The sequence below is a fragment of the Ammoniphilus sp. YIM 78166 genome (assembly GCF_004522215.1).
In the GTDB taxonomy this organism is placed as follows: Bacteria; Bacillota; Bacilli; order Aneurinibacillales; family RAOX-1; genus YIM-78166.
This window is the reverse complement of sequence record NZ_SDLR01000002.1, coordinates 286,793-344,463: the sequence shown is the minus strand read 5'-3', so window position 1 is coordinate 344,463 and position 57,671 is coordinate 286,793. Positions and strand designations below refer to the sequence as shown.

Annotated in this window: 54 protein-coding genes, 1 riboswitch and 1 other annotated feature (2 of these 56 running past the window's edge); of the genes, 7 read left to right on the top strand and 47 right to left on the bottom strand. The window is 44.0% G+C overall.

The features are described from left to right. The 26 genes from mreC to EIZ58_RS07560 form a co-directional block, all read right to left on the bottom strand. Nucleotides 1-784 carry the 5' portion of a rod shape-determining protein MreC gene (gene mreC, locus EIZ58_RS07685; RefSeq protein ID WP_134700023.1) on the bottom strand. Its footprint begins 161 nt before the window's first position, so the window shows 784 of its 945 coding nt (coding positions 1-784); it begins with the start codon at nucleotides 782-784; the stop codon falls past the left edge of the window. 18 nt (nucleotides 785-802) lie between these two features. Further along, the gene (locus EIZ58_RS07680) at nucleotides 803-1,843 is read right to left on the bottom strand and encodes a rod shape-determining protein (protein WP_134700022.1); all 1,041 of its coding nucleotides are present in this window, start codon (nucleotides 1,841-1,843) and stop codon (nucleotides 803-805) included. Between the two features lie 120 nt (nucleotides 1,844-1,963). Then, nucleotides 1,964-2,647, bottom strand: coding sequence for a RadC family protein (gene radC / locus EIZ58_RS07675; protein ID WP_134700021.1), 684 nt, complete (start codon nucleotides 2,645-2,647; stop codon nucleotides 1,964-1,966). 55 nt (nucleotides 2,648-2,702) lie between these two features. Continuing rightward, complete coding sequence (locus EIZ58_RS07670; protein WP_134700020.1) at nucleotides 2,703-3,299, bottom strand: Maf family protein; 597 nt, start codon at nucleotides 3,297-3,299, stop codon at nucleotides 2,703-2,705. A 20-nt stretch (nucleotides 3,300-3,319) separates the two neighbouring features. Then, entirely contained in the window at nucleotides 3,320-3,556 is a 237-nt protein-coding gene (locus EIZ58_RS07665; RefSeq protein WP_134700019.1) for a DUF4321 domain-containing protein, read from the bottom strand. Nucleotides 3,557-3,722: 166 nt separating this feature from the next. Beyond that, a complete protein-coding gene (locus EIZ58_RS07660; protein ID WP_134700018.1) occupies nucleotides 3,723-4,943 on the bottom strand; it encodes a hypothetical protein in 1,221 nt (406 codons plus the stop codon). Between the two features lie 100 nt (nucleotides 4,944-5,043). Next, the gene (locus EIZ58_RS07655) at nucleotides 5,044-6,114 is read right to left on the bottom strand and encodes a hypothetical protein (protein ID WP_134700017.1); all 1,071 of its coding nucleotides are present in this window, start codon (nucleotides 6,112-6,114) and stop codon (nucleotides 5,044-5,046) included. Continuing rightward, on the bottom strand, nucleotides 6,101-6,703 hold the full coding sequence (locus tag EIZ58_RS07650) for a PilN domain-containing protein (RefSeq protein WP_134700016.1): 603 nt from the start codon (nucleotides 6,701-6,703) through the stop codon (nucleotides 6,101-6,103). Before EIZ58_RS07650 ends, EIZ58_RS07655 begins: the two co-directional genes overlap by 14 nt. Then, nucleotides 6,700-7,698, bottom strand: coding sequence for a type IV pilus biogenesis protein PilM (gene pilM, locus EIZ58_RS07645; RefSeq protein ID WP_134700015.1), 999 nt, complete (start codon nucleotides 7,696-7,698; stop codon nucleotides 6,700-6,702). The genes EIZ58_RS07650 and pilM overlap by 4 nt, the downstream gene beginning before the upstream one ends. 19 nt (nucleotides 7,699-7,717) lie before the next feature. Next, nucleotides 7,718-8,479: a prepilin peptidase gene (locus tag EIZ58_RS07640; RefSeq protein ID WP_134700014.1), complete on the bottom strand. Its 762-nt coding sequence runs from the start codon at nucleotides 8,477-8,479 to the stop codon at nucleotides 7,718-7,720. 66 nt (nucleotides 8,480-8,545) lie between these two features. Continuing rightward, a complete protein-coding gene (locus EIZ58_RS07635) occupies nucleotides 8,546-8,938 on the bottom strand; it encodes a type II secretion system protein (protein ID WP_167577556.1) in 393 nt (130 codons plus the stop codon). Nucleotides 8,939-9,002: 64 nt separating this feature from the next. After that, nucleotides 9,003-9,086: riboswitch (cyclic di-GMP riboswitch) on the bottom strand. A gap of 89 nt (nucleotides 9,087-9,175) precedes the next feature. Continuing rightward, nucleotides 9,176-10,387 carry a type II secretion system F family protein gene (locus EIZ58_RS07630; RefSeq protein ID WP_134700012.1) on the bottom strand — a complete coding sequence of 404 codons (1,212 nt, stop codon included), beginning with the start codon at nucleotides 10,385-10,387 and terminating at the stop codon, nucleotides 9,176-9,178. A 23-nt stretch (nucleotides 10,388-10,410) separates the two neighbouring features. Beyond that, nucleotides 10,411-11,457: a type IV pilus twitching motility protein PilT gene (locus EIZ58_RS07625; protein WP_134700011.1), complete on the bottom strand. Its 1,047-nt coding sequence runs from the start codon at nucleotides 11,455-11,457 to the stop codon at nucleotides 10,411-10,413. A 28-nt stretch (nucleotides 11,458-11,485) separates the two neighbouring features. Further along, nucleotides 11,486-13,138 carry a GspE/PulE family protein gene (locus EIZ58_RS07620; RefSeq protein ID WP_134700010.1) on the bottom strand — a complete coding sequence of 551 codons (1,653 nt, stop codon included), beginning with the start codon at nucleotides 13,136-13,138 and terminating at the stop codon, nucleotides 11,486-11,488. Between the two features lie 28 nt (nucleotides 13,139-13,166). After that, nucleotides 13,167-13,598, bottom strand: a complete 432-nt coding sequence (locus EIZ58_RS07615; RefSeq protein WP_134700009.1) for a PilW family protein — start codon at nucleotides 13,596-13,598, stop codon at nucleotides 13,167-13,169. A gap of 11 nt (nucleotides 13,599-13,609) precedes the next feature. Then, nucleotides 13,610-14,008 (bottom strand): type II secretion system protein, encoded by a 399-nt coding sequence (locus EIZ58_RS07610; RefSeq protein WP_134700008.1) that lies wholly within the window; start codon nucleotides 14,006-14,008, stop codon nucleotides 13,610-13,612. Nucleotides 14,009-14,016: 8 nt separating this feature from the next. Further along, nucleotides 14,017-15,024 carry a hypothetical protein gene (locus EIZ58_RS07605; RefSeq protein ID WP_134700007.1) on the bottom strand — a complete coding sequence of 336 codons (1,008 nt, stop codon included), beginning with the start codon at nucleotides 15,022-15,024 and terminating at the stop codon, nucleotides 14,017-14,019. A 146-nt stretch (nucleotides 15,025-15,170) separates the two neighbouring features. Further along, nucleotides 15,171-16,544 carry a UDP-N-acetylmuramate--L-alanine ligase gene (murC, locus tag EIZ58_RS07600; protein WP_134700941.1) on the bottom strand — a complete coding sequence of 458 codons (1,374 nt, stop codon included), beginning with the start codon at nucleotides 16,542-16,544 and terminating at the stop codon, nucleotides 15,171-15,173. A 1-nt stretch (nucleotide 16,545) separates the two neighbouring features. Next, nucleotides 16,546-17,901 (bottom strand): bifunctional folylpolyglutamate synthase/dihydrofolate synthase, encoded by a 1,356-nt coding sequence (locus EIZ58_RS07595; RefSeq protein WP_134700006.1) that lies wholly within the window; start codon nucleotides 17,899-17,901, stop codon nucleotides 16,546-16,548. Nucleotides 17,902-17,976: 75 nt separating this feature from the next. Continuing rightward, entirely contained in the window at nucleotides 17,977-20,637 is a 2,661-nt protein-coding gene (locus tag EIZ58_RS07590) for a valine--tRNA ligase (protein WP_134700005.1), read from the bottom strand. A 52-nt stretch (nucleotides 20,638-20,689) separates the two neighbouring features. Then, nucleotides 20,690-20,934 (bottom strand) — a binding site (T-box leader). A gap of 61 nt (nucleotides 20,935-20,995) precedes the next feature. Beyond that, nucleotides 20,996-21,658 (bottom strand): ABC transporter ATP-binding protein, encoded by a 663-nt coding sequence (locus EIZ58_RS07585; RefSeq protein ID WP_134700004.1) that lies wholly within the window; start codon nucleotides 21,656-21,658, stop codon nucleotides 20,996-20,998. Nucleotides 21,659-21,661: 3 nt separating this feature from the next. Beyond that, the gene (locus EIZ58_RS07580) at nucleotides 21,662-22,870 is read right to left on the bottom strand and encodes an ABC transporter permease (RefSeq protein WP_134700003.1); all 1,209 of its coding nucleotides are present in this window, start codon (nucleotides 22,868-22,870) and stop codon (nucleotides 21,662-21,664) included. Nucleotides 22,871-23,169: 299 nt separating this feature from the next. Beyond that, on the bottom strand, nucleotides 23,170-23,577 hold the full coding sequence (locus EIZ58_RS07575) for a c-type cytochrome (protein WP_134700002.1): 408 nt from the start codon (nucleotides 23,575-23,577) through the stop codon (nucleotides 23,170-23,172). Between the two features lie 14 nt (nucleotides 23,578-23,591). Further along, nucleotides 23,592-23,735, bottom strand: coding sequence for a cbb3-type cytochrome oxidase assembly protein (locus EIZ58_RS07570; RefSeq protein WP_134700001.1), 144 nt, complete (start codon nucleotides 23,733-23,735; stop codon nucleotides 23,592-23,594). 24 nt (nucleotides 23,736-23,759) lie between these two features. Further along, nucleotides 23,760-24,251 carry a cbb3-type cytochrome c oxidase subunit II gene (locus tag EIZ58_RS07565; protein ID WP_134700000.1) on the bottom strand — a complete coding sequence of 164 codons (492 nt, stop codon included), beginning with the start codon at nucleotides 24,249-24,251 and terminating at the stop codon, nucleotides 23,760-23,762. 23 nt (nucleotides 24,252-24,274) lie between these two features. Next, nucleotides 24,275-25,648 carry a cbb3-type cytochrome c oxidase subunit I gene (locus EIZ58_RS07560; protein ID WP_134699999.1) on the bottom strand — a complete coding sequence of 458 codons (1,374 nt, stop codon included), beginning with the start codon at nucleotides 25,646-25,648 and terminating at the stop codon, nucleotides 24,275-24,277. Between the two features lie 293 nt (nucleotides 25,649-25,941). Here EIZ58_RS07560 and EIZ58_RS07555 point away from each other — a divergent pair, with 293 nt between their 5' ends. Further along, complete coding sequence (locus EIZ58_RS07555) at nucleotides 25,942-26,121, top strand: hypothetical protein (RefSeq protein WP_134699998.1); 180 nt, start codon at nucleotides 25,942-25,944, stop codon at nucleotides 26,119-26,121. 72 nt (nucleotides 26,122-26,193) lie between these two features. On the opposite strand, the gene EIZ58_RS07550 is transcribed toward EIZ58_RS07555, so the two are convergent. The 8 genes from EIZ58_RS07550 to hemA all read right to left on the bottom strand — a co-directional run bounded on the left by EIZ58_RS07550 (nucleotide 26,194) and on the right by hemA (nucleotide 35,319). Then, nucleotides 26,194-27,183 carry an aminoglycoside phosphotransferase/kinase family protein gene (locus tag EIZ58_RS07550; RefSeq protein WP_134699997.1) on the bottom strand — a complete coding sequence of 330 codons (990 nt, stop codon included), beginning with the start codon at nucleotides 27,181-27,183 and terminating at the stop codon, nucleotides 26,194-26,196. A gap of 6 nt (nucleotides 27,184-27,189) precedes the next feature. Further along, a complete protein-coding gene (locus EIZ58_RS07545; RefSeq protein WP_134699996.1) occupies nucleotides 27,190-28,587 on the bottom strand; it encodes a LysM peptidoglycan-binding domain-containing protein in 1,398 nt (465 codons plus the stop codon). A 464-nt stretch (nucleotides 28,588-29,051) separates the two neighbouring features. Further along, on the bottom strand, nucleotides 29,052-30,344 hold the full coding sequence (gene hemL, locus EIZ58_RS07540; protein ID WP_134699995.1) for a glutamate-1-semialdehyde 2,1-aminomutase: 1,293 nt from the start codon (nucleotides 30,342-30,344) through the stop codon (nucleotides 29,052-29,054). Nucleotides 30,345-30,394: 50 nt separating this feature from the next. Beyond that, on the bottom strand, nucleotides 30,395-31,372 hold the full coding sequence (gene hemB, locus EIZ58_RS07535) for a porphobilinogen synthase (protein ID WP_134699994.1): 978 nt from the start codon (nucleotides 31,370-31,372) through the stop codon (nucleotides 30,395-30,397). Nucleotides 31,373-31,384: 12 nt separating this feature from the next. Further along, nucleotides 31,385-32,149: a uroporphyrinogen-III synthase gene (locus EIZ58_RS07530; protein WP_167577555.1), complete on the bottom strand. Its 765-nt coding sequence runs from the start codon at nucleotides 32,147-32,149 to the stop codon at nucleotides 31,385-31,387. An 8-nt stretch (nucleotides 32,150-32,157) separates the two neighbouring features. Next, nucleotides 32,158-33,087 carry a hydroxymethylbilane synthase gene (gene hemC / locus EIZ58_RS07525; protein ID WP_134699992.1) on the bottom strand — a complete coding sequence of 310 codons (930 nt, stop codon included), beginning with the start codon at nucleotides 33,085-33,087 and terminating at the stop codon, nucleotides 32,158-32,160. Nucleotides 33,088-33,110: 23 nt separating this feature from the next. Then, nucleotides 33,111-33,914: a cytochrome C assembly family protein gene (locus EIZ58_RS07520; protein ID WP_134700940.1), complete on the bottom strand. Its 804-nt coding sequence runs from the start codon at nucleotides 33,912-33,914 to the stop codon at nucleotides 33,111-33,113. A gap of 37 nt (nucleotides 33,915-33,951) precedes the next feature. Further along, complete coding sequence (gene hemA / locus EIZ58_RS07515) at nucleotides 33,952-35,319, bottom strand: glutamyl-tRNA reductase (protein WP_134699991.1); 1,368 nt, start codon at nucleotides 35,317-35,319, stop codon at nucleotides 33,952-33,954. A gap of 254 nt (nucleotides 35,320-35,573) precedes the next feature. On the opposite strand from hemA, the gene EIZ58_RS07510 reads away from it, so the two are divergent. From EIZ58_RS07510 to EIZ58_RS07495, 4 genes are all read left to right on the top strand, one after another. Beyond that, the gene (locus EIZ58_RS07510) at nucleotides 35,574-36,569 is read left to right on the top strand and encodes an ABC transporter substrate-binding protein (RefSeq protein ID WP_134699990.1); all 996 of its coding nucleotides are present in this window, start codon (nucleotides 35,574-35,576) and stop codon (nucleotides 36,567-36,569) included. Between the two features lie 111 nt (nucleotides 36,570-36,680). After that, nucleotides 36,681-37,946: an MFS transporter gene (locus EIZ58_RS07505; RefSeq protein ID WP_134699989.1), complete on the top strand. Its 1,266-nt coding sequence runs from the start codon at nucleotides 36,681-36,683 to the stop codon at nucleotides 37,944-37,946. Nucleotides 37,947-38,028: 82 nt separating this feature from the next. After that, a complete protein-coding gene (locus EIZ58_RS07500) occupies nucleotides 38,029-38,796 on the top strand; it encodes an ABC transporter ATP-binding protein (RefSeq protein WP_134699988.1) in 768 nt (255 codons plus the stop codon). Nucleotides 38,797-38,801: 5 nt separating this feature from the next. Beyond that, a complete protein-coding gene (locus EIZ58_RS07495) occupies nucleotides 38,802-39,629 on the top strand; it encodes an ABC transporter permease (protein ID WP_134700939.1) in 828 nt (275 codons plus the stop codon). 48 nt (nucleotides 39,630-39,677) lie between these two features. On the opposite strand, the gene EIZ58_RS07490 is transcribed toward EIZ58_RS07495, so the two are convergent. Next, the gene (locus EIZ58_RS07490) at nucleotides 39,678-41,297 is read right to left on the bottom strand and encodes a methyl-accepting chemotaxis protein (RefSeq protein ID WP_134699987.1); all 1,620 of its coding nucleotides are present in this window, start codon (nucleotides 41,295-41,297) and stop codon (nucleotides 39,678-39,680) included. A 148-nt stretch (nucleotides 41,298-41,445) separates the two neighbouring features. Here EIZ58_RS07490 and EIZ58_RS07485 point away from each other — a divergent pair, with 148 nt between their 5' ends. After that, nucleotides 41,446-42,363: a DMT family transporter gene (locus tag EIZ58_RS07485; RefSeq protein ID WP_134699986.1), complete on the top strand. Its 918-nt coding sequence runs from the start codon at nucleotides 41,446-41,448 to the stop codon at nucleotides 42,361-42,363. Continuing rightward, nucleotides 42,356-43,156: a Cof-type HAD-IIB family hydrolase gene (locus tag EIZ58_RS07480; protein ID WP_134699985.1), complete on the top strand. Its 801-nt coding sequence runs from the start codon at nucleotides 42,356-42,358 to the stop codon at nucleotides 43,154-43,156. Before EIZ58_RS07485 ends, EIZ58_RS07480 begins: the two co-directional genes overlap by 8 nt. A gap of 47 nt (nucleotides 43,157-43,203) precedes the next feature. Here the strand turns inward: EIZ58_RS07480 and yihA are convergent, their stop codons facing one another. The 12 genes from yihA to EIZ58_RS07420 all read right to left on the bottom strand — a co-directional run. After that, entirely contained in the window at nucleotides 43,204-43,806 is a 603-nt protein-coding gene (gene yihA / locus EIZ58_RS07475; protein ID WP_134699984.1) for a ribosome biogenesis GTP-binding protein YihA/YsxC, read from the bottom strand. Continuing rightward, on the bottom strand, nucleotides 43,803-46,136 hold the full coding sequence (gene lon, locus EIZ58_RS07470; RefSeq protein ID WP_134699983.1) for an endopeptidase La: 2,334 nt from the start codon (nucleotides 46,134-46,136) through the stop codon (nucleotides 43,803-43,805). The genes yihA and lon overlap by 4 nt, the downstream gene beginning before the upstream one ends. A gap of 102 nt (nucleotides 46,137-46,238) precedes the next feature. Next, nucleotides 46,239-47,927, bottom strand: coding sequence for an ATP-dependent protease LonB (gene lonB, locus EIZ58_RS07465; protein WP_134699982.1), 1,689 nt, complete (start codon nucleotides 47,925-47,927; stop codon nucleotides 46,239-46,241). A 137-nt stretch (nucleotides 47,928-48,064) separates the two neighbouring features. After that, on the bottom strand, nucleotides 48,065-49,330 hold the full coding sequence (gene clpX, locus EIZ58_RS07460) for an ATP-dependent protease ATP-binding subunit ClpX (protein WP_134699981.1): 1,266 nt from the start codon (nucleotides 49,328-49,330) through the stop codon (nucleotides 48,065-48,067). Nucleotides 49,331-49,341: 11 nt separating this feature from the next. Next, nucleotides 49,342-49,932, bottom strand: a complete 591-nt coding sequence (gene clpP, locus EIZ58_RS07455; protein ID WP_134699980.1) for an ATP-dependent Clp endopeptidase proteolytic subunit ClpP — start codon at nucleotides 49,930-49,932, stop codon at nucleotides 49,342-49,344. Nucleotides 49,933-50,021: 89 nt separating this feature from the next. Continuing rightward, complete coding sequence (gene tig / locus EIZ58_RS07450) at nucleotides 50,022-51,314, bottom strand: trigger factor (protein WP_134699979.1); 1,293 nt, start codon at nucleotides 51,312-51,314, stop codon at nucleotides 50,022-50,024. A gap of 201 nt (nucleotides 51,315-51,515) precedes the next feature. After that, the gene (locus EIZ58_RS07445; protein WP_134699978.1) at nucleotides 51,516-52,553 is read right to left on the bottom strand and encodes a tetratricopeptide repeat protein; all 1,038 of its coding nucleotides are present in this window, start codon (nucleotides 52,551-52,553) and stop codon (nucleotides 51,516-51,518) included. 76 nt (nucleotides 52,554-52,629) lie between these two features. Beyond that, nucleotides 52,630-53,229 (bottom strand): XTP/dITP diphosphatase, encoded by a 600-nt coding sequence (locus EIZ58_RS07440; RefSeq protein WP_134699977.1) that lies wholly within the window; start codon nucleotides 53,227-53,229, stop codon nucleotides 52,630-52,632. 3 nt (nucleotides 53,230-53,232) lie between these two features. Then, the gene (gene rph, locus EIZ58_RS07435) at nucleotides 53,233-53,976 is read right to left on the bottom strand and encodes a ribonuclease PH (RefSeq protein WP_134699976.1); all 744 of its coding nucleotides are present in this window, start codon (nucleotides 53,974-53,976) and stop codon (nucleotides 53,233-53,235) included. Nucleotides 53,977-54,093: 117 nt separating this feature from the next. Beyond that, the gene (locus EIZ58_RS07430; RefSeq protein WP_134699975.1) at nucleotides 54,094-55,155 is read right to left on the bottom strand and encodes a GerMN domain-containing protein; all 1,062 of its coding nucleotides are present in this window, start codon (nucleotides 55,153-55,155) and stop codon (nucleotides 54,094-54,096) included. Nucleotides 55,156-55,215: 60 nt separating this feature from the next. Further along, nucleotides 55,216-56,052, bottom strand: coding sequence for a glutamate racemase (racE, locus tag EIZ58_RS07425; RefSeq protein WP_134699974.1), 837 nt, complete (start codon nucleotides 56,050-56,052; stop codon nucleotides 55,216-55,218). Continuing rightward, nucleotides 56,045-57,671 carry the 3' portion of a putative polysaccharide biosynthesis protein gene (locus EIZ58_RS07420; RefSeq protein ID WP_167577554.1) on the bottom strand. The gene runs 5 nt beyond the window's last position, so 1,627 of the gene's 1,632 nt are visible here — the last part of the coding sequence; its start codon lies beyond the right edge, outside the window; it ends in the stop codon at nucleotides 56,045-56,047. The genes racE and EIZ58_RS07420 overlap by 8 nt, the downstream gene beginning before the upstream one ends.

The following is a 57,671-nucleotide window of genomic DNA, read 5'->3' as shown; positions in this document are numbered from 1 at the left end:
TTGGTCGAATGTAGGCATCCTTGGTTAAAAACTGATCATCGGTTCGTACCGAAACAATTTCTCCTAAGACTAAACCCTTGGGGATGGTTCCGCCTAAGCCTGATGTAATGACCAGCTGTTTGGGTTCAATTTCGGATTGCATCGGTATTTTCCTCATAACCAGAAGATTATTTTTCGGATCGTATCCCTCGACTACTCCGTAGATACGCTCATTTCCTTGAATAATCGCACCGATATGATTTCCCCTCTCGATGTCTGTCACCAGCTCCACTTGAGCAGAAAAGTGAGAAACACTTTGAATTCTGCCAATGTATCCTTCGGGGGTGATCACTGCCATATTGGGACTCATTCCATCTTTTGATCCTTTATCAATGATAAGAGTATGATTCCAACGATCCGGGCTTCGCGCCACCACTTCTGCCATACGAAGCTTATAATCCGAAAGCTTGGACTCCTTCGCTTCCAGCATAGCTCTGAGTTCCTGATTTTCAAGCTTTAATTCATTCAGGTCTGCCGTCACTTGGGCAAACTGCTGAAGGTTCTGCTTTAATGCCTTATTTTCTTCATAGACTTGATATATGTCTCCAATACTCTCAAAAAAGCCCGCTACAGCAAAAGCGGGCTTATAGATTATAGATTGAGCAAACGCCAAGGAATCACGGACGAACCTCTCGGGCCAAGTCGGCAGCGGCCTATCCTTTAATGTAATTCCCATCGTAGTCACAAGTAAAATTAAGCTAAGCAATAAGAGCAACAGTCGTCGCTTTACAAAGAAGTTAGACACCTTTTAACACCTGCTTTTCTATCTTCCCCTTTTTGATCGAGCGGTAATGCCGGACTTAGACTTGAAGAGATGAAGATTCTCAAGCGCTCTTCCCGTCCCAATCGCCACACAATCCAGCGCATTTTCCGCTACTAGTACGGGCATTCCCGTTTCATCACTCAGTAACTTGTCTAGATTTCGCAACAGGGCTCCTCCCCCTGTAAGCACAATTCCTCGATCCATAATATCTGCTGCCAATTCCGGAGGACTTTTCTCTAGGGTCACTTTGACCGCTTCAATAATACTAGTGACCGTTTCTTGTAGAGCATCCGTAATCTCATGAGAGGTCACATCAATGGTTTTTGGTAAACCAGAAATGAGGTCACGTCCTCTGATATCCATTTTCTCATTTGCTTCGGACGGCATCGCAGATCCTATTTCCATCTTTAGCGTTTCAGATGTCCGTTCCCCAATCATAAGGTTGTACTTTTTCTTGATATACTGGATGATCGCCTCATCCATTTCGTCGCCGGCTACTCGAATGGAGCGACTTGTCACAATGCCTCCAAGCGAAATGATCGCTACCTCGGTTGTTCCTCCTCCGATATCTACGACCATGCTTCCCGTCGGTTCCCATACCGGTAAATCTGCGCCAATGGCTGCAGCAAACGGTTCTTCAATCGTATAAGCCTCTCTAGCTCCGGCTTGTTTGGTTGCATCTTCAACCGCTCTTTTCTCAACGGCCGTAATTCCAGAAGGTACACAAACCATGACATTAGGTCGGCGAGAGAGAATGCCGCGATTTTTTTGTGCTTGTCGGATAAAGTAGCGAAGCATAGTTGCCGTGGTCTCAAAATCAGCAATCACCCCATCCTTCATAGGACGAACGGCAACGATATTGCCAGGGGTGCGACCAATCATGCTTTTTGCTGCATTTCCTACGGCTTCAATCGTTCCGGTATCCGTACGAATAGCTACCACTGAAGGCTCTCGAACAAGAATCCCCTTCCCTTTAACATACACGAGCGTATTGGCCGTACCTAGATCGATACCCATGTCCCGAGAAAAACCACCAAACATCTCATTATCTCCTTCCATTATCTCTACATCTACATCTATTTCATGAAGTTATCCTGCATTATTATGTAAATGGTGTTAAAAAACACTGACATTTAATTATAAAGCTTTTTCTCTTACTTTTCAAATCAATCCCTTTTCCTTTAAGCTAACATAACGCCCATCCCCGATGATTACATGATCTAAAACATCAATGCCAATAATTTGACCAGCTTGAATGAGACGTTTAGTTACTTCAATATCCTCTTTGCTAGGCGTGGGATCTCCGCTTGGGTGATTATGGAGACAAATGACGGAAGCACTGCTCTTGCGGATGGCTTCTTTGAATACTTCACGCGGATGTACAATCGATGAGTTCAAGCTTCCTATAAAGACGGTTGTCTGGGCAATGACTTGGTTTTTGGTATTAAGGAAAAGACAGACAAAATGTTCCTGCGTGAGATAACGTAAGTCCTCCATTAAAAGGTTGCTTACATCCTCCGGAGAGCGGATGACTCCTCGCTCTTCTGGTTTCGTCTTCGCTACTCTTCGGCCTAGTTCAATGCCTGCCAATAGCTGAATAGCCTTTGCTGTACCTATTCCTCTTACTTTAACCAATTCTTCCAATGAAGCATCTAAAAACTGTCTCAATCCCCCAACATGTCCTAATACACGGTGGGCAAGCTGGATAACAGGTTCTCCTGTAGAGCCTGTGCGCAACAAGATGGCTATAAGCTCAGCATTAGATAAAGCATCAATCCCTTTGTCGATCATTCTCTCTCTAGGTAGCTCGGCCAAAGGAAGATTGGAAGGCCATTTTTCCCCCATAATAAACGTCCCCTCACCTTCAATGTATTTCCGGTTCTTTATATTATGTCAAGTTTTATTTCGTCAGGATCGATACGCCAAATTCCCCTAGGTAATCCGCCATGAGTCGGATAGGCAAGCCTACGACAGAAAAATAATCTCCCACAATCCCTTCAATAAAAATGGACCCTAAACCTTGAATCGCATAGGCTCCAGCTTTATCCATAGGTTCTCCTGTGGCAATATACTGTCGTATCTCCGCCGAAGTAACCTCCCTCATTGTAACCTTAGTCTCTACATATCCCGTCTTCCGTTTTCCCGTTCCTGCATCAATGATGGCTAAGCCACTAAAAACGGAATGAGATTTCCCTTGCAAGGAGGATAACATGGAAAAAGCCTCCTGTTCATCTTTAGGTTTTCCCAATACTTTCCCCTCTAACACCACAATGGTGTCTGATCCGATGACAAGCCCTTCCTTATATTGCGAAGCAACATCTGCCGCTTTACGCTCCGATAATAATTCGACAATCGCTGCTGGTTTCAGTCCGTCGTCTACCGTTTCGTCAGCCCCACTGGGATGAATGGTAAAAATCAAGCCTAGGTTTCGCAGCATTTCCTGTCGCCTAGGCGAAGATGAGGCTAGGATAATGCCTTTCTTTGTTTTCTCTTCCATATATTCAAGCCTCCCATACACTATTTAATCTTTTTATAGAGCCAAAATGAGCCTACTAACCCCATAATTGCACTTAAATTAAGTTTCACCTGTACGAGTAAATCGTACTTTATGATGACAAAGTCCCCTTTGGGATTCCACGTGATTTGTTCTGATGTTTCCAAAAATGGAATATACTGTCCCAATATCTTGCCCAATATGCTGCCGAAAATAAGTCCCGCTAGTAGAACGATAATCAGTACGATGGTATCCTTCATCCGTTTCTCCCCTACAGGTAAATTTACCCTTTCAAAATATCACCATCAGTTTAGCAGAAGCCCCTTGGTTCAACAAGAAGTTCTTCAACTTGAAAACACCTAAGCTGCCATGCTATTAACTTAAAAACACTCCCGCCTAAAGGCAAGGAGTGTGAATAGAAGAGTACTATTTAAATGATGAAAACAATTGGCTCTTGCTTGTGTAAGCATCCATCAAAGCCTGCTGCGCCTGCCAGGCATATCCTTCCGTCGGTTGTTTTTGATAGCGCTCTAAGGCTGATACGCCTTTTGAAATATCATTTAACAGCCGATTTCCTAACGATTGTTGCTCCTGAGGCAGTTTACTGACAACTAAGCGGCCTTGTTGGAGCATATTTCGGTGAGCATCTGTCACCTTTTTCATCGTCTCACCAGATAATTTTCCAGTCGTAAGCCCTTCAGTAATAGCACTCCCCATGGCTTGGACCATCGTGGCCTCGAATTGAAACCATTGATCCCATTCTTCCTGATTCGTGCTGGCGCCTGGTTTCAAAGCCACAGTGACGGTACGGGATTCTTCGCCCCACTCCTTAATATATACATCCATCTCTTTATAAGGGGCCGCCATGGCTAGGGCATGATCTCTTACTGCCGCCATCCCTAAAAATAAATGGATTGGCTTGTCCCCTACAAGACTACTAGGCCAGCCCTTTGCCTTAATTCTATCGAGCATAGGTGAAGCACTTTTTTGATCTTGAAATACGCCACCTTGAACTACGAACATATTCTGTGACGGAAGAGTAATGGAGACCGTTGATCCCTCCGCTTGGCCTTCGGGTGGAGTCGTTGCCTCAGCAGGTGAAACAGCATCCGGACCGCCCTGTACCTGACTAGGCGCACTGGCCATATTCTGGGGATTAGCAATATTGGCTGCTGGTGTGGAGGATTTGTCTAGCAAGCCTGATTTAAAAAATCCGAGAACGACAAATCCAAAAATCAATCCTAGTGCAACGGCCCCAATGACAGAAGCCGCAACGCCAACCATTCGCTTGGCCTGATCCTCTCTTGAACTTCTGGTGCGGGACTTATAGCTTCGCCTGTTCGTTCTCGGGAACCTCCATTCTGGAGTCGATGGCTCGTCCCCTTCCGTTTCCTTCCCCACAGCTACTTCTTTGCGGGCGATAAATGGTTCTGGTTCTGGCTCTGGCTCTGGCTCCACCCGGGGTTTAATTTCCTCCACGGAAGGTTCAGTTAGCTTCTCGGCTTCCTCAGGAACTTTAATGTCAATTGGTGTTTCCTGAGAGGGTTCAACGGATACTACCTTCTCTTTTTCTTTTTCTTTAGGTGCTTGTCCCTCCTTAGCTGAGGGAGTAAGTTTAATCGTAATTCTCGCCCGGTTCTTGTCCATCCTTATCTCTCCTTTTGGATAGCTTTATAGTCTATGTATATGACGATGAGAGATTAATAGAACCGGGGGAAGAAAGAATTTAAAAAAAGACTAGAACTTTCTAGTCTTTGGAAGTAGAATCTTGAGGATAAGATTTTAATAGCTCGTTTACCTTATCTCTTGTCTGGGTTTCTATTGTTTCCTGATCACTCTCAATATCAATCTCTACAGGATTCTTGTCCGCAGTTTCTTCTAACCAGCTCTTGGGAAGAATAGTGATGGGGTCATATACGTCTTCTTTTATGTCGGTGGGGGCAAGTTCCTGAATTCCCTCAATTTTTTCTTTGTAATATAAAATTTTGAAGTCGATTTTTATTTTCCGATAAAATGGATTACTTGTTTCTTCTAATAAAAAATCCCACTTTTCAACATGTACGAGACGATCAGCCTTACGCAAATGCCCGAGAAAATCCGTTAATTGCCTGTATGTCCCCTCAAACTCGACATGAAAACGAATCATTCCAAAAGGAAGGTATTCTAGCAATTCCTGTGGAATATCGGTAACCCCTTTTACTGTTTGCTGATTGTTCTGCTCTTCTTGTGCTTGTTGAAAGTATCCGTCCAAAATCCTTTCAGGATCCGTAACGAACACTCTTTCCCTTTGTCTGGCAACAGAAAGGTCAAATGGAGAAGCAGGTGCCGTTTCTTGTTTTTTCACTTCACCATCGTTGGCCTGATCTTCTTCCTTTACCTCCTTAGCAAGCGTAGCCAACTCTCGTAAAAAGACAGTCACCATATCCTTTTGCTCAGGCTGAACTTCTTCCATTTCAAGTTTTGTAAACTCTACTTCGACCAATTTTGAAATATTGTCTAGTTCCGTCAAGAACTCTGGCACATGCCGATCAAAGGGAACCTTCTTGGCAAATCCAGTGGCTTCAATCGGATTAGGAGGCAAGGGCTTCTCCAACTTCTCTTCATGCACGGAATTCTCAGTCATGTAACTTTCAAGCTTCCCCAGTTGATTATCTAGACTAGCAAACTGATGTACTTTAGATTCATGCAGAAAGTAAAAACCGCCAAAAATAAGTATTATGCCAGTAATCAATATTCCAATTAAGCTTTGATAAGATTTCCATCCAAAGTGAAAGTGGTCGAGCTTTATGCTGGAAAGATACCTTTTAACCGTCTCCATCTGGCTCTTCCCTCATCTCATTTATATCTTTCTTATAGAACGTAAACTCTACAATTTTTGCTTTTGGGGGATCAATATGGTATTGCTCATATAAATCAGGATTATTAAGAACCTGCAAATAAGCGCTTCCTACTGATGAAGTTTTTTCAAGTTTGTCAAGTAACAGCGCTGCATCTGTTAAAGTATAGAGTGCCGCCTTTCCTGTCACCTTATTGCCTTCACCACTCAATTCAATAATCTCGCCATGGCTAGGCATCGAGTATTCAAGATCTATAAGCATATTCATCCAACTTGAACCGCGACTCGCCTCAACGCCTTCGATTAGAGCCTTATACTTCATGAAGCTCTTCAGTTCCTGTTCTCTCTCTAATACTCCCTGGTTCCACTTCTTGTTATGTTCAAGCTGTTCCTTTTTCTGTTCCAATCGCTCTAGTTTAGCTTGCATAACTTGTAAATTCGACTCCTGATGAATGACGAATTGAGCCAAAACAACGGTGATAAGGATTAAACCAAGAAACACGAGAGTCAGGAGTTTATAGAAGTTTTTTACAACAAACGATTCTTTAGGTAGCAAATTAATATTCATCATGCCATCTCTTCCTTCAAGGCCATACCTAGAGGAACTACAAGCGAGGCCTCTATCTCTCTTAGGCTCTTTTCATTTAGCTCCTGTGCAAATGGGATCCTGCCTATTCCAGCTACCCATGATCGAACACCTAATCGGCTGGATAGATACTCGGAGATTTCTCCCAAGTCCTTTGTATCTCCTACTAAAACCAATTCAGCAAGAATCTGTTCTCGGTTATTTAACGTATATAAGTAAAAATTCATTACGCGTTCCAATTCATTCCCCATATCTCTCGCAAAGGAATGAACAGCACTGTGGTTATCTGAAAAAACAGGAAGGTTATTTATATAGGAACCAAGATCAAGGTTAAAAGTTCTGACCAGTCGAGGAACCTTTTGATGAAAAATACTAACCTCCGTGCTTTTTTCGCCTATGTTAACGAGCATGTAGGTATCACCTAAGCTTTCTTCTCGTTGAATCACCCTATGTACGGCAAAAGAAGCTAGATCAACACTTTCTGGATAAAAGCCAGCTTTCTTGAAGGCATCCGCGTAAGGATAAATATAAGATTTTGGCGCAATGACCAACATTAAATCCAATTCCTTTGCCTCGCTTCGCTTATCCTGCTCCGTAATCACCCCAAAATCAAAAACATATTCCTCAAAAGGAAGTTGGATACTGTTTTCAATCTCCAGACTCACTGCTTTAGCAAGCTCTTTATTCGGTAAATTGGGTATTCTAATAGGACGGAGCAAAATATGATGGGAACTAATAGACAGTTGAATATTTTTCCCCTGGATCCCTGCTTTATTTTTTATTTCAAACAGGAAATCTGAAAAATCTTGCTGCCGTTGTATTTTACCAACTGAAATTAAACCTTCAGGTATATTTTCCATACAATATGAAGATAGGGTAATCTCTTTAGCTGATTTCGCCATTTCTACGAACTTAATAACGGAATCCTTCACTTCTACGCCAACCATATACTCTGTTCGCTTCCACAAATTCCATTTCATTTCCTACTTCTCCTCTTCTCTATAGTCGGAGAACATAAAGTATATATCCTTGTATTAATTCGTCCCCCCAAAAGTAAGAAAGAACGATCCCTAGAGCCAGAAACGGACCGAAAGGAATAGGTTCCTTGCGTTTCACTAGTTTCATCGCCAGTAAAATACCCCCAACAATTCCACCAATAAGCGATGCAACCAAAAAAGAGAGCAAGGTTAACTTCCAACCGATAGCCATTCCAACAACCGCCATTAATTTAATATCTCCGCCACCCATTCCCCCACGACTCAGAATGGAAATGAATAGAAGCAATCCTCCTCCAGCCAGCACTCCCAGTAGGTAATCGAAGAATGGAAGCGGACCGTAAAAGAGATGGAGAAGAAAAAAGTAAATGAAGAAGAACGCATTCACTTTGTCGGGGATGATCTTATATAACAAATCGCTGATTGTTATAGTTGCCAATAGCATCATCAATGGGATGCCAACCAGTAATTCTTGGCTTAATCCAATTTTATTATAAGTAAAGATGAGCAGGATAGTGGTGAACATTTCCCCCAATGGATAGATAGGGGAAATCTTGATTCCGCAGTACCTGCACTTTCCCTTTAAGAAAACATAGCTAAGGATCGGAATAAGATCCAGCGGACCTAGTTTATGATTGCACTTCACACAGTGGGACGGAGGAAAAATTATGGATTCCCCTATAGGAATCCTAATCGCTACTACATTAAGAAACGACGAGAGGAAAAGGAAGAATGTGATAAAAAATAGTGAAATGGATAGCTCCATATGGGCCTCCTTTATGATAAGTAAAAAAATCGACAACCACCGCGAGGGGTTGTCGATTGATAGTTCTTAGTAATTCGATGGCTTTCCTGAAACGGAATAACTAGTTACTTTTTTTGTAGTGGCATCTTGGGTTAGTACAACGTTAGCTACTGCATTATTATCTGACCATTTTGGTTCAGATGTTAGATATCCTTTTTCTTTTAAAACAGCAATTGTTATAGTTGCTGAATTATTGTTAAATGTTACATTTTTCGCATCATCCAACATATAACGCTGAGCTGCATCGATTACAATTTTCTCTGTCTGACTATCAGCATTTTTCTTCGCATCTGAAAAATTCGTAATCACACTCGGTGCCGCGATCGCAGCAATAATGCCCAAAATAACAACAACGGCTAACAACTCAATCAACGTTACCCCCCGCTGATTATTCCATAGTTTTTTCAAAGACGCTACCATGTTCATTACCTCCCTTATTTGCTCTCCATTTGCATATTATGGAACTAAAAAACCCGCCCCTAATGTAGGGCCGGGTCGGTTGCACTACTAGCTCCCTCCATCCCAAGTGCCCAAATAAAGAATGGAGTTCACAGCTACCCAAATCTAGCATTCCTAGTTCCTACTAACATTATATAAAAAAAATGTCAAAATGGGTAGAATCTTGTCGTGAACAAATTATTAATTTTTCTTAAAGTTTTATTGAAATCCCTTGTACATGGAAAGAGTAGGCAATAAGACGGCCAGAACGATTAATCCAACGATCCCGGACACAATAATGAGCATCATCGGTTCAATTAGGGCTCTGAGGTTATCAGCCATTCTCTCAACTTCGTCTTCATAAAAATCAGCTACTTTTTCCAGCATGGTATCAAGTCTGCCTGTTTTTTCGCCAACTGCGATCATTTGAACAACCATCGGAGGGAAAATCGGACTATTCCTAAAGGGATTAACGATAGGCTGTCCATTTTTAATGTTTTCTTTGGCTTGTTCCAAAGAACGGGAAACCACTTCATTTCCTACTACATGAGAAACAATGGACAGGATTTGAACAATAGGAACGGCTGCAGTAAATAAAGTTGAAAAAGTTCTACTAAATCGAGCTAGTGAGGCTTTGAGGAATAAGGTTCCGAAAACGGGAACTTTCAGCTTTAAGTAATCCATTTGATACCGACCTGGCTTTGAAGCGCTATATATTCGTATAAAAACAAAAAGCAGTATAGGAAACAGAAAAAAGAGATACCAAAACGAAGTGATTACTTCGCTCATTTTCATAACGATTCTTGTAATCAAAGGCAGTTCCAAACCCATATTCTGAAACATAGAAACATAGTTCGGAACAATCTTCCACATCATGAAAAACCCTACACCCAAAGAAAGAAAGGTTACCGTCACTGGATAAATTAAGGCAGATCTGATTTTCCCATAAATTATGCTTTCCTTCTCAAAAAAGCTCGCTAGTTTAGCTAATACATCATCCAGTGTTCCGCTTGCTTCCCCCGCGCGAACCATGCTAATAAACATGTCCGGAAATACTTTGGGATAGCTCTGGCATGCCTTCGATAGGGAATTTCCACTCCTTACATCCTCCAAGACTGCAACTAAGGCTTTTTTCATAGACTTATTCATGGTCTGTTGTGCAAGCACTTGAAGAGATTCGGATATGCCTACGCTAGCTTGGAGCAATGTAGAGAATTGCCTGCAAAATATAGCAAGATCCCGCTTCTTTATTTGTGGTTCAAGAAAGGCAATATCCTTCGTCAGAAAACTTTGTTTAAAAGGGTTAATATTAGTTACATACAAGCCTCTGTCTTTTAGAAGCTGATATGCTGCTTTCTTATCCCGCGCTTCTAGCTTTCCTTTTACTTTTTTTCTTTCTGTGTTATACCCAACGTATTCAAATTGAGGCATATCTCCACCTCCTATGCCTTTAGTTATACCTCAAAGTATCGGTCTAAATCAGGTATGATTTGTTTGACGGATTCTGGAGAAACGATTCCTTTGTTCATTAACATGCGTAAGGATTGCTCCATTGTAATCATTCCCTGTTGCATGCCTGTTTGCATCATACTTTTTATTTGGTGAACCTTTTCTTGACGGATCAGGTTAGCAATGGCCGTATTATTTATCATGACTTCAAAAGCCGCCATTCTCTGACTTCCATCCATAGCAGGAAGGAGACGCTGAGATATGACAGCAGCTAGATTTCCTGCAAGCTGGACCCGTATTTGCTGTTGTTGAGCCGGAGGAAACACATCTATAATCCGATCAATGGTTTGTGGAGCATCAGAGGTGTGAAGGGTGGCCAGGACTAGGTGGCCTGTTTCCGCTGCACTGATTGCAGTTGAAATAGTTTCCAGATCTCTCATTTCTCCAACTAGAATCACATCAGGGTCCTGTCGTAAGGCAGAACGGAGACCTGTTGAAAATGTAGAGGTGTCTGTTCCTATTTCTCTCTGATCGACGATGCTCTTTTTGTGTCCATGCAAATACTCAATCGGATCTTCAAGAGTGATAATATGCTTGGAAAAGCTTTGATTGATATAATCTACAACAGAAGCCAATGTCGTAGACTTTCCGCTCCCGGTCGGCCCGGTAACTAATAGTAAGCCTTGATGTCTTTCAGCCAATTGGCGTACAACCGGAGGAATTCCTAATCGATCAATTGGTGGAATATCCTGGGCTATCGTCCGAATTGCTAAACTAATAGAACCCCGTTGACGGTACGCATTAATCCGAAATCTTGAAATTCCAGCAACTCCAAAAGAAAAATCACATTCCCCCTTGATCAGGAGTTGCTCAAATTGTCCTTCATTCATTAGATCACGGGCAACAGACTCAGTCCAGTCGGGTGTACAGGAACACTCGCCAAGTGGAATAAGCATACCGTTGATTCTAAATACAGGGGCTTTTCCTATCGTGAGATGTAAATCCGATGCCCCTCTAGCTTGGGCCTCCTTTAACAATCCAATGATATCCATCGTTTCCCCCACTGCATGTTATTGTTTTTTATTCCATGCATACTCTTTGCAATTCACTTATGGTAGTAAGCCCAGTCGCTACCTTGTATAGCCCATCCAAAAATATCGGCCTAAATCCCTGTTTAAGAGCTAGTTCCTTATAATCTGTGTCGGGTTTTACCTGGACTATTAACTTTTTCATTTCGCCATCTGCGATAAGTACCTCGTGAATAGCCATTCTCCCGCGATAACCTGTCTGGTTACACCTATCGCAGCCCTTACCTATATAGTATTTTTCTAGCTTCATTTGATTTGCCTCAAAAATTTCCCTGTGAGGAGAAGGAATCTCCACTTCAACTTTACAAGATGTACATATGGTTCTTACTAATCGCTGAGCCACAATTCCTCGCAAAGAAGATGATACCAAAAAAGGCTCAATCCCCATATCCATTAGACGATTAAAAGTACTGACCGCATCATTTGTATGAAGAGTGCTCAGAACCAAGTGACCAGTCATCGAAGATCGGATTACCATCTCTGCCGTTTCATTGTCTCGAACCTCCCCAACCATCACAATATCCGGATCCTGTCGCAAAATGGAGCGTAAACCAGTAGAATAAGACAAACCTGCGGAGGGATTAACCTGTACCTGATTAACTCCGTTTAATTGATACTCAACCGGGTCCTCAACGGTAACAATATTCACATCATCTCTATTTAAATAACGCAGGGCAGAATAAAGAGTTGTCGTTTTTCCGCTACCGGTAGGTCCGGTTATCAATATCAATCCATAAGGAGCCGCTATCATCTTCTTAAATAAGCTAAGATTTTGTTCGGAAAATCCTATGTTGTCTATTTCCCTATTGGCATTAGCAGGATCTAACAACCTCAAAACTAATTTTTCCCCATGAATAGTCGGTAAACTAGAAATACGGATATCAATTCTCTTTAATCCCGTATCAAATTCGAAACGGCCATCTTGTGGAACTCTTTTTTCAGTAATATTTAAGCCCCCTAATATCTTTAGACGACCTGTTATTACACCAAGCATGTTAATCGGAAATTCATTCTCTGTTCTTAATACCCCATCAATACGAAAACGGACTTTTATTATCGCTTCCTGAGGCTCAAAATGCACATCACTTGCTCCCAAGGATACCGCTTGGGATATGGTTTGATTCAGTAGGTTTACGACCGGTGAAGACTCATCGGCTATCTCCTCATCTTCCGTATCTGTGTCCATGTCTTCCAGCATATCGTGTACAGACTGCTGAACCTGATACGATCTCGAAATGGCACGGTTCAACTCTTCCTTAGTTGCAATGACGACTTCAATGAGCATGTCCGTGCTCATTCTCAGATCGTCAATTGCATAATAATCGAGAGGATCTGACATGGCCACAATTAACTTCCCACTCTCAATTCGCAAAGGCAAAGCCTGATGTTTCTTGGCTAAGTTCATGGGAATAAGCCGAACAGCCTTATCATCAATTTTCTGCCTATGTAGCTGAACATGAGGGATGCCGAGTTGAAACTCAAGTAATTCTATCTTTTGCTGCTCAGTTATATATCCTCTAGCAATCAACAGATCTCCAAGCTTCAAACCGCTATCTTTCTGCTCTTCCAAGGCTTGCTGAAGCTGCTGAGGAGTAATTAAGCCAGATTCAACGAGCAAGTCTCCTAATCTTTTTCTTTGAATCATGGGCAATCTCCTATTCTACGAAAAAATTTCATTTCGTCTGGCGATAATAGATCGAGTTTGTAAGTGTATAAGTGGAGCCATTTAATTCAACTTTAAGATTTATCTTAAGTAAGTTCCCTTCATAATCAAAGTTTGTCCCTGCATAGCTTTCACCAAAAGAGCGGATACTTTGTCCTTCGATTTCGAGATCTTCTCCAATAACACGAACTAGCGTCCTCCCGTTTACCACTATTTGATCATTCCTTACAATGGTTAATACCGATTCTTGTTTCCTCAATTTTCCAACCAACTCATCCATTGCCAAATCAGCCACCTGCCGCACGTTTGTTTGGGATGTAATCTGACCAAAGTCACGTAATACGGAGATATTGATGTGCAGTATCCCCCATATAATAAAGGATGCAATGGATAAAGCCGCTAATAACTCAATGAGTGTCGCTCCTGCTTGGTTTCGGATCATGGTACCCTCCGCTATTGTGTTCGGCCTCTACCAATATAGCCAGTTAAGGTATACATCTGATTAAAAGGATCGGTAGTTTCAACCTTTATCTTTAGTACATCCTTCGTTCCAGATGGTACAAACGAGGTCTCTACGCGAACTTGATATCCATCAGGAAGGCTGATCTTTGGTATATTTTTTGAAGGTATCCTGCCCCACTCCTCTCCGTCCGGTTGACTTTGAGCAAACTGTTTTACCGATTGCATTTGGTGCTGGGCGAGATGAATAGAGGACATACTTTGGTCATCTTTTGCGGTACGCTCTATATTCTTTGTAAATACCGCAGATAAGATCATGGCAATAATGGATAAGAGAGCGGTAGCCGCAATAACTTCGATTAGGGTTAAACCCTTTTCACAGGAGAACTTCATATGACACCTCAGTATTTTGGAACTAGATTGGAGATTTTTCCTTCCAGATTATTTAACGTCTTGTTGTTCGAACTGACAAAAATATTTAATGGCGGAACAGCTCTTCCTTGATTTTGATGCAATCTTAATGGGAACGGGTTAGCGATAGAACCAAAGCTTTTAAACACCAGAAGTCCATTATTGATATTATTTACTTTTTCAAGGGGACTGTTATTGTTTTGTGAGAATTGAATGTGATCACAAATTAAAAACTGATTGACAACATACGTTGTACTTTGATGAACACGCATTTTTATTGTCTCTGCCCTAATCACCCGGTCGGTAATATAGGCTTTATTTGAACCTGTCGATTCGTCTACGATCCCGCCATTCTCTGTAATTTGAACAACCGTGCCTGGCAATGGCCGGAATAAAGAAAGCTCACTTCCAGATATAAGATTGGGCTCTTTTGGACTGATATGGGGTGCAAAGGTTAAGGAAAGAAGCTGCTGCTCATCTTTCATGCGAGAAAAAGTAGGCATCGCATCTTGGTGGATAATCAAAGGTGCGCCTCCCGAGAATGTCATAGGAGCCAATTCTACACGTGCAGTTACCTTCTTCTCCACATTACCCGAAATCCCTACTCCGATGAGTTCAATCCTCAACTCACCTGAACTCGCTAGTTGATTATCATAAGTATAGTCTAGTCTCATTCTCCCTTTACTTAATTGGGCGCTTTCTTCATTTACAGTATTGCTCGAAGCAGCAAGCAGTGATGTAAATTTTTTCTCATCATAGTCCTGGTAATTGTCAACTAGATATCTGCTTAGCAACACCCTATACCCAATCTCCAGAGCCCCTTCAGCTAAATTGATAGCTTGGGTATCATCTCCCGATCTTACTACATTTTTATAAGCCTGAAACGTAGTTTGCAATAAAACAGGAGTTAGCACCCCTGCCAAAGCAATAATAAATAGAACATAGAGAAGCAAGTAGCCCCCTTGGGACTTTATATATAATCCTATGAGTTTTTTCATTTTACCCACCATGTTCACTTAGCTAATTTTATATAGTCTATATTATACATGAACAGTGATTATCCACGAGTTATTTCTATCACACGAAGGATTGGAAAAAAGAGGGTCATCCAATAGACTCTGTCTACCGGATGACCCTCTGATCATTATTTATTCTCCAATGCCTCCGCCAATCGGTCGGCCACTTTCCATATGTCACCGGCGCCCATAGTAATAACTAGGTCTCCAGGCTTTACCACTTGCATGAGGTGTTCGAAGACATCCTCTTTGGTTGGCATATAGACGGTATTTTCGTTTGAGTTTTGCTTGATTAAATCCACTAAAGCTTGGGCCGTAACCTCCATTTTCGTATCATTCGCAGGGGAATAGATATCCGCGATGATCACCTGGTCCGCCTCGGAGAACGCTCGGCTAAACGCATCCAACAGGAAGAATGTTCGAGTGTAGCGCTGAGGCTGGAAGACAGCCAGTATTCGTCTGTTTGTAGATTTTGCTGCTTGGATGGTTGCTTCGATTTCCGTTGGGTGATGAGCATAGTCATCGACCACAAGCACATCCTGGGCTTCTCCGATCACTTGGAAACGGCGTTTAGCTCCACGGAAGGACTTAATGGCTTCAGCAATCGCTGGAAAGCCTATCCCCGCTTGCAAGCAAACAATAATCGTGGCCAATGCGTTCAAGACGTTGTGCCTTCCAGGTACGGTGAGCTTTACTTGCCCTAGAGGCTCCTCCCCTTTTTTGACTGAAAAGGAAACGGTTCGATCACCATATACCACATTTTCCGCTGTATAGTCAGCCGGTTTTTCCAGTCCATACGTAATATAATTGCACCTTACTCCTGGAAGCATATCCGCGATATATTCGTCATCTGCACATACAACGGCTGTCCCGTCTTCCTTCACATTGGAGAGGAACTCGCGATAAGCTTTTTTCAGATTTTCAAAGTCACCCTCATAGTTTTCAAGGTGATCAGGCTCAATATTGGTTACGACTGCAATTTCTGGATGATACTTCAAGAAAGAGCCATCGCTTTCATCTGCTTCCGCGACAACAAAAGGTCCTTTACCCGCTCTAGCGTTACTGCCTATATCCACAATTTCTCCGCCAATGATATAGGTAGGATCGGCGCCAGCCTTCTCCATGACTAAAGAAATCATGGATGACGTTGTCGTTTTCCCATGCGCTCCCGAGACCGCAATTCCTGAACGCTCATTAAGTATTCTTGCGAGCATTTCTGAACGATGAATGAGTGGAATGTTTTGATTTTTGGCTTCTACTAATTCCACATTGTCCCTCGGGATATCTGTTGAATAGACCACGACTTGAGCTCCTAATACATTCTTGGCCTCATGACCGATATAAACTTGCGCCCCTCTGGATACAAGCTTATCTGTCAGCTCCTTTCTAGCCATGTCAGAGCCGCTCACTTTGTAGCCCATATCCACCAATACTCTGGCAATCGCGCTCATTCCATAGCCGCCAATCCCAATAAAATGAACGTGTTCGGTTTGTGTTGCCAACTCATTCACCAGCCTTTTCCTTAAAGTCGGGGCAAATCTCTTGCGCTTTGCCCAATGCTTCCCGAATTGTAGAAATAAAATATAAAGATCCTGTAACTAGAAATACATCATCTGCCTGATTAGGTTGGTACCATTCTTCGAAAGCCCGTTGCCATGGCTGGGTCCCTTTTACTTTAAGGGAAGGACTCTCATTGTGAAATTGCATGAGGATATCGGATAAAGGCAATGCTCTTGGGTGATCCATCTCAGTGGCCACCACTTCTTCACATATAGGTACCAGTTCACGAATAATAGCTTGCGTATCTTTGTCTGCCAAGACAGAAAAAAGCACGTTAAACTTTCTCCCAGGAAATCGTTCCCTTGCGGTTTGGAGTAAAGTTCTCATCCCTTCTATATTATGTGCTCCATCCAAAATAAGGAATGGTTTTTTTTGTGCAATTTCAAATCTACCGGGCCATTGTGCTTTTTGCAGTCCCATTAGTAAATGCTCGGTTTCAAACCACACGGCAGAATATTGCCGCAACACTTCAAGCGCCATGATGGAAAGGGCCGCATTTTGCACTTGATGCTCCCCTAGCATGGAGAGGCGAAGTCCTGGATAATCTCGAAAGATCCCATGGAAATCAAAGTACTCTTGTTGATCAGCTAGCATCCCGGACTTGCGCGAATAGGAAAAATCTTTACCTAAGCTGTACAAAGCAGCTTTCTTTTGTTTAGCTGTTTTTTCAATGACCTCAAAGGAAATTGGATTCGTTTCCGCTGTAATAACCGGGAATCCATTTTTGATAATGCCGGCCTTTTCTGCTGCAATCTTCTCTAAGCTGTTTCCGAGGATATTCATATGGTCGTATCCGATATTCGTAATAACAGAAACTAAAGGGGTAACGACATTCGTAGAATCAAGACGCCCGCCTAACCCCGTTTCCCAGATAACAAAATCAGGATAGGCTACTTCCGCAAAGTATAAAATGGCGAGAAGGGTTAATACTTCAAATTCGGTTAATGAACCTGCTTTCGTTCGTTCGATTTCAGACGCAAGAGGTCGGATCCGCTGCTCGACAAGCGCTGCAAACGCATCCTCAGACATGGGCTGATGGTCACAGTTCACATGAGTGTTCAATCCCCCCATAGCGGGAGAGGTAAAAGTACCAACTGAATAGCCGGCTTCTTCTAAAACCCGAGAAATAAACTGGACCGTAGATCCTTTACCATTCGTTCCTGCGATATGTATGAACTTCAATCGACGCTCGGGGTAATCCAATCGCTCCAGCATCCACTGCATCCGTTCTAGGCCTGGTTTTATTCCAAACTTCTGCAAACCCTTGATCCAGGTCACTGCCTCCTCAAATGGTCTCATCGCACAACCTCATTTCACTATAAGCAAGGACAGAGAGACTTGTGAGGGGTCTCTCCGTCATCTTCTTTTTAATTTTTAGCTTTTCAATTCAACGATACGAGCTTTCACGGCATCTAACTTTTCCTGATAATCCCGGCCCTTGGCTCGCTCTTCTTCTACCACTTGCTCTGGAGCCTTAGCTAAGAAGCCTTGGTTGCTGAGCTTCTTTTCCACGCGCTCGACTTCTTTTTGAAGATTCTCCGCTTCCTTCTCGAGACGAGCAATCTCCTTATCTAAGTCAATCAGACCTGCTAAAGGCAGATAAATTTCTGCACCCGTTACTACGGCAGAAACCACTTTATCCGGCGTAGTCAATGCAAGAGAAATCTCCAGCTTTTCTGGGTTACAGAAACGGCGGATATATTCTTCTCCTTGCTGCAGAAGGTGCTGCGCTTCTTCACTCGTTGGTTTAATCATTAGCTCTATTTTTTTGCTTAATGGTACGTTCATCTCCGCCCGAATATTACGGACATTGCGAATAACGTCCATCAGCAAGCCCATCTGCTTAACAGAATCAGGGAAATGCAAGTGATCATTCACTTTTGGCCACTCCGCTACCGTAATGCTTGCTCCTTGATGAGGAAGATGCTGCCAGATCTCTTCCGTAATAAATGGCATAAACGGATGAAGAAGGCGCAAGGTCTGCTCAAGCACATGCGATAACACGGACTGCGTCGTCCTCTTAGCCGCTGCATCCTCCCCATACAAATGAGGCTTCGCCATTTCAATATACCAATCGCACAGATCATCCCAAATAAAGTTATAGAGGGTACGACCCGCTTCGCCAAATTCAAATTGCTCCAGCAGTCTAGTCACTTCCTGAATCGTTTCATTCAACCTCGTTAAAATCCACTTATCGGTTGTTCCTAAAGGACCCGAAAGATCGATATCTTCTATCGTAAAGCCTTCGAGGTTCATCAGAGCAAAACGAGAAGCATTCCAAATCTTATTGGCAAAGTTTCTTGCGGCCTCGACACGCTCCCAACGGAACCGCTGGTCATTCCCCGGTGTATTTCCGGTTGCCAACATAAAACGCATCGCATCAGCGCCATATTGATCAATCACTTCCATCGGATCAACCCCGTTACCAAGTGACTTCGACATCTTGCGTCCTTCAGCATCACGAACGAGTCCCGTGATCAATACGTTCTTGAACGGATTTTGATCTGTGAATTCATGGGCGGTGAAGATCATTCTAGCTACCCAGAAGAATATAATATCATACCCGGTTACCAACACATCGGTCGGATAGAAGTGCTTCATGTCTTCCGTTTGTTCTGGCCAGCCTAGTGTAGAGAATGGCCAAAGCGCTGAACTAAACCAAGTATCCAGAACATCCGTATCTTGCTCTAACTTCTCGCTTTCACATTTTGGACAGGAGTGAATATCCTCTCGAGAAACCGTCATTTCTCCGCAATCGGTGCAATACCAAGCTGGAATACGATGTCCCCACCACAACTGGCGAGAAATACACCAATCACGAATATTTTCAATCCAGTGCAGATAAATTTTTTCAAAACGATCTGGAACAAAGGCAACAGCTTGTTCCTCTTTTTGTCTACGTATCGCTTCTTCCGCTAGTGGTCCCATCTTCACAAACCATTGAGTCGATAGATACGGCTCCACTACCGCTCCGCTGCGTTCACTATGTCCTACTTGGTGGATATGCTCCTCAATCTTGAAGCACACGCCTTGCTCTTGTAGATCCTTCACGATCTTCTTGCGGCATTCGAAGCGATCCAGCCCTTGGTAAAGTCCCGCATTCTCATTCATCTTGCCAGTCTCATCCATGACTAGAATCTGCTCTAATTGATGGCGGTTCCCCAGTTCAAAGTCATTTGGATCATGGGCAGGCGTAATTTTCACGGCTCCGCTTCCAAATTCCTTATCTACATAGTCATCCGCAACAATCTTAATTTCTCTTCCGACGATAGGCAAAATGACGGTTTTTCCGATTAAGTCCTTATATCGTTCATCCTCTGGGTGGACAGCTACAGCCGTATCCCCAAGCATAGTTTCCGGACGGGTGGTCGCCACTTCGATATGGCCAGAGCCGTCTTTAAGCGGGTAGCGAAGATGATATAAAGCCCCTTTTACCTCTTTATACTCTACTTCAATATCGGAAAGGGCCGTACGAGTTTGCGGATCCCAGTTAATAATATAGGCGCCGCGATAGATTAAACCTTTTTCATAGAGTCGGACAAATACTTCGCGAACAGCGTTGGACAACCCTTCATCTAACGTAAACCGCTCGCGGGAGTAGTCAAGAGATAAGCCCATCTTGGACCATTGCTGACGAATGATATCCGCATATTTGTCTTTCCACTCCCACACCTTTTCCACGAACTTCTCGCGTCCTAGGTCATAGCGGGAAGTCCCTTCGTTCTTTAGCATTCCTTCCACGCGCGCCTGGGTTGCAATCCCGGCATGATCCATACCTGGGAGCCAAAGCGCATCAAAGCCCTGCATCCGCTTGGTACGGATTAATATATCTTGCAAAGTATTATTTAAGGCATGGCCGATATGGAGATTTCCCGTTACGTTAGGTGGCGGGATAACAATCGTATAAGGCGTTTTTCCTGCTGCCCGCTCCGCCTTAAAATACTCTCCTTCGAGCCAATATGCGTACCATTTCCCTTCGGTTTCTTTTGGATCATACTTCGTTGGCATTTCTTTTGTTGATTGAATTTCCGACATTGGCTAATCCCTCCTGGACGATTCCTTTAAAAAATAAAAAAACCTCCCCCATCCAAAGGACGAAAGAAGTTCGCGGTACCACCTTTGTTAGCGATGAATAGGCCTCACTTGGCCTCATTCACTGCTCCCTTATATCCCTTTCTAACGGTAGGGTTCCGTTTCTTCCTACTTTCTTCGGGTTTCAGAAGAAAAACTCACGGGCTACCTTCAGCAGCTTCAATCCAAAGGAATCTTCCAGCCAAGGATTCCTCTCTCTTGATGGCTCCACTGCTTAATCCTCCCAGTCAACGTCATCGTCATTATAAAGCTAGAAATCATTTTACCAAATTACTATTAGCTTAGACAAGTGGGGGATAAATTAAACTAGCCTTCCTTTTTCCAAGCACACCATTCTTTTTGCCTCCATGGCCAGCTCCCGGTCATGAGTCACCATCAAAATGGTTTTGCCTTCTTCATGTAGTTGTTTAAACACCCTCATAATCATCATGGCGTTTTCATAGTCCAACGCACCTGTAGGTTCATCCGCTAGCAAGACTTCTGGTTCGTTCATCAAGGCTCTAGCCATCGCTACCCGTCGCTGTTCTCCTCCGCTCATCTGATACGGGAGATGTCCTGCTTTATCTTTAAGCCCCACTTTTTCAAGTAAGGAAAGAGCGTAACCTTCATCCTTGGGTTCATAGGAACCTGCAATTGTCTTGGGCATCATGACATTCTCGAGAGAGGTTAAGGTCGGAATAAGACTCGGAAACTGAAAGACAAATCCGCACTTCTGCGACCGAATCGCCGCTCGCTGTTTATCAGACAATGTGGTTACATCCTTATCCCCAAACCATACCTTTCCTTCTGAAGGTCGGTCGATTAAACCAGCTAAAGCTAAGAAAGTCGACTTGCCGCTTCCCGACGGCCCCATGATCGAAACATACTCTCCCTTTTCAATCGATAGGTTTATATTTTGCAATGCATCGCTCCAGCTGTCGCGAGCTAGCTGATAGCTTTTCTTTACTTCTTCTAATCGAATCATCCCTTACTCCCCCTCCCTTATCGCTTCATAGGGCTCCATTCGGACTGTACTTCGGATCGGAAAAAAAGCGGCTAGAACGGAAATCAGGACCGTTACGAATGTCGTCACTAAACCTATCGCTAGTCCAGACACCCAATCTGGAAACAGCAGGGGAAGCTGGAACACTTGCATAATTAGGATCCGATTATCATATAAGGCAGCTGCAGACATTAAAGCCCCTAGGCTAGCACCAAGTAAGGAAGCCATGCCTGCTTCGAGCAAAAGCAGCAAGTAGGTTGCTCCCCGCGTAGCCCCCATCGCTCGAATCATTCCAATTTCTTTTCTTCTTTCGCTAATTAATGCCGTAAACATGGTCGCAACTTGCAAGGAACTCATGATCAATACAAGAACGATCATCATATAACTCAGAATTTTCACCGGGAAAATCTGCGTATTCACCATTTCTTGAAGTCCCTTTCCTTGGACTACATCTACCCCGATGTCCATTTTCTCAATTTCACGTTTGACAAAGCTCTCCATGCCCGGCTCCGTTTTAACTAAGACAATCGAAATATGCTGATCGGGAAACTCTAATCCAGAACCTTTTTTTCCATTCAGCTCATTGGCTGCATCCCTATGCATAAAGATCGTATGGTCGGTTCCCATCCCCGTCGGGAACATCACGCCTTTAACGGAAAAGTCTTTTCCAAACAGCGTTACCCATTCCTCCACATATTGGTTATCATAATGAAAAAGGAAGTTATCTCCGCCTGCAGAAGATCCGATTAATATATCATAAGTGCCCAGTTCTTTATTATCGGCCGTCCAGTGCCGGAGGGTGAAATCTTCCCTTGGATCAAAGGCAATGATGGGAAAGTCCCCTTCCGTTCGGCAGCAAACGGTCGAAACCGTCTCTAAGTAGATTTGAGCCGCGGCTCTTTCTACTTCAGGTATCGATCGAATTCGGTCCAATACGGATTCTGGCATATAAAAGGGAGTGGCTGTGCCAGATATGATTAGATCCCCTGCCTGGTTTCCATAGCCTTTTGGGACGACTAACAAATCGGCCCCTAACCGGCTGGAGCTAGCTTCCATGCTTCGTTCCATGGAATGTACGAAAAAGTAACTGGCAAATAAGATAAACGCGGTTAATCCTGCACTTCCCGCTAAAAGCATCGTTCGAGATATTTTTCTCTTTAGGTTCCTCCACGCAATCACCGTCAATCGATTCACTTCAACTCACCTCAATCTCCTATAAAAATCATTAAAAAGCTCGATATAGAGAAAACTTGGTAAAGGTTTGCCCCTTTACAAATCTTTTCGATTAATGGTGTGTATTGTAATCGTAATAATCCAAATCACGACGATGGTCCATACAATATGATAGATAATCTGAACATTGCTCAACATGTGCTCGCCACCATTCTAGGGGTTTAGTACTTCAAACAGACGCCTAATCTTCTATCAGATTGGGCACCTGTGTAAATACTAAAAGAAAAGAGTAAGAGGGGACGCTACTGTCCCCCTTGACTCTATTTAACGGTTTTCAAATATTCGATCATAGAACCCATCTGATCGTCTGACCATCCTGCCCCAAGTGCAGGCATGGATCCTCTTCCCGCCTTCATGACGTGAATGAATTCTTCTTCGCCAAGTTTATCAATTACACCGACCAGCGCAGGACCAATCCCCCCGGAAAGGTCTGCTCCATGGCAAGCTAAACATTGCCCAGCCAAAGCTTTCCCCGCTTCAGCACTCACCCCGGCAGGTGCAGCCATCGTATCCCGCTCATCTAGTGGACCTGCTAGCAGGGCGTAGGTTACCGCCCATACTCCTAGTGCTGCATATACGAAAATCAAAAACTTAGGGATCTTTCCATGTCCCGTCTTCATCCCATTAACGACATCTACATGCTCACCTTTATGATCTTTCTTAGCCATGCCAGTGCCTCCCCTTACGATTCATCTTCCAGCATTCTATATTTGATTCCTTCAACATCTTCAAACTGGCCGGTCTTCTTTGCAGCGAAATACAAGAGAATTGCCGATAGAGAGAAGGTCGCCATGATGGTAAGTAACAAGATCGTACTAATAGTCATTTCATTCCCTCCGTTGTTCTGGTTTTATTGAGCGGGCTTTAAGCTCATAAGGTATGCAACTAAATTATCTAGATCCTCATCGCTTAAGTAATCGTACTTTGGCATGGTTGATCCAGGTACAATTTCCTGTGGATTCTTTAAGTGTGCTAGATTCCATTCTGCACTAGTCCGAGCTCCCACCCACATTAAATCAGGACCTGTTCGATTTGAACCAAACAAATGCGGCTTATCATTTTGATAGTCTCCTGGGATGGAAACAGGTCCGATATTCATGGCCAAATCCGCTTTAACCGGACGAACGACCTGCGTGTGGCACGTATTGCAACCCTCACGAATGTAGATTTCTCGACCCATCGCTTCAGCAGACCCTGCCGCATAGGCACGGGCTTCCGCGCTCTTAGAAGTCGCCATCATTTGATCATCATAAAACGGTAATATAACTGTCGCGAACGCCCCCATCATAAAAAGCACAAAGGCGGCTATAAATATTCCAACTGCACTTTTTTCCATATCCATAGTAACTTTATCCTCCTTTTGCTTTAAGCTGTTGCGGAAACATCCTCAGATCTGTCAACCTTAAATGCCTTACCTGCCTTCATTGTCATGTAGATATTCCAAGCAAAGAAAAACTGAGCCACGATCATCAGGGTACCGCCAATCGCACGGACCGCTACAAATGGGGCAACCATTCTTACGGTTTCAATAAATGGTGTAGCTTCCATCCAAGCAAAGCCTTGCATTACGCCGGCGATCCACATGCTGAAAGCGAAGATCAAGAAACCCGCTACGGATAAATAATAGTGCCAGCTCATCAGAGCTTTACTGTAAATTTCCTTCCCGCTAATGCGAGGAACGGCATAATAGATCGCGATAAAGCCGATAAACGAGAAGGCTCCAAATGGCGCCATATGGGCATGACCAGGTACCCAGTGAGTATATTTAATTACTGCACTAACGGACATAAGAGATTGGAAAGGTCCTTGCAAGCATGCCATTAAGTAGAAAATCATCGCTGTAATTAAAAACTTTAAATTCACATTGTCTTGTACTTGATGCCATTGTCCCTTCATCGTACCTAGTACATTAGCAAGTACGGTCCATACAGGAATGATCAAAAGAATGGAAGGGATAATACCAGCTTTCATTAACCATAATGGAATCGGGCTGTTCACCAAGTGATGCGGTCCGTTCCACACGTAGAATGTACCAATCGTCCAAAAGCCAATGAGAGATAGCTTGTGGCTATAAATGGGCTTTCCAGTAAGCTTCGGCAAGAGGTAATACATGGTGCCAATCCCTACCGTCGTAAACCATAAACCGATAACATTGTGACCATAGAACCAGTTCATATTCGCTTGCATAGCACCGCCTACAAGCTCGGATGGAATATTTCCAACAATGTATACCGCTGGCAACCAAACTAACGAACCGACATAATACCAAATACTTACGTATAATTGCTTTTCTTTTCGATTCTTAATAGTCATTAACACATTGACAGCTACAAGAATAGCAAGCAAGGCTACTGCCAGGTCCAACCAAAGGGGTAATTCCGCATACTCAACCCCTGTGGAATATCCTGCTGCAAGTGTAATAACCGCTGCTGTGATTCCTACATTCCATAAAACACATGTAAAATTCCCTAGGCGTTCACTCCACAACTTTGTACGAAGCAATTTCGGAACGATATAAAACATACAGCCTACATTTACCATCGATAACCAAGCAAGAAGAACCCCATTTGTGTGTATAGGTCGAACACGGCCATACGTTAGCCAGCTCGTTCCTCCAAGGAAATCAGGTGACATTTGTTTAATCGCCACTACGAGTCCCGCCAACATTGAAATAAGCAGCCAGAAAATAGCCGTAAACCAAAAATTTTTAGCTGCACTATGTTCTGCATTACTAAACATCCTATTACCTCCCCTAATTTCAGTAAAAACTCTCCCACATGTACTCACCACGATTTAAAACAACTTACCTGATATCCATCCCTCCAAGCATAAACACTATAGATAATGTGTTAATGTTAGAATGTGCATTTTTTCACAAACTTTATCTACTCTTATCTTATTACAAAAAGAGGCACAGTCAATCAAGCAATTGTGAAGATAATGTGATGAGATTAAAACCAATTTGTGAAGAAGAACCCCTAGACCAATGCCCACATAAATTAGTAACAGCAGATCAGAAAGGATGAATTTGAATGAACCGATTACGATATCACCCTACGTATCTGAAGGTAAGGGCAGGTATTCAGCAACTAACCTTACCGCTTGGCATCTTCCAGTTAATCCGTACCCTGCTCTTACCTACAAGCTTTGACGTCATTCTTCTTATCCTTATAGCCCTTCTATATGCAGGCATCGAATTTGATTGGTTTTAAAAGAAAAAAAAATAGCCGGACACAGTTGATTCATCAGAATCAAACAGTGCCGGCTAATTATCTTGTTATGGTTTACGCTGATAATGGACTGCGCTGGTCGATATAACGGCCGATTTGTGTGACCAATTCATCCCAGTGTCTTTGGGCATGAATCGCCTCAGCCAGCCGATTAATGTCTGCTTCGCTCCATTCATTTTGAGTCAAGTAATTACTAAAGTATTTCCAAACTTCCCTGGGCACAGCTAGCTGCACAAGAATATAAACGAGTTCATTATCCGCTAGCCTCCGCTTATCCTCGTACCCTTTTAAAAAAGACAGGACGGAGGACAATCTCCAACCGCTTTTCTCATAGATCTCTCGTATGAGTTGAGTGGTATCCTGGTGCAGCGGAACCAAACCTTTATTGTACCCCCCTCGTATCTTCCACCCTTTCTCTGCTTTCACCATTTGTACGAGATGAAAGCTCTCGGTAGACAGTGGGAAGTAGGGGATTGCTTCTTTAATCCCTTCGCATAGCTGGTAGGCTCTTCTAAATCGCTTATAGAGCAAAGGAAGATTCGCATAAATCACTTCATCCACTAAGGTCGGTTCCTTCTTGGACTCGATCGCCTTCATGATTTGCTTAATCAGAGTACTCCCCTCAATAAAAATATTATCATTGAAGGGTTCCGCGCCAACGTTCACCGCTGTATTGATACGTCCAACCGCACAATGATAATCGGCATAAGTCCTGCCCAGTTCCCTGCATTCACCTTCATCCTTAATATCAGGCAAAGCGGCTTCTGCATAGTCAGTTAAAACAAAATACTTGTTTTGAAAACGAATATACTTCTTATTATTCGAATTGACTTGAAATCTCTCAACAGCCTCATATCCCTCGGTGAATAACTGCTCTCGCCACGTATTCGACCACTTTAACAGCTCAGGACTCTGCCAAATAGAAACCATTTTTTTCCCTCTAGTTGTCTCTACTAAGTAACCATCTTCTATCGGTTGCACACGAAGGGCTTTTAATTTGTACGTGGAGAGCATTTTCTTCAATTGCTCCAAGGTGACTTTCAAGGAGGATCACCCCTTTACGGGAATGTATAGCAATTGTCCTGAAGCGACTTGATTCCGGGCTGCTGCGCCGTTAGCCCGAAGGATCGCATCCACCGTCATGGCATATCGTTCGGCAATCTCTTCTATGGTTTCATTTTTTTGGATGATGCAAATCCTCACCTTAGTGAATTGCTCAGCTTGATTGTCCATGAAATTGGTTAAGTATAACGCATCATTATCTTCCCGTCCTGCTTCTGAGGCTTGACTCCCTGTCTCTGATCGCTGTGTCTGCTCTTCCTCTTTCTTAGCTTCCTTCTTAGGAATCCGTGAGAAAATGCTAGCAAGCGAAGAGATAGGCTCTTGGTCTTGTTTCGTCCCTTTATTAGAAATAGCTACCCGTACATCTTTTTCATCTTCTTGTTCTTGTTCTTGTTGTTCTTCTTGAACTTCCTGTTCTTCTATTTCTTCTTGACCCTCTACTGCATCCTCCCTCGGGCTTTCCGGCAGCGTTGGCAGAGGAACAACATTACTCCATTCCGTTTCGGCTTTCGCCTCCGGCTCCTCTTCACTTGGTCGTAGTTTTTCAAAAGGCTCCGTTTGCTTTGGAACTTTTTGCGGCACCTCTTGAACTGCTGGTGACTCAGGGGTTTCAGGAGATTCAGGAGATTCAGGGGACTCTAAAGCCTCTTGTGCCTCCTGTACCGACTCTTCCGGTTCGTGCTCTTCCTGCATAGGGGGCAGAGTGGTTGGCTCGGACTCTGCCCGATGGGAAACCGCAACGGGTTCTTGCTGCTCTTGTGCTGGAGTTTGCTCCTGAACGATCGGTTCAAATTCCTGCTGAAGAGCTTGTAATTGCTCATTATAGTAGGCCTGGAAATCTTCATTCCACTGATCCCCTGCAGTATGAACAAATTCAAGAGGAGCCGCGTTCCATGACTCTTCTTCAGGCTGTTCTGCTTTTTCCTCGGTAAATCCGCTAATCATTAAGCTGGCAACCACTTCAACCTGGTAAGGCGTCTTTAATTCATAATCGAAAGAATTAATATAGGCATAAACATCATCAACCTCTGCCACTTTATTTCGCGGCATCGTAATCTTCACAGGGATCCGGTACTCAAACCTGTCCTGTTTTGCCAATGGCGAGTAGGGACCTCGGTCAGCCGATAACGGCTCAAATTGCACCGACTCCTCATAAGTTTCGGGGAGTTCATCCGTTGGATCCAACTTCCCTGCCTCTTGATTTCCTTTGTAATCTCCATAAAGGAATAAGGAGCCTATGATCTCAATTTCTGCACCATTTTCCTCTATGACAATTTGAGGGATGATTTCCATCTCTTCAATTTCTTCAATCGGCAATTGTGAATGTGAAAGCTGTACAATTTCCCTAATATCAATTTGATATGAACCCAGTCCATGTTTTTCCATGTTCCGCGTTTCCTCCTTCCCGGTATCACCTTCTCCTAAAATATATTGTCCTTATCCACAGGATAGAACTGATTAGATGAAACCCATGAAGCTAGATTGAGAGGATGGGCTGGGTTTTTAGGGGAATTATCAAATATAGGATGGATTTTTTAATAAAAAGGGGAATGATCAGGGGGCTCGGACGGGGAACAGCCTATTTTTTAACGTTTTATGAGAAAATTTTCGGATTCCACCACCAATGGTTCTCAATTTCAGACCTTTTGTCGAGTTGCTCACGACCTTCTCCGGTTTGGTCACGGAGAGGTGGCGAATGCTCACAAAAAAACATGCGATGCTTACATACCAGTAAGGATTACAACTAATTTCTCCGGTTTGGTCACAAACTCAGGAGGTTTGATCACAAACGGGTAATTGTTTCAAGTTGCCATCCATAAAAAAAGCAGCCATGCGGCTGCTTTCTCACTCTAACCTAATTTACTTAAAGCCCTACGGCTCGCTTCAATCGTCTTTTCAATATCTTCATCCGTATGGGCAGTGGAGACAAACATCCCTTCAAATTGGGACGGAGGAAGAGAGATTCCTTCCTCGACCATCAAGCGGAAATAGGCGGCGAATCTTTCGAGATCGCTGGTCTTAGCTGCCTCGTAATTCATAACAGGTTGATCTGTAAAGAACAAGCACACCATCGAACCAACTCGGCTGATATAGTGTGGGATGTTTAACTCTTCACAGTTAGCCCGAATTCCCTGCTCTAATCTAGCCGATTTTCGCTCTAGTTCTTCATACACACCCGGCTTCCCTAGCTCTTTGAGTGTCGTGTAACCCGCTGCCATCGCAAGGGGGTTTCCGGAGAGCGTCCCTGCTTGATAAATCGGTCCAGCCGGTGCAATCTGCTCCATGATCTCTCTTCGTCCACCATATGCACCAACAGGAAGCCCTCCACCAATCACTTTCCCAAGGGTAGTTAAGTCTGGAGTAATATTAAATCTTCCTTGCGCACAATGGTAATCGACGCGGAAGCCCGTCATCACTTCATCAAAGATAAGTAAGGTTCCATATTGTTGGGTGATTTCACGCAACCCTTCTAAGAAACCTGGCACAGGGGGTACAACTCCCATATTCCCTGCAACTGGCTCCACGATCACCGCTGCTAAATCTTGACCATAACGCTCAAAGGCAAGCTGAACACTTTCCATGTCGTTATAAGGAACCGTGATAGTATGACCGGCAACATCACTTGGAACACCTGGGCTATCGGGAAGAGCTAAAGTAGCCACGCCCGAACCTGCTTTGATCAACAAACTATCCGCGTGCCCATGATAACAGCCTTCGAATTTCAAGATCTTATTTCGCTTGGTATAGCCTCTCGCTAAGCGCAATGCACTCATTGTTGCTTCCGTACCAGAATTAACCATGCGAACGACTTCAACGGATGGAACAATGTCAATGACCAGCTTGGCCATCTCCGTTTCCAATTGGGTAGGCGCTCCAAAGCTTGTCCCTTTTTCCGTCACAGACTTGATTGCTTCCGTTACAGCAGGATGAGCGTGCCCAAGCAATAGAGGTCCCCAAGAACCAACATAATCTATGTACTCATTTCCATCTACATCATAAACCTTAGATCCTTTTCCAGATTCCATAAACAGTGGCGACATTCCTACGGAACGAAACGCACGAACCGGACTGTTCACTCCCCCTGGAATATACTTCTTCGCTTCATCAAAAAGTTTTTCGGACTCCACATGACTCTTCGTCATGATAACACCTCCTACATGATGAAGTGGGAGAGCTCCCTCTCCCACAGATCTTACTTTTCATTCAACCATCTTACAGCGTCTTTTGCAAAATAAGTTAAGATCAAATCCGCACCAGCGCGCTTAAAGCCTACCAGCAGCTCTAGTGCGACTGATTTTTCATCCAACCACCCATTCGCCGCTGCAGCCTTGATCATGGAGTATTCTCCACTTACATTATAAGCCACTACGGGAAGGTCAAACTGATCGCGTACTAGACGGATAATATCCATGTAAGCCATCGCGGGCTTAACCATGAGGAAATCGGCTCCTTCGTTTACATCCGAAGCGGCTTCACGCAGGGCTTCCCGCATATTGGCCGGGTCCATTTGATACGTCTTTCTGTCGCCAAACTGCGGGGTAGAATGCGCTGCATCCCGGAATGGCCCATAAAAGGAGGAGGCATATTTTACGGCATATGACATAATCGGAATATGGGCGAAGCCAGACTCATCAAGACCTGCTCGAATAGCGGCTACAAAACCATCCATCATATTAGATGGTGCGATAATATCCGCCCCGGCTTGCGCCTGGGAGATCGCTGTTTTAACTAGCAGTTCTAAGCTTGGGTCATTATCTACTACCCCATCCTTAATGACCCCACAATGGCCATGGTCTGTATATTGGCAAAGACAGGTGTCAGCAATGACGACGAGACCAGGAGCCCATTCCTTAATTTTGCGGATCCCTTGTTGCACGATCCCACACTCATGATAGGCCTGTGTTCCAATTTCATCCTTATGATCCGGTACCCCAAACACGATAACGGATTGAATTCCTAAAGAGACAACCTCCTCAATTTCTTCCTGAAGTTGATCTAAGGAGTAATGATACACCCCTGGCATAGAAGGAATCTCTTGCTTCTTCCCTTCTCCTTCTACTATAAATAACGGGTATATAAAATCACTCGCCTGCAACTGTGTTTCACGAACCAAATTTCTCATTCCTGCCGAGTTTCGTAAACGGCGATGACGATCAAAGCTCATAGACATACTCCTCCATCCCTATAACTTGGTTAATACTTGGACTAATCCATCAATCGTATAGTCGGTAGCTACACGATCCACTTTTAGACCTAACTTCTCAGCTGTTTCCGCAGTAATGGGTCCAATACAAGCAATTTTAGCTTTAGCCAATAGCTTATCACGATTCTGCCCACGCAGTAGCTCACAGAAATTCCGAACTGTAGATGAACTAGTAAAAGTAATAATATCAATCTGGCCTGACTGTAACATCTCAATCATTTGATCAGCACCGTCCGAGCTAATCACGGTTTCGTAGACCACAATTTCGGTTACGTTCATCCCACGCGCTCTAAGTTCCCGAGGAAGAATGTCGCGAGCTATGTTGGCACGGGGAAGCAGCACCCGATCCCCAGGTTGAAGGACTCCTTGCAATGATTCAAGAAGTCCTTCTGCTTTAAATTCAGCTGCCACAAGATCCGAAACCTTCCCCATTCGTTTCAGAATCTCGGCTGTTTTCGGTCCCACTACCCCAACTCTAGCTGTAATGTGAGAAAACTCAAGCTGAGCTTTTTGCACTTGCTCCACAAAAAACTCTACTCCGTTTGTGCTTGTAAACAGAATCCAATCAAACTGGTGAATCTCCTTCAGTGCCTGTTGCACGGGTAAAAGATCACGAGGTGGCTCCAATTGTATCAGTGGAAACTCCATCGGTCTTCCGCCTAACGCTTCAATCTGCCGGGAGAGATCACTTGCTTGTGCTCTCGAACGGGTAACTAAGACGGTTTTCCCTTGCAGTGGTTTCACTTCTGGTATCATATATGGTTTTCCTGGCGGACCTTATCCAATATTTCAGAGGCACCCTTCTCAATCAGAAGCTGACCAAGCCTACGACCGATCTCTTCGGGCTTGTCTCCTTGAATGGCGTCTTTCAGGACAAGTGTGCCATTAGGTGACGCGACTAACCCCGTTAAGGCACAGAGTCCTTCCTCTGTTATTTGGGCGTAAGCTCCTATTGGAACCTGGCACCCTCCTTCAAGCGTATTGAGGAAAGCTCGTTCTGCACGAACAGCTTTCTCCGTGACCGGATCGTTAAACTTAGCAAGCAGCTCCATGACTTCTTTATCCGCTTCCCGGCATTCAATGCTAAGCGCGCCTTGTCCTACGGCTGGAAGGCTAATTTCTACAGGCAGGAATTGCGTGATTTGCCCTTTCCATTCCATTCTTTCCAATCCGGCAGCCGCTAGAACGATTGCATCATAATCCTCTTCATGAAGCTTCCGAATGCGAGTATCAATATTTCCTCGTATCCACTTAATGTTGAGATCTCCACGATGAGCAAGCAATTGAGCACTTCTTCTAAGGCTGCTTGTCCCAATGGTGGCGCCATGCGGCAGCTCATCTAAACTTTTTCCATCCTTGCTGATTAAAACATCGCGTACATCCACTCGAGGAGGAACAGCACCAATGGTTAACCCTTCAGGAAGTAGGGCCGGCATATCCTTCATGCTATGTACTGCCATATCAATATCCCCATCTAATAGCGCTTGCTCAATTTCTTTTACGAATAATCCTTTTCCACCCACTTTAGAGAGGGTCACATCTACAATTTGATCTCCTTTTGTAACAATCTTTTTGATCTCAAACTCAAAAGGAAGACCGAGTGCTTCAAGCTGACGAATCACCCATTTCGTTTGAGTTAGAGCTAGGGCACTTTGTCTTGAACCAACGATAACTTTTCTCATTTATAGACCTCCATCTTCTAGCACTATCTCAACCATTGGTGAAAGGAAGAGAGGGAGCCAGAGATTAAATAATTTAATAGCGTTAAAGCAAAGGCAGCGACATTGAGCTGGGCAAGCTTCTTCCCTTGCCAATCAAACGTAATTCTACGGTATAGGTATAGGCTGTAGATCCCTACCACCAACAACGACATCATGACCTTAGGGTCGAACCAAACCGACTGACCTACAACGTGGGCCCAGATTACCCCAAGAATGACAGCAAGGAGTAGAGCTGGTACACCGACCATGGTCAATCGATACGCGTATAAATCCAGTTGACCTAAGCTGGGAAGTCGACGGAACAGAGGAGTCCATTTTTTTTGCTTCAGCATCTTGTTTTGGACGAGGTACATCACTGAGAGTATAAACGAGATAGAAAAAGCCGCATAGCTGAAAAACGCTAAACTAATATGAATAAATAGTAGCTCGGATATGAGCTGCTCGGAAAGCGCAGGTGTCGCTGCCGGGTTAGCAAAAAGAGTTACTGCCATTACAACAAAACCGATAATATTTGTAAAGAAAACTAAAAAATCCATTTTAAAAAAATAATTGATGGTTAAGGAAAGGCTTACCATGATCCACGAGTAAAAAAAGAGAGTTTCAAACAAGGTAAGAATAGGAAAATATTCCTTGGTGAATATTTGCGAAACAAAGAAAATGGACTGTAGAACCCAAACAATAGCAAGCAACCAGAAGGCCGTTTGATTGACTTTCCGGTTGCTTTGTATAAAATCTGAAAAATACATAAGAACACTCAAGGCATAGATATAAATGGTTAGATCATACATCCAGCTCTGTATTGTCAAAGTATCATGACTCCCTTCTTTAGGAGCGGACTACGGCCTCACTGACATTGAGAGTCGGTATGCGCACATCTGCTACTTCCGTTTCTGCTCTTTGTTGTTTCAGTTTATTTTGTTTTTCTAATTCCGCCTCTAGAGCAAAAATCTTCACAAAAAGATCGAGTGCTTCGTCTCCTCTGGACTGAGCGGCCATTTCTTTCATACGAACTAACGGATCGTGAAGCATCTGATTCACAATCGTCTTGGAATATTTACGGATAATCCGCAACTCCTTCTCCGTTAGATCAGGCAGCTTATTCTCGATGTGCTTCATCGCTTCTTCTTGGATTTGAAGAGACTTTTCCCGAAGAGCGGTGATAACGGGCACCATACCTAGCGTATTTAACCAGGATTTAAAAGAAGCAATTTCTTCTCCAATCATATATCCAATTTTTTCGGCTTCACGAACCCTTTCTTGGCGATTCGCTTCAACGATACCTTCTAAGTCATCAATATCATAGAGAAATACGTTATCGAGTTCATTAATAGCAGGATCCAAGTCTCTCGGTACAGCAATGTCAATCATAAACAACGGTCTATGATTACGCTTCTTAGAGATCGCTTGAATGTCTCGCTTCGTCACGACATAGCCATCTGCACCTGTTGAACTAATAAGGATATCTGCTTGAGCAAGTGCGTAAGGAAGCTCGTTAAACGTACAGGCCTCCCCATGAAACTTATCTGCTAGACTGCGTGCACGCTCGTAGGTCCGGTTCACAACGATAACCTTATTCACGCCATTGGAATGAAGATGCTTACCTGTTAACTCACCCATCTTACCGGCACCCAAAATCACAACGGTCTTCTTCTCAAAGAAACCAAAGATTTTTTTCCCTAACTCGACAGCCGCATAGCTTACAGAGACGGCATTCTTCCCGATGTCGGTCTCGGAATGAGCACGCTTAGCTAAGGTAATTGCTTGCTTAAACAAGGTGTTAAATACAGTTCCTGTTGCCTTAAGTTCTTGGCTAAGCAAAAATCCCGCACGCACTTGTCCTAGTATTTGGGTCTCTCCAAGAACCATGGAGTCCAGACCGCAAACTACACGAAAAAGGTGACGTAAGGCATCATCATTTTCTTTAATATATAAATAATCTACAAACTCTTCTTTATCAATACCAAACCATTGAGAAAGGAACGCCTTCATATAATGACGCCCGGTATGCAGTTGGTCAACAACGGCATAAATCTCTGTTCGATTACAGGTTCCTACAATGACGCATTCCTGAATATCTTTCGTTCCTCTTAAGGTCTTGACCGCTTGATCCTTCTCTTCTTCCTTGAAGGCAAATCGTTCGCGAATCTCAACAGGAGCTGTCTTATAGTTAAGTCCGATTACTAGGATGTGCATTTGGAACCACCCCACTCTCATTTATATTGTTATGTTTTATTTTAACCTATATTGAAAGAAGTAGACGTGAAAAAGATCACAACGAAACAAGCACGATAGACTTTATAAAAGTCCCCATAAATACTACGTCAACCATTATATCATGAATTAAATCTACATGCTTTGACAATTTGTGATATCTTTGTGTCCTTCACACATTGCACTTAGCTACATAAGATAGACTGAAGCCCACTAACACAAGGAGGTCGAAAGACATGAAAGCTTGGCTTCGCTATCTAGCGATCTTTACCCTCATTCTTTCTTTTGCTGTTCTTGCAGCCTGTGGCGGCACCTCTCAGCCTCACAAAATCCGTTTATTTGAAGTGACCCACTCCATCTTCTACGCCCCTCAATATGTAGCCCTTACACAAGGCTTCTTTGCCGAAGAAGGCTTAGAAGTCGAATTAACCAATGCCAATGGCGGTGATAAAGCCATGACCGCTCTCTTAAGCGGGAATGCGGAAATCATTTTGATGGGAACAGAAGCTACTATTTACGTTCATAATCAAGGAGCGACAGATCCCGCCATTAACTTTGCTCAACTCACCCAGACCGACGGTTCCTTCCTCGTTTCCCGCGAGCCGATTGACAACTTCACGTGGGATATGCTGAAGGGAAAAACGCTGATTGGTCAGCGTAAAGGCGGAATGCCGCAGATGGTTAGCGAATATGTTCAAGTCAACAATGGTGTCGTGCCATTTAAAGATGTAGAGATCATTCAAAATATTTCCTTTGCGAACCTTGGAAGTGCTTTTGCTTCTGGGACTGGTGACTATGTACAGCTCTTTGAACCCGTTGCTTCGGCCCTCGAGCTAGAAGGCAAAGGCCACGTGGTGGCTTCCTTTGGAGTAGACAGCGGAAAACTGCCGTATACTGTTTATATCACCAGACAAAGCTTTATTCAAGAAAATCCCGAGATTGTACAAAAATTTACGAACGCAGTTTATAAAGCGCAGCAATGGGTCGCTACCCACAGTATCGAAGAAATCGCCGATGCCATTTCTCCTCATTTTAGTGAGTTGAATCGAGAAACCTTGCTCAAGGTTCTGGAGCGATACAAATCCCAAGGCTCTTGGGCTACCGATCCCATCATTGATGAAGAAGAATACCAAAATTTAGAAGCGGTAATGGAAAACGCCGGTGAACTCTCTAAAAAAGTTAAGTATGAAGAGATTATTAATACAGAATTCGCGAAAAAAGCAATGGAATAACATTAGCGTGCAGGGCGATCTTTACCATGGAGGTCGTCCTTTTTCCATCATATTTTTTGTGTTCCTGGACAACCTAAAAATCACAGACAATGGTGGACAGGGGAGAACACAATGACAATCAAATCCAAGCATGGTCTGTTTTATCAATGGGGAGTAGATCTTAAAGATGCCACAAAAGGAAAACGATCCATTATCAAAACTGAGATCGGCTCTCAAGGTAGGCTTTTACTTCTTGTTAATACATTATTTTTATTAGCTGAAGCTTTATCCGGGACCTTCGTTAACGTGTATCTATGGAAAAAAGCCAACGATTACAGCTTGATTGGCTGGTATAATATTAGCTTTTTTATAGGAATGCAGTTAACCTTTATGCTATCAGGCAAATGGGTTAAAGTGTATAACAAAATGTCCTGTTTACGAATGGGGATCATTGTAGCCGCACTGTTCTACCTTGGGGTACTACTCTTAGGTGAAAGAGCCGTTTCCTTAATCTTGCCGTTAGGATTCGTTCAAGGTATCGGCCATGGATTTTTTTGGTTTGCCCTTAACATCGTTGTTTTTGAGATTACCAATCGGGAAAACCGCGATAAATTTAATGGATTGGCTGGCGTTTTCGGTTCGTTTGTCGGCATGGTTGCCCCCCTTGCCTCAGGGTACTTGATTTCCCAAAGGACCGGTATGCAAGGATACTATATGATCTTTGGCATTTCCTTAGGAATTTACATAGGGGGCGTCGTCCTGAGTTTTTTCTTCAAAAGGCGAAAATCCGGTGGCGAATTTTCACTTGCCCAAACGTACCACGTTTATAAGAAAAGCAAGACTTGGCAACGAATACTCAAAGCTATGATTGGACAAGGCATAAACGATTCTATCTTTAATTTTCTCGTGGGCATATTCGTCTACGTTGCAACCAGCAGAGAGTGGAAAGTCGGCGTATATACCTTTATTACTTCAGGCGTCGCTTTTTTCTCCTTCTATTTTGTCGGCAAATTCATTAAACCCGCTTGGAGAAGCAAGTCCTTATTCTGGGGAACCGTTATGATGTCCGCTTCTGTTCTGCCCTTATTTTATGAGGTAAACTACACTACACTCATCATTATGGGTATTGGCATCAGTTTATTCAGCCCACTCTATTTTATTCCGGCAGTCTCTATCGTGTATGATGCCATAGGACAAAGTAAAGAAACCGCTCAGTGGAAAGTCGAAAACATGATCATCCGTGAGACGGGGCTGAATATTGGACGACTGATTTCCCTTGGGGTGTTTATTGCCTTAGTAAGCTGGCGAGAGGATCCGTTGGTCTTAAGTTTCTTACTGTTGGGGGTTAGTTTGGCGCAGTTGATTACGTGGGGGTATATTCGGAGGATTAAATTGTAGCCGGGCACAATAGCGTGCCCGGTATTTTATATTCACCCCTCCCCCCACCTCCTGCATACCCTACAACAAGGAGGTGGGCGACATGTGGTCCAGCCCTGTGATCAGCTTTAATCACGTGACGAAAACTTTTATTACACGTGAGGGTGAAACTAAAGCTGTTGAGGATATTCATTTTATCGTGGGAGAGGGCGAATTTGTCAGTATTTTAGGGCCCAGCGGTTGCGGAAAAAGTACGCTTCTTTCGATGCTTTCTGGTCTATTTCCTCCTACCAAAGGAGATATCTGGATAAAGAATGAACAAGTAAAGGGACCTACTAAGGAAATCGGCTATATGCTGCAGCAGGATTACTTGCTCAGCTGGAGGACTATTAAGCAAAACATTATGCTTGGTTTAGAAATCCAAGGAGCCTTAAACGAGGAAAACGAAAAACGAGCCCTGAGGCTTCTGTCGGAGATGGGGCTACTCTCGTTTAAAGAGCATTTTCCCCATCAGCTATCGGGCGGGATGAGACAGCGTGTGGCTCTTGTTCGGACCCTGGCTACAAACCCCGATATTCTGCTGCTTGATGAGCCTTTTTCCGCACTCGATTTCCAAACTAAACTCAAGCTCGAGGATTTAGTTGTGGATACCTTGCGCAGAAAGAAAAAGACAGCCATTCTTGTCACGCACGATATCTCAGAAGCCATCGCCATGTCGGATCGGATCGTCCTATTGACCTCGAGTCCAGGACGAATCAAGTCCGTGATTGAAATACCGGATTCGATCCGGATTCCCCTTCCTTTCGATAGCAGAGAGAAGCCTGAATTTCAATCCTACTTCCAAATGGTATGGAAGGAGCTGAACAGCTAATGAAAATGCAGGGATTGAACGCATGGTTGAGACGCGGGGAACAATCACCGGAGCATGGAGACTTTCTCAGGAAGGAACGACTGTATAGCTTAACGGTGGGTGTGACACAGTTCGCTCTCCTAGTTCTATTTTTGGCTCTATGGGAAGTTTCTTCTCGTTTGGGTTGGATTGATCCCTTATTATTCAGCAGCCCTTCTCGGATATGGGCAACGTTTTGGGATATGCTTTGGCAAGGAAATCTGCACCATCATATCGGCGTCACCGTGCTCGAAACCGTTGTGGGCTTTATTGGCGGGACCGCCCTCGGTACCCTGATAGCCATCATGATTTGGTGGTCCAAATTTTTATCCCGTGTGTTAGATCCCTATCTCGTCGTCTTAAACGGGATGCCTAAAGTGGCTCTTGGTCCTTTATTTATTGTCGCTTTTGGTGGTGGATTTGCCGCTATCGTGGCTATGGCCGTTGCGATTTCAGTCGTTATTACTACGATCGTGGTTTATGGCAGCTTTCGTGAGGTAGACAGAAACTATATTAAGCTCGTGCAAACCTTTGGAGCGAATAAAGCTCAGACCTTCTCCAAGATTGTACTGCCCGCATCGTTTCCTACCATTATCGCCACGCTCAAAGTGAATGTCGGCTTGGCTTGGGTGGGGGTCATCGTAGGGGAATTTCTTGTTTCCAAGCTGGGACTCGGATACCTTATTATTTATGGCTTTCAAGTATTCAACCTAACGCTCGTTTTTGTAAGCTTGTTTATCATAGCCATTTGTGCCATGATCATGTACCATCTAGTTCAGTACTCAGAAAAACTATTGCTTCGGAACCGGGAATAAATGCCAAGAAGCCGATCTCCTTCTCAATAGGGAGGGATCGGCTTTACTCTATACCCTAAATCTTCGAACCACCCGCGACAGCTTTTCCGATTGTTCAGACAAGCTGTTCGCTTCTTTTGCCAGCTGTTGAACGCCGCCTGCTTGTTGATCCATGGACGCCGCGGCAGAAATCATCGATCCAGTAAACTCTTCAGCGATGTTCGTTACGCCATCCATAATGTTTCTTACTTCTTGGCTGTCTCGCAAAAGCATGCGGGAGTGTTCCTCGTTCGTCATGAGGTGTGCCCTCATTTTAGTGATCGTTTCATTTAATTGGTTGATGGAAACCCCTGCTTGCTGAACAATTTCTACTCCTTTGGAAATCGAGGTCACCCCTTCGGTAACGTTTTTAACGGCTTCCAGGGCATCCTTACGATTCTTAGCCAGATCTGAGAGGATATCCTCGGCAAACTTGGATGTTTCTTCGGCTAGCTTTCGAACCTCGCTTGCTACGACCGCGAAGCCTCGTCCGCTTTCTCCCGCTCGGGCTGCCTCTATGGACGCATTCAGTGCGAGCATATTCGTCTGACTGGCAATATGAGTGATCGCTGAAATTTTATGGCCGATCTGATCGGATTCATCAGCCACCTGCTGGATCATCACAGCTGACTTTTCTACAATTTTCTCAATCGCCTTCATTTGATCATCGGAGCGGGTCACCGCCTGGATTCCACTCTCGGCAATATCTGTAGCGCTATCGCTCCACTTGACCGTTTCTTCAATTCCTCTTAACATCTCGGTGGAAGCAGACACCATTTCTTGAATCATCGCATGAGAGTTCTGCAGGCTAGAGAGCTGCTGTTCGGTGCCGCTTCGAAAAGACTGCATCACACCAGTTAACTCGCTAAACGTATGGGCAAGATAGGTAGCTTCTTGTGCTTGTGACTTGCTGATCGACTCCGTCGTCTGGGCCGCGGCCGCCAACTCCTCCACGATACTCTTCATCCCCAACACCACCTTATTGAGCTCAAAGCCCATTTGACCTAGCTCATTGCGCCCATCATGAGCAGCAAGAGAGGTTAAATTACCTGCGGAGATGTTGCGAGTCAAGCGGTACCATTGAAACAGGCTCCCTCTGATTCGGCGATTCAAATACCAAGCCCCGCCTCCTCCTATCAGCAAGCTCGTCCCCGCTATTAATCCTATTCCGTTAAGAGATAAGCCAGAAAACCAAGCTGTCATTACGGCAAAGAGGCTTGGAACTACCCCTAAAGAGTAGATGGCTGGGGATAAAAAAGAATGTAACACAATACGACCCATACGAAGATTATAGCTTTTTCCTCCTACGCGAATAATCGGGGCTGAAGCATCAATCAACACTTCACCGGTATCGCGATGATAGACTTGCAGCAGTGGTATAGCTGTAGTGGCAGACTTGATCCCAACAGGATCATTAAATAACGCACCTTCCCGCATACGGTTGGTATGAATCCACGATTTCCCATCTTGGTCAACGATTACAAAGTATTCATCTTCTTGAAGCTGCTCATCGAGTACCTTACGTATCTGGGGAGTGGCCTCTTCTATGGCTGTCATTCCTTTTAATAGCGGCTCAATCCTCGCTGCGGTAAGCACCACTTTTTCCAAGGCTTTTTTCGCTTGACGGGACTTCATCATTTTTTCGCTCATGCCTATGACCTCACTTCAAAGAGTGTAAACGCTTAATTATATAGGTACTATAAGTATTCAACATGTTTTTCCAATTTTCCTGCTACTTCGACATCCTATTTTATTGTATAATAGATTCAATTTTGTATTTTTCGGAGGCATTTCTAATATGAAAAGAACGATACTAGCGGACCTTAGTCTCCTTTTGGTTGCCTTTGTATGGGGAACCACTTTTGTCATTGTGCAAAATGCTATTTCCACCCTGCCGCCTCATACGTTCAACGCGATTCGGTTTCTTTTGGCATCGGTACTCTTGTTTTGCTTTATTCGCTTGTTTTATCGTACACAATTCCATTCCCTTTCGAAAAGGATGGTCTTAAGCGGTATTCTTTTGGGCTTCTGGCTCTTTGGAGGCTATGCTTTTCAAACGGTAGGCTTGCTTTATACGACCTCTTCTAAAGCTGGTTTTATTACAGGTCTTTCCATCGTCCTCGTCCCGTTATTTTCATTACTTTTACTGAAGCAACGCCCCAAGTGGCCAGCTGTGCTAGGGGTCTTAGTTGCTACACTAGGGCTTTATCTGTTAACCTTAAGTGATTCCTTACTATTAAATTTGGGGGATGTTCTCGTCTTTCTCTGCGCCGTTTGCTTTGCCATGCAAATCATTCTCACGGGAAAGTATGCACCATCTTACCAGGCTATGGCCTTAGCCCTCGTGCAAATCTTTACGGTATCGATCCTAAGTGCCCTAGCTTCGCTATTTTGGGAAGATGGAGTACAATATATTAATCGAGATATCCTCTTACAGTCTCATGTGATAGGGGCTCTCCTGGTAACAGCAGGCCCTGCTACAGCGATGGCCTTCTTGGCTCAGACGATTTGCCAGAAATTCACTACACCTACGCGCGTAGCTCTCATCTATGCGACAGAGCCCGTTTTTGCCGCACTTGCTGGTTTTCTTTGGGCGAGTGAGATACTAGGAGTAAAGGCCCTCATTGGCTGTTTATTGATTCTTATGGGTATGATTCTTTCTGAACTTGATCCCCAACGACTCTTGAAAAAAGGAGAACTGAGAAACCATGTATAAGCTGATTACGATCGATGTCGATGATACGCTATTGAATGATGAACTGAGGGTGACGGACGCAACGCGGAACTCTCTGCGGGAAGCTATGGAGCATGGCGTAATGGTTACTTTAGCTACGGGACGCATGTTTGCTTCAGCCAAGCAGATTGCGGAACAGATTCACTTTAATGTCCCTTTAATTACTTACCAGGGATCCCTCGTAAAAAACCTATTGGATGGACAAGTTCTCTATGAACGTTTCGTTCCCGCCCCTATTACGAAGCTTCTCTATGAATATGCAAACAAGCACCAGCTGCACCTACAAGGCTATTACAATGATCAGCTCATAGCCGTGGAAGACAATGAAAGAATTAAAGAGTATTCGCGGATGGCAAAAGTCCCTTATCTCATCCAACCCGTCTCAGAGCTTGTATCCAAGCCGATGACCAAACTCTTATTTTTCGATGAACCCGAGATCCTTGATCACCATCAAAAAGAGCTTAAGGGTCTGATCGGGGATGAAGTTCATATTACGAAGTCTAAGCCTTTCTTTTTAGAGATTTTGCATAAGGAAGGAACGAAGGGAGATGCGGTTCGATTCCTGGCCCATCATTTTGACTGTGATCTCTCTCAGGTTATTGCCATTGGAGACAGCTGGAATGATCATGAAATGCTGGAAGTCGCTGGACTTGGGGTGGCCATGGAAAACGCGGTAGACTCCTTAAAGCAGATTGCGGATTATGTGACGAAGAGTAATAATGAAGATGGAATTAAGCACGTCATTGATAAGTTTGTATTTGGACGAAGCAAATAAAAAAAAGACAGTGCCAAAGAGAATTCATGCTTTGGCTCTGTCTTTTTTCATTCTACAGCCACTGGGGCATTAATTTTGTTCCAGATCTCTTTCCAGGCTTCGTCTTTTCCAAGGCCAGTTTCAGAGGAGAACAAGACCATCGTATCGCCTTTTTCAAGGTTTAAGGTTTCTTTTACAATCTTTAGATGCTTTTGCCATTGTCCTTTTGAGATCTTATCCGCTTTAGTTGCAACAATAATGACTGGAATCTCATAATGCTTCAAAAAATGGTACATATCCTGGTCATCACGGGTAGGCGGATGTCGCAAGTCTACAATTTGAACAACGGCTTTTAGTGGGCTTCGATCAATGAAGTACTCCTCGATCATCTTCCCCCACTTTTCCTTCTCCGACTTCGACACCTTGGCAAAGCCATAGCCCGGGACATCCACGAAATAAAATTCGCCGTTAATCTTATAAAAATTTAGCGTTTGCGTTTTCCCAGGTTTAGAAGAAATTCGCGCTAAATTTTTACGGTTCAGCATCTTATTGATAAAAGAAGACTTGCCCACATTAGAACGCCCAGCCAGAGCAATCTCTGGCAGGGCATCTTGCGGGTACTGCTTAGGTCCAACCGCACTGATAATAAATTCTGAGCTAGTTACTTTCATACGGGAACCCTCTTCTTGACTAACGCTTGCTCTAGTACTTGATCTAGATGCTCAACAGGAATAAAGGTAAGATCCTGGCGAACCGTCTCAGGGATATCATCAATATCCTTTTCATTATCCTTTGGCATGATGATGGTTTTCAGCCCTGCACGATGAGCTGCAAGCGACTTTTCCTTCAGACCGCCAATCGGCAGCACTCTTCCTCTCAGGGTGATCTCACCCGTCATCCCTACTTCTCTTGATACCGGTATTCCCGTTAAGGCCGAAATTAAAGCTGTTGCCATCGTAATCCCTGCAGAAGGACCATCCTTCGGAATCGCTCCTTCTGGAACGTGAATATGGATATCATTCTTCTCATGGAATTCGGGATCGATATTCCACTCGTTTGCACGAGAACGAATATAGCTGAAGGCAGCTTGTGCTGACTCCTTCATTACATCGCCTAGCTTACCGGTTAGTGTGAGCTTGCCCTTTCCTGGCAGAACAGCCACTTCAATGGTCAACGTATCTCCACCCGTTTCCGTCCAAGCAAGCCCTGTACAAGCTCCGACCTGATCCTCTGTTTCGGCTAATCCATATCGGTATTTCGGTTTTCCGACTAATTCCTCTAAGCTCTCAGCGGAAAGATCTACTTGTTCTTTCTCCCCACCCACGATCAGCTTAGCCGCTTTTCGGCAGATGGTTTCCATCATTCGATTCAGGTTTCGTACTCCAGCCTCTCGGGTATACATACGAATGATTTTAAGTAAAGCTTCTTCACTGACGATCAATTGACTGTCGGTAAGTCCGTGCTCTTCCCTTTGCTTCGGCAACAGATATTGCTGAGAAATTTTTAGCTTCTCGATTTCCGTGTATCCTGGGATATACAGCATTTCCATCCGGTCTAGCAAGGGTCTCGGAATCGTATGGACAGCATTAGCTGTTGTTATAAACATCACAGAGGAAAGATTATAAGGCTCCTCAATATAATGATCGCTGAAGGTGTCGTTTTGATTCGGATCCAAGACTTCTAACAAAGCAGCTGCCGGATCTCCTCGGAAGTCATTGGCCATTTTATCAATCTCATCCAAGAGGAATACAGGATTCACGGTCCCTGCTGTCTTCATCCCTTGAATAACACGACCAGGCATAGCCCCTACATAAGTCCTACGATGTCCACGAATCTCTGCTTCATCGCGAACACCACCTAAGGAAATACGTACAAACTCACGGCCAAGAGCGCGGGCGACAGACCTTGCTAGAGAGGTTTTTCCTACTCCTGGCGGTCCGACCAAGCAAAGAATAGGCCCCTTCAGACGGTCAACAAGCTTCTGAACCGCTAAATACTCCAATACCCTCTCTTTGGCTTTTTCTAAACCGTAATGGTCTTCATCTAATACCTTTTCGGCATTGCGGATGTCTAGGTTATCCTCCGTTTTCTTTGTCCATGGCAACGAAAGCAGCCAATCAATGTAGGTACGAATGACATTGCCTTCTGCCGAGGTAGGAGGTGTTTTTTCCAGTCGCTCGATTTCTTTCTCGATCTTCTCGATAATTCTCTCAGGGGCAGTGGATTCCTTCAATTGCTTGCGAAGCTCCTCCACTTCACCCGCTCTGCCTTCCTTATCGCCAAGTTCCTTCTGGATTGCCTTCATTTGCTCTCGAAGGTAGTATTCTTTTTGCGTTTTTTCCATCTGCTTCTTGACTCTCTGACCGATCTTGCGTTCAAGCTCCAGGACTTCACGCTCATTGTTTAAAATATCAAGAAGCTTCTCTAAGCGAGGCTTAACCTCGATCGTCTCTAGGATGTCTTGTTTGTCCTTCATCTTAAGAACAAGGTGAGACGTGATCACATCAGCTAGTCGTCCTGGCTCTTCAATATCCGAAACCGAAGCCAACGTTTCCGGTGTCACCTTTTTGGACAGCTTGATGTATTGCTCAAAAGCTTTAAGCACCGTTCTAATGAGAGCTTCCACTTCTGCCTGATCATCAACGACTTCTTCCAATATGGTGATATGTACCTCAAAGAAATCGTCTTCTTTTACAAAATTATTGATTCTCGCTCGTTTCAGCCCTTCCACTAATACGCGGATGGTGCCGTTGGGAAGCTTGAGCATTTGTTTGATCCTGGCTACTGTACCAACCTTGTAAATTTGCTCCTTTGTCGGTTCTTCCAAATGGACTTCTTCTTGGGTTGCAAGAAGGATCAGATTATCTTCGACCATGGCCTTTTCCAGTGCACGGACTGACTTTTCTCGGCCTACATCTAGGTGAAGAACCATACTTGGGAAAACCAGCAAACCTCGAAGAGGAAGCAAAGGTATCTCTCTTTCTCTATCTGTTGTTCCCATCTTGACACCTCCATGGCTCTACTATGGACATTATTGTATCTTATATTGCCTCTTGTTGTCTAATTCTTCCTCCCAATGAACTGCTTTTCATTGATTCTAAGCCTAGGATAAGGATATGGAAGAGGCGGACAACACTTCCCCAGGTGCTGGAAGCAGTACGCTCTCATTATCCTCCTGTTCATCCAACAGGGCATGACGGAAGACTTCTTCAACTCGATCCACAGCAATAATGCGAATATCATCCATCGTATCAAATATAGCTTGCCAATTCTCGCGCGGAATAATTACTTTTTTACAACCTGCTTGCTTTGCTGCTTCTACCTTGGCCACGACACCGCCAATGGGCTTCACCCGGCCATGGATACTGACTTCACCTGTCATGGCCGTATAATTATCTACGGGAACTTCGTTAATTGCTGAATAGATGGCTGTAGCCATAGTAATCCCAGCAGAAGGACCATCAATGGGAGTACCACCAGGGAAGTTAACGTGTAGGTCATAATCATCTGTTCTCAAGCCTTGGTACTTTAAGACCGTGAGCACATTTTCCACTGAACCTTTGGCCATTGACTTTCGACGAATCGTACGTTGGCGGCTTCCCATTTCCTCTTCTTCCACGACACCGGTAATAATAATTTTCCCTTGTCCCGGTGATTCCGCTTTTCTTGCTGTGACTTCAATTTCGAGCATCATCCCCATGTTGGGCCCGTAGACCGCCAATCCATTTACTAAACCCACTTGAGGTTTTTCATGCACTTTATTTTCGGCACGAGGTGATTTTTGACTGCTGTGAACTACCCATTCGACGTCTGCCCGAGTGATCATCTTGCGATTCTCAGTAATCGCTAATCCTGCTGCAATTTGGACGGTATTCACAGCTTCTCGCCCATTCGTTGCATACCTAGCAATGACATCAACAGCCCCTGGCTCTGCTTCAAAGCTAATTTTAGAAATGGCGTTTTGTGCGATTTTCTCAATTTCACTGTACAAGAGCGGTCTAAAAAAGATCTCTAGGCAGCGAGATCGAAGTGCAGGTGGAATCTCGTCCGGTGTTCGGGTGGTTGCACCAACTAAACGGAAGTCGGCGGGCAGTCCATTCTGGAAAATATCATGGATATGGCTAGGTATGGAGGGGTTTTCCTCACTGTAATAAGCACTTTCCAAGAACACTTTTCGATCTTCCAGTACTTTTAGAAGTTTGTTCATTTGAATGGGATGTAATTCACCGATTTCATCGATAAACAGCATGCCTCCATGCGCCTTCGTTACAGCACCTGGCTTAGGCTGGGGAATTCCGGCTTGGCCCATTGCCCCTGCACCTTGGTAGATAGGGTCATGAACGGAACCAATCAGCGGATCGGCAATCCCTCTTTCATCGAAGCGTGCCGTTGTGGCATCTAATTCAATAAATTTTGAATTCGCATTAAACGGGGACTGTTCATTCTTCTTTGCCTCTTCTAAAACCACACGGGCGGCAGCTGTTTTTCCCACGCCTGGTGGTCCATATATAATCACGTGTTGTGGATTAGGCCCACATAGGGCTGCCTTTAAAGTACGGATTCCGTCCTGTTGTCCGATTATGTCACTTAATTGTGAAGGTCTGGTTTTCTCAGCAATAGGCTCTGTTAGCGAAATGGCTCTAAGCTTGCGCAAAGATTCCATTTCCTTGCGTGATTCACGGTCTACCGCTGTCTTACTCGTTCTTTGATTACGTAGTAAATTCCAAAAGTAAATGCCAATAATCACGGCAAAAAACACCTGTACCACCATAAGCAACATCGACCAATTCATATAATCCCTCCCGTTAGTCTATATATCGTGTATTATTGCCTTTTGTGACAGAAAATAGTCTTCTATCGACTCTCAACTGTTTTAATCAAACAAAAAACGGCGTAAGAGAATTTCTCTTACGCCGTTTCTATCGGTGCTTAAGCACTTTCCTTTGGTTTTTCAATTAAGCCTTGTTCGGTATACATATTCGGTTCCGTCTTATCTCGGACCGTTTCCTCTGTGAGGACACATTTAACAATGTCATCACGAGAAGGCAGGTCGTACATCACATCAAGCATAATCCCTTCAATGATGGAACGAAGACCACGTGCACCTGTATTTCGCTTGATCGCTTCCTTTGAAATTTGCTTCAAGGCACCCTCAGTAAACTCTAGTTCTACGCCATCCATTTCTAACAACTTCTGATACTGCTTCACGAGCGCGTTCTTCGGCTCGGTTAGAATCTGGATCAACGCTGACTCATCTAGTGGTTCAAGGGAAGACATGACCGGAAGACGTCCAACAAATTCCGGAATCAATCCGAACTTCAAGAGATCCTCTGGAAGAGCCATCTTAAGGTATTCGCCTGGCTTCAAATCACGCTTGCCATCGACCCCTTCTGCACCAAATCCAATGACCTTTTTCCCGACTCTGCGCTTAATGATTTGCTCAATACCATCAAACGCCCCTCCGCAAATAAACAAGATGTTGGAGGTATCGATTTGAATAAATTCTTGATGAGGATGCTTTCTTCCGCCTTGCGGAGGAACACTCGCAACGGTTCCCTCCAGAATTTTCAGCAAGGCTTGCTGAACTCCTTCACCTGAAACATCGCGTGTAATCGATGGGTTCTCTGACTTCCGTGCTACCTTATCGATTTCATCGATATAAATGATGCCGCGTTCCGCTTTTTCTACATCATAATCAGCCGCTTGGATCAGCTTGAGAAGAATATTCTCTACATCTTCCCCTACATAACCCGCTTCAGTCAACGATGTTGCATCAGCAATAGCAAAAGGAACGTTCAGAATGCGCGCAAGGGTCTGGGCAATTAGCGTTTTACCGCTACCCGTTGGTCCCAACATGAGAATATTACTCTTGGACAGCTCGACATCGTCAATTTTAGCCCCTGTATTGATCCGCTTATAATGATTATATACAGCAACAGCCATGGTCTTTTTGGCTTCGTCCTGTCCAATGACGTAATCGTCTAGGAATTTCTTGATTTCATTAGGCTTAGGAATTTCCTTCAGATCAATTTCCTCTTCTGTGCCTAATTCTTCTTCAACGATCTCCGTGCACAATTCAATACACTCATCGCAAATATATACGCCAGGCCCAGCTACAAGCTTACGTACTTGATCCTGTGACTTCCCGCAAAATGAACATTTCAATTGACCTTTTTCATCGTTAAATTTAAACATGAAATCACCCCTTAGGCTTGGTCTTTACGGGTGATCACTTCGTCGATGATTCCATATTCCTTCGCTTCCAGTGCACCCATAAAGTTATCTCGATCGGTATCTCGCTCCACTTTTTCCAAAGGTTGACCAGTCTTCTCAGCTAAAATTTCATTTAGCTGCTTCTTTGTCTTTAAGATCCATTCGGCGTGGATTTTGATATCACTTGCCTGGCCCCTAACCCCACCAAGTGGTTGATGGATCATGATTTCACTATTAGGTAGGGAATAACGCTTACCCTTTTCCCCTGCTGCAAGAAGAAAAGCTCCCATGCTTGCCGCAAGTCCTATGCAAATCGTTGATACATCAGGCTTAATAAACTGCATGGTATCATAGATGGCCATGCCAGCCGTTACTGAACCGCCTGGTGAGTTTATGTATAAGTGGATATCTTTCTCAGGATCTTCTGCTGCAAGAAACAAGAGTTGAGCTACAACCGCATTCGCAATATCATCATCGATCTCGTCACCTAGAAAAATAATGCGATCTTTCAGTAAGCGGGAGTAGATGTCATAAGCTCTCTCTCCACGGTTGGTTGTTTCTATGACCATAGGTATGAAAGGCATAAGGATATTCCCCCTTTCTTCTATTGTAGCATTTTTGGAAAAACAAGGCACGAGAATCTTCGTGCCTTGTTTTCTTCTGTATCCCTAGATTACGCGGTTTGCTTATTCAATTCAACTAACAACTCGATCGTCTTGCGAATGCGGATATCATTCTTGATTCCTTCTAATTGATCTCTTCCAGAGAAGAATTGACGGATCTCCTCTTCAGGACGCTTATACATTTCTGCAAGGTTCTTGATCTCTTCTTCTACTTCTTCATCCGTAACTTCCACGTTCTCAGCCTTAGAGATCGCTTCTAAAGTAAGAGAGTTGCGAACGCGCTTGGAGCCCTCTTCCTTCATTTGCTCTCTAAGCTTTTCTTCATCCAAACCAGAGAACTGGTAGTATAGATCAAGGTTGATTCCTTGGTACATCAAGCGCTGTTCGAAGTCTTTCATCATATGATCCACTTCAGACTCAATCATGATTTCTGGAATGTCGATTGTAGCATTATCAGCTACCTTCTCAATGATCGTTTGACGCTCATAGTTTTCTTTGTCTTCTTCGGCTTTCTTTTCAAGTTTATTCTTGATATCAGCTTTCAATTCTTCCAAAGTTTCAAATTCGCTTACATCTTTAGCGAATTCATCATCAAGAGCTGGCAAGGACTTACGCTTGATCTCATTGATTTTAACCTTAAAATTCGCTTCTTTTCCAGCTAGTTCTGTAGAATGATAATCTTCTGGGAAGGTTACCACTACATCTTTTTGCTCGTCCTTCTTCAAGCCGATCAACTGCTCTTCAAATCCAGGAATAAAGGTATTAGAACCGATCTCGAGATTGTAGTTCTCTCCTTTTCCGCCTTCGAAGGCAACGCCATCAACAAATCCTTCAAAATCGATAATGGCAAAATCTCCGTTTGCAACTTCCCCATCTTCTAGAACATTAAGCTCTGCGCTTCTTTCTTGCATTCTGGTTAATTCAGCGTCAACTTCCTCTTCTGTTACAGGGAATTCTTTAGCTTCGATTTCAAGATTCTTGTAATCGCCTAACTGTACTTCAGGCTTAACGGTTACAGTAGCCTTAATTACCCAGTTCTGTCCTTTTTCCATTTGCTCTACATCGACTTCTGGGCGGTCGACAGGATTAATGCCTGTTTCCTGAACAGCTTGTCCGTAAACAGATGGGAAAAGAATTTCTAGGGCATCTTGATAAAGAGATTCTACACCAAAGCGCGCTTCAAAAATCTTGCGTGGAACCTTTCCTTTACGGAAGCCTGGAAGATTTACTTTCTTTACTACTTTTTTAAACGCTTGATCTACTGCATCGTTAACTTGTGCTTCTTCAACCTCGATGGTTAGTACACCTTGGTTATTTTCAAGTTTTTCCCAATTCGCTTTCATTTTATGCTTTCTCCTCCTGATTTTTAATACAGATCCTCTTTGGGTGAACAGATATATGTACACTCAAAATATCCATTTTGAATTATTTCATGGGATCGCGACTATTATGATTATAACCACTACATTATATATCATAAACTTATGGCAGTTCAACCGCTCATTTATCCTTGACAAGCGGTAAATATATGTAACATTAATTCCCTAGTTTTGCAGCCCTAACACCTCTAGAATCCTTTTATAGTTCTTCGTTAATGTAGGAATAGACACGGAATACAAGCCAGCTAGCTCAGATTTTTCTGCAACTTGTCCCATCGATAGCAACGTGACAAAATGCAGCGCAGCGGCCCATCCTTTTCGTCCTTTCATGGATGGAAGCTGAGGGTAGCAAGCATAAAGAAACTCGAACCACAGCTGTGTGGAAAATGCTATAAGACTTGGATCCTGATGATGAACTCCTTCTTCAAGCAGTTCTATTATCTCTTGTGCATCCCTTCCCAGCTCGTCCTGATCGGGCAACAAATCGAGGTCCACTTCGAATTCTTGAGCAAACTTTAACAATTTGACCCTATGACACCCAAGTTCTTTCAACGCATATAACGCAGTAGTTTTGGCAGTTGGATTAGGTTCTGGAAGCAAGACGAACTTCTCCAGCGCCTCCCTCGCTTTTGGGTCCCCACTATATTGCAGCTGTCGGATGGCTTGGATCTGCTTTTCAGGATCTTCCTGTTCCAAATCCCGAAGTAAACGAGAAAAATACTCAGGTTGGTGGTCCAGCTTATTACCGACCACACGGCGAAGTAGAGGATCTGTTACGTCCTCTTCCTTTGCCCTCGCTTCACCAATGATCTGACAAGTATTATAAATCTCCATAAACTCTCTACGCAAAGACTCGTTCAAGAAATCGTCTTGTATGAGAGGCTGAAGGACCTCGCACACTTGTGCATATTGTTCTTGCTGCATAAGATTCAATACATAAAATTGAAGCACTTCTTCCATATCACTTCCGCCCTGCTGTAGAAGCTGCTCCGCTAATCGCTGGGATTCACGATACATGCCGATTTCAAAGGTAACGACCATAAGTCCGAACAAGACCGATTCGTCCTCTGGTTTCAGAGCAAGAGCTTGTTCTATGTGAGTGCGCGCTTTCTGTAAATCTCCTTGTTCTCTTGCCGCTATTGCGATTTCTAAGTGCCGTTCAAATAGCTGTGGAAATATGACAATCTTCCCCTTGTTCAGCATGCAGTCTCCCTCTTTATCTAAAGAAAAAGAACGGAAGTGCTACTTGCGTAGCACCCCATTCCTTTATTTAGTCAGATCATAATAGATTATTAATATCTTTCATCATCTTCTTCATTGCAAGTCCACGATGGCTAATTGAGCTTTTTTCTTCCTTTGTCAGCTCCGCCATCATCTTTCCTTGATCTGCCAACAGAAACAGTGGGTCATAACCAAATCCATAGTTTCCTCTAGGCTCCTGACTAATTAACCCCTCACAGGTTCCTTCCCAGGTTTCAACGGTAGAGTCCCCTGGAAGCGCTAGAGCAAGCACACAGCGAAAACGCGCCTGTCTTTTTTCCATCGGGATGTCTTCAAGCAATTGAAGAAGCTTAAGATTATTGTCTTGATCCGTCGCTTGCGGCCCTGCGAACCGAGCAGAATATACGCCTGGCCTTCCATCTAATGCATCCACTTCGAGTCCGGAGTCATCAGCTAAAGCAGGAAGCTGCAGAAACTCGGAGATGGTTCTAGCCTTTTTTATCGCATTGTCCTGAAAGGTAAGGCCATCCTCCTCCACTTCAGGACAGTCCGGATAGTCCTGTAAGCCACGAACCTCAATCCCAGTGTCTGCTAGCATATGCTTCAATTCTTGAACTTTCCCTTGATTTCGGGTAGCAAGCACGAGCAATCGTTCCACCTTCTATGCCTCCATCCCCACTAAATCAGCGATCTCCCCAAGGGCTTGCTTCTGGTGGCCAATCAGCTCATCGACACCTTTTTTCCCTAATTCAAGCAGCCCTTGCAGTTGTTCGTAAGAGAACGGACTCTCTTCCCCTGTTCCCTGAACCTCTACAAACTGCCCTTTGCCTGTCATGACTACGTTCATATCCACTAACGCATTTGAATCTTCTACATAGGCAAGGTCCAATACCAGATCTTGATTAACTACGCCAACGCTCGTCGCTGCCAAAAAATCTTGAATCGGCAGGCGCGTCCAGCCGTTCTTGTCCTTTAGCTTGCCCAAGGCATCAACCATGGCCACAAAAGCGCCTGTAATGGATGCCGTTCTTGTTCCTCCATCCGCTTGAATCACATCGCAATCAATCCAAATGGTTTTTTCACCTAGTCGTTCTAAATCCACAACCGATCGAAGAGCACGACCAATCAGACGCTGGATCTCCATGGTTCTGCCGCTGACCTTCCCTTTACTTGACTCCCGTATATTCCGAGTCTCTGTTGCTCTTGGAAGCATAGAGTATTCCGCTGTAATCCAGCCCTTGCCTTGCCCCCTCATAAACGGCGGAACCTTATCTTCTATGGTTGCTGTACAAATCACTTTGGTATCCCCTACTTCAATTAATACAGAACCTTCTGCATGCTTTATGTAGTCTTTAGTCATTTTTATCGGTCTTAACTGATCTTCCCTACGTCCATCTACGCGCATGATCAATCCCTCCTATCAGCATCCTGGTTAATTATAACATATGCGCCGTACTATCTAGCATCTCCATTTCAACCGAGAGAATGTGAAAAAAAGAAAAGAGGTGTTTCAAGGCACCTCTTACATTTTCTTTGGATTTAATTGTTGGGGTCTGGCCACAGGCTTGCTATAGTCTTTGTCACCAGCCATCACGTTCATTTGACCGTTCACCATGAATTGAACCTGTCCAGTCCCTGTGTTTTCGGTGAGCGATAGCAGAATAGCTTCCATCGCCAGCGGGTTTGCCTTGCCATCATTATAACTTAATAGCTTGTCATCAAAATTGACAGTCGCAACACCATTCTCCATTTTAACATCAATAACCTTTGTTGTTGGAAGAATGGAAGAGAAGAGGTTAGTCCCATCTTTAGGACCTTGGATTAGCTGCTCAAGCGTAGCCATGGCCTTATCGTCAGTTCTCGGGACTAATCGGGTTACAGGAACGAAATAAGAGGAATTATCAGCTGTTTCCCCTTGGAAATAAAGAGTGATTGGCGTGGTATTTCCCACTTGAGCATTTGCAGCCAGCTCCAGGTTGATCCCGTTTTCACGGGTCAACGAGGAGATTGGCGTGCCATTCACAGGCATGACCTCTTGAGGATATCCGTTAATCCAAATATTCACTTCTCTGATCGTATCAAAGGATGTAAGAGCAAAGGTGATCGCATCGATCAGCTTCTGTTCATTTTTCGCCTCATAATTCTTAAATTCGTTGGAAAAGTCTACTGTAGCTACCCCATCCTTAATCGTCATGCCCAGAATTTTAGTTCCTTCCGGAATAAGAGCCATAAAGCCCTCCGGTTTCAACATTTCTACCGGACCACCCTGAATCATATGGGCTAGCACTTGTTTCGCTGCCCCTTCCGATTTCGGGAGATTGAGTGTAATCGGAACGACATATCCGTCCGGATCCATCATGTAGACAGGAGTTGCAAAAGTCTGGACTGTCTCTGCAGCTTCACCAGTAGTCCCTGCTTGATCCGGATCTAGATTGATGGTTACTTCCTTGCTTTCTCCAATGGGTTTGTTAGGTGGATCAATTGGCTGCGGACCAGAGGTTTGTTCCGGTCCAAACAAACCGCAACCTGACAATAATATGACTGACGTTGTTAGAGACAACGCGGCAATCCATTTCCGTGACATAAGGCTTTCCCTCCTCAAGGTTTTTGTAGTATATGTATACGAGCCTTGAGGAGTTTTAGACTATAAATTTGTCCAAGAAGTGGTACAAACTTTTTCTTTGCTGATATCCACTTGTTGCAGATCCAATGGCTCCTTAATAAAGGTGCTTGCAATCTCTCTTAGGACTTGAAATTCTCCGCTCGCAAAAAACTTATGTTTGACCCTTTGTTCTGTCGTTTTCTCTTCGAGCAGCCCCCTGTAGTCTAAAACGACACTCAGTTCTCTTGCCGTTTCTTCTGCAGAATTAATAAGACGGATTTCCGCTCCCATCACCTCTTGGATAAGATCTGCAAGCATAGGATAGTGGGTACAACCTAAGATTAAGGTATCTATAGAGAGCGAAGAAAATGGCTTTAATGAGTCTTTCACAATTTGAAGAGCTTTAGACCGGTCTGGGATGCCCGATTCCACTAAGGGCACAAACTCCGGGCAAGCATAACTATAGACCTCGGCACTCGGATGGATTCGCTTAAGTGCCTTTTCATAGGCTTTGCTTTGAATGGTACCAGAGGTCCCAATCACGCCTATAGCACCTGTCTTCGTTTCCTTTATAGCAGTTCTTGCACCGGGATCAATAACACCAATAACCGGAATGGTTGCCAGCTGGGCGATCTCCTGCAACACTACAGCGGTAGCTGTATTGCATGCAATAACCAAAGCCTTCATGCGGTAACGCAACAGGTACGTGATCATTTGAAACGTAAAGGATCGCACTTCCTCTGCAGGACGGGGGCCATAAGGACATCGAGCCGTATCTCCGAAGTACAGGATGCTTTCTTGCGGCAATTGTCTCATGATTTCTTTAGCTACGCTCAAGCCACCTACCCCGGAATCAATTACACCTATACCATTATTCACGTTCCAATCCATCCTTCTTTTTCTGAATATGTGCTATATCATATTCACCTTGGACGGAAACTCTACTGTTTTCCTGTTTCCTCATGAGCCTATCTTGCCATAACATAGAAAGGTCCTGCCAAGTGATGATATTACAAAAAACAAGTCCCATACCATAACTAATTAGACCGATAATTACGAGTAAAATAACTTCATAAAAAGAAAACAATCGTTGACTGCTTAGTATCGGTGCATAGTGCAAGTATGCGGACATTGCCCAAGCAACCGCAATCCCCATTCCAACAGACGGCAATAGCCACCTCCCTACCTGCTTACCCGGCACTATAGGAGTCGCCATGTTGCGCAGGACAGCGTGCAAACAAAGGATAGCAATACATCCGTAAGTAAATAAGGTGGAATAGGCTGCGCCTACAATCCCGTAAGAAGGAACTAACCACACATTTAATCCGATTTTCACGATGATGCTGACCCCTAAGAAAGCCGCTGGAACGAAAGGTTTACCTAGACCCTGTAATAAACCTGATGCCGTAACAGATAAGGTCAGAAAAAAGGTAGACGCAGCTAGAACGATGAGAGCTTCACTGCCCTTATCGTCTCCATAAAACAGGATATTCAAGGGTTCCGCGATAAGCATCATTCCAATGCTGGCTGGGACGCCGATTAAAAAGGTAATCTTAATGGTTTGATATACCTTTTCTCTCTTTTTCTCCTGACTGGGTTCAGATGCAAGAGCAGGCACGACAGAAACGGCTAGAGCAGTCGCATAGAAAGCGGCAAATTGAACAATGGGTACTCCCCGACTGTAAAGGCCAAACTCAACAGTTGAATCCAATTGACCAAGCCCCGCAGCCTTTAAAAGATTGATGATCGTTAAGGAATCAACCATCCCCATAATCGGAAGCATGAGCGTGCTAAAACTCACAGGCAAAGCAAAAAGCAGGATTTTTTTTGCATATCCTCCTTGGGTAGGGGCAAGGAAAGATATTTTGGGTGAAGTCCGAAAGTAAATAACAAGCAAAAGAGCTAACGCACAAGCTAAACCAAAAAAACTTCCCCAAGCTGCACCCGCTGCAACCTTAGCGATACTGCTCCCTTCTAGAACCAACCAATAGACGAACCCTATCATGAGGGACACGCGTATAAGTTGTTCTATGACCTGAGATACAGCTGGTAGGGCCATCTCCTGGTGACCGTAAAAAAAACCGCGTAGGAGAGCCACAAAGGGAACTAATAACATGGCAAAAGCCAAACCTTGAATAGAAGGTTCAGTATCCCCATTCCCAATCCATTGTGCTAACTGATCAGCTCCCAGAAAAAAAACAAAAAAGCCGGTAAGAGCAACGACCGACATCATCTTCATGGCACTTATGATAATTTGTTCCACTTCAGATGTATTACCTTTTGACTTCTCCTCTGAAATAAGCTTAGATATCGCAATGGGAATACCAGAAACGGATAAAATGAGGAGCGTGTTATAAATTGGGAAAACAGCCTGATATAAGGCAAGCCCTTCATCTCCAGCAAAGTGCTTAAGGGGAATGACGTAAAAAAGACCGAGTAACTTCGAGAAAAAGGCTGCAGCGCTAAGTACCAAGGCGCCCTTAATAAAAACGGATTTC

What these genes read in the sequence shown, in the direction of transcription:
- EIZ58_RS07640 (WP_134700014.1), bottom strand. Translation starts at nt 8,479, where the DNA reads ATGGAGCTATCCATTTCACTATTTTTTATCACATTCTTCCTTTTCCTC.
- pilM (WP_134700015.1), bottom strand. Translation starts at nt 7,698, where the DNA reads ATGAAATGGAATTTGTGGAAGCGAACAGAGTATATGGTTGGCGTAGAA.
- tig (WP_134699979.1), bottom strand. Translation starts at nt 51,314, where the DNA reads ATGAAAGCGAATTGGGAAAAACTTGAAAATAACCAAGGTGTACTAACC.
- yihA (WP_134699984.1), bottom strand. Translation starts at nt 43,806, where the DNA reads ATGAAAGTAACTAGCTCAGAATTTATTATCAGTGCGGTTGGACCTAAG.
- EIZ58_RS07680 (WP_134700022.1), bottom strand. Translation starts at nt 1,843, where the DNA reads ATGTTTGGTGGTTTTTCTCGGGACATGGGTATCGATCTAGGTACGGCC.
- clpP (WP_134699980.1), bottom strand. Translation starts at nt 49,932, where the DNA reads ATGCCTTTCATACCTATGGTCATAGAAACAACCAACCGTGGAGAGAGA.
- EIZ58_RS07565 (WP_134700000.1), bottom strand. Translation starts at nt 24,251, where the DNA reads ATGGATATGGAAAAAAGTGCAGTTGGAATATTTATAGCCGCCTTTGTG.
- EIZ58_RS07655 (WP_134700017.1), bottom strand. Translation starts at nt 6,114, where the DNA reads ATGGAGACGGTTAAAAGGTATCTTTCCAGCATAAAGCTCGACCACTTT.
- EIZ58_RS07510 (WP_134699990.1), top strand. Translation starts at nt 35,574, where the DNA reads ATGAAAGCTTGGCTTCGCTATCTAGCGATCTTTACCCTCATTCTTTCT.
- EIZ58_RS07445 (WP_134699978.1), bottom strand. Translation starts at nt 52,553, where the DNA reads ATGCTGAACAAGGGGAAGATTGTCATATTTCCACAGCTATTTGAACGG.
- EIZ58_RS07590 (WP_134700005.1), bottom strand. Translation starts at nt 20,637, where the DNA reads ATGTCGGAAATTCAATCAACAAAAGAAATGCCAACGAAGTATGATCCA.
- EIZ58_RS07495 (WP_134700939.1), top strand. Translation starts at nt 38,802, where the DNA reads ATGCAGGGATTGAACGCATGGTTGAGACGCGGGGAACAATCACCGGAG.
- EIZ58_RS07545 (WP_134699996.1), bottom strand. Translation starts at nt 28,587, where the DNA reads ATGGAAAAACATGGACTGGGTTCATATCAAATTGATATTAGGGAAATT.
- EIZ58_RS07660 (WP_134700018.1), bottom strand. Translation starts at nt 4,943, where the DNA reads ATGGACAAGAACCGGGCGAGAATTACGATTAAACTTACTCCCTCAGCT.
- clpX (WP_134699981.1), bottom strand. Translation starts at nt 49,330, where the DNA reads ATGTTTAAATTTAACGATGAAAAAGGTCAATTGAAATGTTCATTTTGC.
- hemL (WP_134699995.1), bottom strand. Translation starts at nt 30,344, where the DNA reads ATGACGAAGAGTCATGTGGAGTCCGAAAAACTTTTTGATGAAGCGAAG.
- rph (WP_134699976.1), bottom strand. Translation starts at nt 53,976, where the DNA reads ATGCGCGTAGATGGACGTAGGGAAGATCAGTTAAGACCGATAAAAATG.
- EIZ58_RS07490 (WP_134699987.1), bottom strand. Translation starts at nt 41,297, where the DNA reads ATGAGCGAAAAAATGATGAAGTCCCGTCAAGCGAAAAAAGCCTTGGAA.
- EIZ58_RS07595 (WP_134700006.1), bottom strand. Translation starts at nt 17,901, where the DNA reads ATGAGACCATTTGAGGAGGCAGTGACCTGGATCAAGGGTTTGCAGAAG.
- EIZ58_RS07630 (WP_134700012.1), bottom strand. Translation starts at nt 10,387, where the DNA reads ATGCCTCAATTTGAATACGTTGGGTATAACACAGAAAGAAAAAAAGTA.
- EIZ58_RS07620 (WP_134700010.1), bottom strand. Translation starts at nt 13,138, where the DNA reads ATGATTCAAAGAAAAAGATTAGGAGACTTGCTCGTTGAATCTGGCTTA.
- EIZ58_RS07670 (WP_134700020.1), bottom strand. Translation starts at nt 3,299, where the DNA reads ATGGAAGAGAAAACAAAGAAAGGCATTATCCTAGCCTCATCTTCGCCT.
- EIZ58_RS07430 (WP_134699975.1), bottom strand. Translation starts at nt 55,155, where the DNA reads ATGTCACGGAAATGGATTGCCGCGTTGTCTCTAACAACGTCAGTCATA.
- EIZ58_RS07665 (WP_134700019.1), bottom strand. Translation starts at nt 3,556, where the DNA reads ATGAAGGATACCATCGTACTGATTATCGTTCTACTAGCGGGACTTATT.
- hemA (WP_134699991.1), bottom strand. Translation starts at nt 35,319, where the DNA reads ATGCACATCCTAGTAATCGGACTTAACTATAAGACAGCTCCTGTTGAG.
- lon (WP_134699983.1), bottom strand. Translation starts at nt 46,136, where the DNA reads ATGGGAACAACAGATAGAGAAAGAGAGATACCTTTGCTTCCTCTTCGA.
- EIZ58_RS07610 (WP_134700008.1), bottom strand. Translation starts at nt 14,008, where the DNA reads ATGAAGTTCTCCTGTGAAAAGGGTTTAACCCTAATCGAAGTTATTGCG.
- EIZ58_RS07575 (WP_134700002.1), bottom strand. Translation starts at nt 23,577, where the DNA reads ATGGCTAAGAAAGATCATAAAGGTGAGCATGTAGATGTCGTTAATGGG.
- EIZ58_RS07480 (WP_134699985.1), top strand. Translation starts at nt 42,356, where the DNA reads ATGTATAAGCTGATTACGATCGATGTCGATGATACGCTATTGAATGAT.
- EIZ58_RS07555 (WP_134699998.1), top strand. Translation starts at nt 25,942, where the DNA reads ATGAACCGATTACGATATCACCCTACGTATCTGAAGGTAAGGGCAGGT.
- EIZ58_RS07520 (WP_134700940.1), bottom strand. Translation starts at nt 33,914, where the DNA reads ATGTATGATCTAACCATTTATATCTATGCCTTGAGTGTTCTTATGTAT.
- EIZ58_RS07625 (WP_134700011.1), bottom strand. Translation starts at nt 11,457, where the DNA reads ATGGATATCATTGGATTGTTAAAGGAGGCCCAAGCTAGAGGGGCATCG.
- EIZ58_RS07485 (WP_134699986.1), top strand. Translation starts at nt 41,446, where the DNA reads ATGAAAAGAACGATACTAGCGGACCTTAGTCTCCTTTTGGTTGCCTTT.
- EIZ58_RS07615 (WP_134700009.1), bottom strand. Translation starts at nt 13,598, where the DNA reads ATGATCCGAAACCAAGCAGGAGCGACACTCATTGAGTTATTAGCGGCT.
- lonB (WP_134699982.1), bottom strand. Translation starts at nt 47,927, where the DNA reads ATGAATTGGTCGATGTTGCTTATGGTGGTACAGGTGTTTTTTGCCGTG.
- radC (WP_134700021.1), bottom strand. Translation starts at nt 2,647, where the DNA reads ATGGGGGAAAAATGGCCTTCCAATCTTCCTTTGGCCGAGCTACCTAGA.
- EIZ58_RS07585 (WP_134700004.1), bottom strand. Translation starts at nt 21,658, where the DNA reads ATGATTCGATTAGAAGAAGTAAAGAAAAGCTATCAGCTAGCTCGCGAC.
- EIZ58_RS07560 (WP_134699999.1), bottom strand. Translation starts at nt 25,648, where the DNA reads ATGTTTAGTAATGCAGAACATAGTGCAGCTAAAAATTTTTGGTTTACG.
- hemC (WP_134699992.1), bottom strand. Translation starts at nt 33,087, where the DNA reads ATGAGAAAAGTTATCGTTGGTTCAAGACAAAGTGCCCTAGCTCTAACT.
- EIZ58_RS07500 (WP_134699988.1), top strand. Translation starts at nt 38,029, where the DNA reads ATGTGGTCCAGCCCTGTGATCAGCTTTAATCACGTGACGAAAACTTTT.
- EIZ58_RS07605 (WP_134700007.1), bottom strand. Translation starts at nt 15,024, where the DNA reads ATGAAAAAACTCATAGGATTATATATAAAGTCCCAAGGGGGCTACTTG.
- hemB (WP_134699994.1), bottom strand. Translation starts at nt 31,372, where the DNA reads ATGTCTATGAGCTTTGATCGTCATCGCCGTTTACGAAACTCGGCAGGA.
- EIZ58_RS07505 (WP_134699989.1), top strand. Translation starts at nt 36,681, where the DNA reads ATGACAATCAAATCCAAGCATGGTCTGTTTTATCAATGGGGAGTAGAT.
- EIZ58_RS07635 (WP_167577556.1), bottom strand. Translation starts at nt 8,938, where the DNA reads ATGGTAGCGTCTTTGAAAAAACTATGGAATAATCAGCGGGGGGTAACG.
- EIZ58_RS07650 (WP_134700016.1), bottom strand. Translation starts at nt 6,703, where the DNA reads ATGATGAATATTAATTTGCTACCTAAAGAATCGTTTGTTGTAAAAAAC.
- EIZ58_RS07570 (WP_134700001.1), bottom strand. Translation starts at nt 23,735, where the DNA reads ATGACTATTAGTACGATCTTGTTACTTACCATCATGGCGACCTTCTCT.